General features: G+C 69.4%; 49 protein-coding genes and 1 pseudogene (1 of these 50 cut by a window edge). 25 read left to right on the top strand and 25 right to left on the bottom strand.

The features are described 5' to 3' along the window. Positions 1-545 carry the 3' portion of a 2-dehydropantoate 2-reductase gene (locus DSD19_RS12795; RefSeq protein ID WP_113669862.1) on the top strand. Its footprint begins 436 nt before the window's first position, so the window shows 545 of its 981 coding nt (coding positions 437-981); its start codon lies beyond the left edge, outside the window; its stop codon occupies positions 543-545. 32 nt (positions 546-577) lie between these two features. On the opposite strand, the gene DSD19_RS12790 is transcribed toward DSD19_RS12795, so the two are convergent. Further along, positions 578-2773: a PAS-domain containing protein gene (locus tag DSD19_RS12790; protein ID WP_113669914.1), complete on the bottom strand. Its 2196-nt coding sequence runs from the start codon at positions 2771-2773 to the stop codon at positions 578-580. A gap of 132 nt (positions 2774-2905) precedes the next feature. Continuing rightward, entirely contained in the window at positions 2906-3610 is a 705-nt protein-coding gene (locus DSD19_RS12785; protein WP_075786028.1) for a response regulator transcription factor, read from the bottom strand. Positions 3611-3805: 195 nt separating this feature from the next. Here DSD19_RS12785 and DSD19_RS12780 point away from each other — a divergent pair, with 195 nt between their 5' ends. The 4 genes from DSD19_RS12780 (at position 3806) to DSD19_RS12765 (ending at position 8124) form a co-directional block, all read left to right on the top strand. Beyond that, positions 3806-4360, top strand: coding sequence for a CoxG family protein (locus DSD19_RS12780; RefSeq protein ID WP_075786027.1), 555 nt, complete (start codon positions 3806-3808; stop codon positions 4358-4360). A 22-nt stretch (positions 4361-4382) separates the two neighbouring features. Further along, a complete protein-coding gene (locus tag DSD19_RS12775; protein ID WP_113669861.1) occupies positions 4383-4883 on the top strand; it encodes a (2Fe-2S)-binding protein in 501 nt (166 codons plus the stop codon). A gap of 69 nt (positions 4884-4952) precedes the next feature. Then, positions 4953-7319, top strand: coding sequence for a xanthine dehydrogenase family protein molybdopterin-binding subunit (locus DSD19_RS12770; protein ID WP_113669860.1), 2367 nt, complete (start codon positions 4953-4955; stop codon positions 7317-7319). Between the two features lie 10 nt (positions 7320-7329). Next, entirely contained in the window at positions 7330-8124 is a 795-nt protein-coding gene (locus tag DSD19_RS12765) for a xanthine dehydrogenase family protein subunit M (protein WP_113669859.1), read from the top strand. A 423-nt stretch (positions 8125-8547) separates the two neighbouring features. On the opposite strand, the gene DSD19_RS12760 is transcribed toward DSD19_RS12765, so the two are convergent. Together DSD19_RS12760 and DSD19_RS12755 are read right to left on the bottom strand one after the other, a co-directional pair. Further along, positions 8548-10365: a hypothetical protein gene (locus DSD19_RS12760; RefSeq protein WP_113669858.1), complete on the bottom strand. Its 1818-nt coding sequence runs from the start codon at positions 10363-10365 to the stop codon at positions 8548-8550. Positions 10366-10482: 117 nt separating this feature from the next. Beyond that, positions 10483-13107 (bottom strand): bifunctional diguanylate cyclase/phosphodiesterase, encoded by a 2625-nt coding sequence (locus DSD19_RS12755; RefSeq protein ID WP_165828123.1) that lies wholly within the window; start codon positions 13105-13107, stop codon positions 10483-10485. A gap of 292 nt (positions 13108-13399) precedes the next feature. Between DSD19_RS12755 and DSD19_RS12750 the strand changes: the two genes are divergently transcribed. After that, positions 13400-15211 carry a hypothetical protein gene (locus DSD19_RS12750; protein WP_113669856.1) on the top strand — a complete coding sequence of 604 codons (1812 nt, stop codon included), beginning with the start codon at positions 13400-13402 and terminating at the stop codon, positions 15209-15211. Positions 15212-15242: 31 nt separating this feature from the next. Then, complete coding sequence (locus tag DSD19_RS12745; protein WP_113669855.1) at positions 15243-16322, top strand: TAXI family TRAP transporter solute-binding subunit; 1080 nt, start codon at positions 15243-15245, stop codon at positions 16320-16322. Positions 16323-16358: 36 nt separating this feature from the next. On the opposite strand, the gene DSD19_RS21475 is transcribed toward DSD19_RS12745, so the two are convergent. From DSD19_RS21475 to DSD19_RS12715, 7 genes are all read right to left on the bottom strand, one after another. After that, the gene (locus DSD19_RS21475) at positions 16359-17195 is read right to left on the bottom strand and encodes an SEL1-like repeat protein (protein WP_133260429.1); all 837 of its coding nucleotides are present in this window, start codon (positions 17193-17195) and stop codon (positions 16359-16361) included. Beyond that, a complete protein-coding gene (locus DSD19_RS22630; RefSeq protein ID WP_113669854.1) occupies positions 17152-18693 on the bottom strand; it encodes an ExeA family protein in 1542 nt (513 codons plus the stop codon). The genes DSD19_RS21475 and DSD19_RS22630 overlap by 44 nt, the downstream gene beginning before the upstream one ends. A 196-nt stretch (positions 18694-18889) precedes the next feature. Continuing rightward, a complete protein-coding gene (locus DSD19_RS12735) occupies positions 18890-19615 on the bottom strand; it encodes an STAS/SEC14 domain-containing protein (protein ID WP_075786019.1) in 726 nt (241 codons plus the stop codon). A gap of 145 nt (positions 19616-19760) precedes the next feature. After that, entirely contained in the window at positions 19761-20636 is an 876-nt protein-coding gene (locus tag DSD19_RS12730; RefSeq protein ID WP_113669853.1) for an NAD(P)-dependent oxidoreductase, read from the bottom strand. Beyond that, positions 20633-21472 carry a glycosyltransferase gene (locus DSD19_RS12725; protein ID WP_113669852.1) on the bottom strand — a complete coding sequence of 280 codons (840 nt, stop codon included), beginning with the start codon at positions 21470-21472 and terminating at the stop codon, positions 20633-20635. Before DSD19_RS12725 ends, DSD19_RS12730 begins: the two co-directional genes overlap by 4 nt. Beyond that, positions 21469-22686 (bottom strand): NAD-dependent epimerase/dehydratase family protein, encoded by a 1218-nt coding sequence (locus DSD19_RS12720; protein ID WP_113669913.1) that lies wholly within the window; start codon positions 22684-22686, stop codon positions 21469-21471. Before DSD19_RS12720 ends, DSD19_RS12725 begins: the two co-directional genes overlap by 4 nt. A gap of 513 nt (positions 22687-23199) precedes the next feature. Further along, positions 23200-23766: a DUF882 domain-containing protein gene (locus tag DSD19_RS12715; RefSeq protein ID WP_075786016.1), complete on the bottom strand. Its 567-nt coding sequence runs from the start codon at positions 23764-23766 to the stop codon at positions 23200-23202. Positions 23767-24094: 328 nt separating this feature from the next. Here DSD19_RS12715 and DSD19_RS12710 point away from each other — a divergent pair, with 328 nt between their 5' ends. From DSD19_RS12710 to DSD19_RS12695, 4 genes are all read left to right on the top strand, one after another. After that, positions 24095-25696: a murein L,D-transpeptidase gene (locus tag DSD19_RS12710; RefSeq protein ID WP_113669851.1), complete on the top strand. Its 1602-nt coding sequence runs from the start codon at positions 24095-24097 to the stop codon at positions 25694-25696. 66 nt (positions 25697-25762) lie between these two features. Then, complete coding sequence (gene lpxD / locus DSD19_RS12705) at positions 25763-26854, top strand: UDP-3-O-(3-hydroxymyristoyl)glucosamine N-acyltransferase (RefSeq protein ID WP_113669850.1); 1092 nt, start codon at positions 25763-25765, stop codon at positions 26852-26854. A gap of 33 nt (positions 26855-26887) precedes the next feature. After that, positions 26888-27154: an acyl carrier protein gene (locus tag DSD19_RS12700; protein WP_075786013.1), complete on the top strand. Its 267-nt coding sequence runs from the start codon at positions 26888-26890 to the stop codon at positions 27152-27154. Then, a complete protein-coding gene (locus DSD19_RS12695) occupies positions 27151-28359 on the top strand; it encodes a beta-ketoacyl synthase (RefSeq protein ID WP_075786012.1) in 1209 nt (402 codons plus the stop codon). The genes DSD19_RS12700 and DSD19_RS12695 overlap by 4 nt, the downstream gene beginning before the upstream one ends. Before the next feature lie 88 nt (positions 28360-28447). On the opposite strand, the gene DSD19_RS12690 is transcribed toward DSD19_RS12695, so the two are convergent. Next, entirely contained in the window at positions 28448-29041 is a 594-nt protein-coding gene (locus DSD19_RS12690) for an invasion associated locus B family protein (RefSeq protein ID WP_243627943.1), read from the bottom strand. Between the two features lie 431 nt (positions 29042-29472). Here DSD19_RS12690 and DSD19_RS12685 point away from each other — a divergent pair, with 431 nt between their 5' ends. After that, positions 29473-30972, top strand: a complete 1500-nt coding sequence (locus DSD19_RS12685; RefSeq protein ID WP_113669849.1) for a helicase HerA-like domain-containing protein — start codon at positions 29473-29475, stop codon at positions 30970-30972. Positions 30973-31116: 144 nt separating this feature from the next. On the opposite strand, the gene DSD19_RS12680 is transcribed toward DSD19_RS12685, so the two are convergent. From DSD19_RS12680 to DSD19_RS22590, 4 genes are read right to left on the bottom strand one after another with little or no spacing between them, the layout of a single operon-like run. Further along, on the bottom strand, positions 31117-32424 hold the full coding sequence (locus tag DSD19_RS12680; protein ID WP_113669848.1) for an HlyC/CorC family transporter: 1308 nt from the start codon (positions 32422-32424) through the stop codon (positions 31117-31119). Between the two features lie 54 nt (positions 32425-32478). Continuing rightward, positions 32479-33414, bottom strand: a complete 936-nt coding sequence (locus DSD19_RS12675) for a tyrosine recombinase (RefSeq protein ID WP_113669847.1) — start codon at positions 33412-33414, stop codon at positions 32479-32481. Beyond that, positions 33411-34940, bottom strand: coding sequence for a hypothetical protein (locus DSD19_RS12670; RefSeq protein WP_113669846.1), 1530 nt, complete (start codon positions 34938-34940; stop codon positions 33411-33413). The genes DSD19_RS12675 and DSD19_RS12670 overlap by 4 nt, the downstream gene beginning before the upstream one ends. Next, positions 34930-35064, bottom strand: a complete 135-nt coding sequence (locus DSD19_RS22590) for a hypothetical protein (protein WP_256359773.1) — start codon at positions 35062-35064, stop codon at positions 34930-34932. The genes DSD19_RS12670 and DSD19_RS22590 overlap by 11 nt, the downstream gene beginning before the upstream one ends. 123 nt (positions 35065-35187) lie before the next feature. Between DSD19_RS22590 and DSD19_RS12665 the strand changes: the two genes are divergently transcribed. Both DSD19_RS12665 and aroB read left to right on the top strand, forming a co-directional pair. After that, positions 35188-35733 carry a shikimate kinase gene (locus tag DSD19_RS12665; protein WP_113669845.1) on the top strand — a complete coding sequence of 182 codons (546 nt, stop codon included), beginning with the start codon at positions 35188-35190 and terminating at the stop codon, positions 35731-35733. Beyond that, on the top strand, positions 35730-36845 hold the full coding sequence (aroB, locus tag DSD19_RS12660; protein ID WP_113669844.1) for a 3-dehydroquinate synthase: 1116 nt from the start codon (positions 35730-35732) through the stop codon (positions 36843-36845). The genes DSD19_RS12665 and aroB overlap by 4 nt, the downstream gene beginning before the upstream one ends. On the opposite strand, the gene DSD19_RS12655 is transcribed toward aroB, so the two are convergent. Then, positions 36846-37685 carry a MoxR family ATPase gene (locus tag DSD19_RS12655; RefSeq protein ID WP_075786004.1) on the bottom strand — a complete coding sequence of 280 codons (840 nt, stop codon included), beginning with the start codon at positions 37683-37685 and terminating at the stop codon, positions 36846-36848. Between the two features lie 189 nt (positions 37686-37874). On the opposite strand from DSD19_RS12655, the gene dksA reads away from it, so the two are divergent. Together dksA and DSD19_RS12645 are read left to right on the top strand one after the other, a co-directional pair. After that, positions 37875-38297 carry an RNA polymerase-binding protein DksA gene (gene dksA / locus DSD19_RS12650; protein ID WP_075786003.1) on the top strand — a complete coding sequence of 141 codons (423 nt, stop codon included), beginning with the start codon at positions 37875-37877 and terminating at the stop codon, positions 38295-38297. A gap of 49 nt (positions 38298-38346) precedes the next feature. Next, a complete protein-coding gene (locus DSD19_RS12645; RefSeq protein WP_113669843.1) occupies positions 38347-39540 on the top strand; it encodes an FAD-dependent monooxygenase in 1194 nt (397 codons plus the stop codon). Between the two features lie 151 nt (positions 39541-39691). Here the strand turns inward: DSD19_RS12645 and xth are convergent, their stop codons facing one another. Together xth and DSD19_RS12635 are read right to left on the bottom strand one after the other, a co-directional pair. Continuing rightward, positions 39692-40471, bottom strand: coding sequence for an exodeoxyribonuclease III (gene xth, locus DSD19_RS12640; RefSeq protein WP_075786001.1), 780 nt, complete (start codon positions 40469-40471; stop codon positions 39692-39694). A gap of 103 nt (positions 40472-40574) precedes the next feature. Further along, entirely contained in the window at positions 40575-41150 is a 576-nt protein-coding gene (locus DSD19_RS12635) for a YSC84-related protein (RefSeq protein WP_075786000.1), read from the bottom strand. A gap of 1166 nt (positions 41151-42316) precedes the next feature. Between DSD19_RS12635 and DSD19_RS22355 the strand changes: the two are divergent. The 4 genes and pseudogenes from DSD19_RS22355 to cobC all read left to right on the top strand — a co-directional run. After that, positions 42317-42535, top strand: a pseudogene (locus DSD19_RS22355) (IS481 family transposase); the annotation flags it as partial. A gap of 208 nt (positions 42536-42743) precedes the next feature. Further along, complete coding sequence (cobT, locus tag DSD19_RS12625) at positions 42744-43751, top strand: nicotinate-nucleotide--dimethylbenzimidazole phosphoribosyltransferase (RefSeq protein WP_075785999.1); 1008 nt, start codon at positions 42744-42746, stop codon at positions 43749-43751. Beyond that, positions 43748-44536 carry an adenosylcobinamide-GDP ribazoletransferase gene (gene cobS, locus DSD19_RS12620; protein WP_113669842.1) on the top strand — a complete coding sequence of 263 codons (789 nt, stop codon included), beginning with the start codon at positions 43748-43750 and terminating at the stop codon, positions 44534-44536. Before cobT ends, cobS begins: the two co-directional genes overlap by 4 nt. After that, a complete protein-coding gene (cobC, locus tag DSD19_RS12615; protein ID WP_075785997.1) occupies positions 44527-45039 on the top strand; it encodes an alpha-ribazole phosphatase in 513 nt (170 codons plus the stop codon). The genes cobS and cobC overlap by 10 nt, the downstream gene beginning before the upstream one ends. Before the next feature lie 152 nt (positions 45040-45191). Here cobC and DSD19_RS12610 read toward each other — a convergent pair whose 3' ends face one another. Beyond that, on the bottom strand, positions 45192-46307 hold the full coding sequence (locus DSD19_RS12610; protein ID WP_113669841.1) for a class I SAM-dependent RNA methyltransferase: 1116 nt from the start codon (positions 46305-46307) through the stop codon (positions 45192-45194). A gap of 134 nt (positions 46308-46441) precedes the next feature. Here DSD19_RS12610 and DSD19_RS12605 point away from each other — a divergent pair, with 134 nt between their 5' ends. Continuing rightward, positions 46442-47215 (top strand): hydroxypyruvate isomerase family protein, encoded by a 774-nt coding sequence (locus tag DSD19_RS12605; RefSeq protein WP_113669840.1) that lies wholly within the window; start codon positions 46442-46444, stop codon positions 47213-47215. On the opposite strand, the gene DSD19_RS12600 is transcribed toward DSD19_RS12605, so the two are convergent. Beyond that, on the bottom strand, positions 47212-47970 hold the full coding sequence (locus tag DSD19_RS12600; protein WP_113669839.1) for an SDR family oxidoreductase: 759 nt from the start codon (positions 47968-47970) through the stop codon (positions 47212-47214). The two genes, DSD19_RS12605 and DSD19_RS12600, sit on opposite strands and share 4 nt — an antisense overlap. A 278-nt stretch (positions 47971-48248) precedes the next feature. On the opposite strand from DSD19_RS12600, the gene DSD19_RS12595 reads away from it, so the two are divergent. Together DSD19_RS12595 and denD are read left to right on the top strand one after the other, a co-directional pair. Then, on the top strand, positions 48249-49187 hold the full coding sequence (locus DSD19_RS12595; RefSeq protein ID WP_113669838.1) for a sugar kinase: 939 nt from the start codon (positions 48249-48251) through the stop codon (positions 49185-49187). Beyond that, positions 49184-50161 (top strand): D-erythronate dehydrogenase, encoded by a 978-nt coding sequence (denD, locus tag DSD19_RS12590; RefSeq protein WP_113669837.1) that lies wholly within the window; start codon positions 49184-49186, stop codon positions 50159-50161. The genes DSD19_RS12595 and denD overlap by 4 nt, the downstream gene beginning before the upstream one ends. On the opposite strand, the gene DSD19_RS12585 is transcribed toward denD, so the two are convergent. From DSD19_RS12585 to DSD19_RS12570, 4 genes are all read right to left on the bottom strand, one after another. Beyond that, on the bottom strand, positions 50154-51101 hold the full coding sequence (locus DSD19_RS12585) for a 2-hydroxyacid dehydrogenase (protein WP_113669836.1): 948 nt from the start codon (positions 51099-51101) through the stop codon (positions 50154-50156). The genes denD and DSD19_RS12585 overlap by 8 nt on opposite strands. A 14-nt stretch (positions 51102-51115) precedes the next feature. Beyond that, positions 51116-52285, bottom strand: a complete 1170-nt coding sequence (locus tag DSD19_RS12580) for a pyridoxal phosphate-dependent aminotransferase (RefSeq protein WP_113669835.1) — start codon at positions 52283-52285, stop codon at positions 51116-51118. A gap of 128 nt (positions 52286-52413) precedes the next feature. Continuing rightward, a complete protein-coding gene (locus DSD19_RS12575; RefSeq protein WP_113669834.1) occupies positions 52414-52743 on the bottom strand; it encodes an AzlD domain-containing protein in 330 nt (109 codons plus the stop codon). After that, a complete protein-coding gene (locus DSD19_RS12570; protein ID WP_113669833.1) occupies positions 52740-53444 on the bottom strand; it encodes an AzlC family ABC transporter permease in 705 nt (234 codons plus the stop codon). The genes DSD19_RS12575 and DSD19_RS12570 overlap by 4 nt, the downstream gene beginning before the upstream one ends. Before the next feature lie 281 nt (positions 53445-53725). Here DSD19_RS12570 and DSD19_RS12565 point away from each other — a divergent pair, with 281 nt between their 5' ends. Both DSD19_RS12565 and DSD19_RS12560 read left to right on the top strand, forming a co-directional pair. Beyond that, positions 53726-55507 (top strand): IlvD/Edd family dehydratase, encoded by a 1782-nt coding sequence (locus tag DSD19_RS12565; protein ID WP_113669832.1) that lies wholly within the window; start codon positions 53726-53728, stop codon positions 55505-55507. Between the two features lie 7 nt (positions 55508-55514). Then, positions 55515-56252, top strand: a complete 738-nt coding sequence (locus DSD19_RS12560; RefSeq protein ID WP_113669831.1) for an SDR family oxidoreductase — start codon at positions 55515-55517, stop codon at positions 56250-56252. Positions 56253-56518 lie beyond the last annotated feature (266 nt).

Raw genomic sequence — 56518 nt, 5'->3', positions numbered from 1 at the left:
TCTATCCCGCGGCCGAGGTCGTCGAGCCCGGCGTCGTCAAGCATATCGAGGGCAACCGCTTTTCGCTGGGCGAGCCCGACGGGTCGAAGTCCGAGCGCGCGACGCGGCTGTCGCAGGCGCTGGCCGCGGCCGGGCTGAAGGCGCCTGTCAGGCCAAAACTGCGCGATGAGATCTGGGTCAAGCTTTGGGGGAACCTGTCGTTCAACCCGATTTCGGCGCTGACCCATGCCACGCTCGATGTGCTGTGCACCGATCCGGGCACGCGGGGCGTGGCGCGGGCGATGATGCTGGAGGCGCAGGCCATTGCCGAAAAGCTGGGCGTGAAGTTTCCGATCGATGTCGAGCGCCGGATCGAGGGGGGGGCTGCGGTCGGCGCGCACCGGACCTCGATGCTGCAGGATCTGGATCTGGGGCGGCCCATGGAAATCGACGCGCTGGTCGGATCGGTGCAGGAGCTGGGTCGGATCACCGACACGCCGACGCCCGCCATCGATACGGTGCTGGCGCTGGTCAGCCTGCGCGCGCGGGTCGCGGGGCTGTACTGAGCGCGGGCATTCGGATCTGCCGGGCTTGCGGTTCAGGTCTGACCGTTCCGGCGGCGCGAGACATCCGCGAAGAAGGCGCGGAGCGGTTCGGGCGAGAGCGGTTTCGGCAGGATCTGGACCCCGCGCGCCCGGCAGGCGGCGGCAAAGTCGGGGCTGCGGCTCGCGCTGACGATGCGGGCCGGGATCGGGCCGTAGCGCGCCTCGATCCGGTCGAGCGCCGCGAGCCCGGTCCCGGTTCCGAGCCGGTCGTCGATCAGGGCCGCGTCGGGCTTGAGGTCGATTTCGGCCAGCAGCGCCAGCGCCTCGTCGGCATCGGCGACGTCCAGCACGTCGACGCCCCAGCGCCGGACCAGCATCGGCAGGGCGCGGCGGATCTCGGGATCGTCCTCGATCAACAGCGCGACCAGCCCCGGCGTCGCCTCGGGCAGCGGCGGGGCCGGGGGACGGACGGGCGCAGGCTCGGCCAGCGGCACGGTGACGAAGAAACCGCTGCCGCGCCCGGGCTGCGACCAGAGCCCCAGCGGATGGCCGAGCCGCGCGCAGGCGCGTTCGACGATGGCAAGCCCCAGCCCCATGCCCTCGCTGGCCGAGGCGCGGGCATTGAGCCGGTGGAATTCGCGAAAGATCGCCTCCTGGTCCTCTTCGGCGATGCCGGGGCCGGTATCCCAGACCTCGAGCCTCAGCGAGGCTCCCTGGCGACGGGCGCCCACCAGGACCCGGCCGGTTTCTGTATAGCGGATCGCGTTCGAGACGAGGTTCTGCAGGATCCGGCGGATATAGCCCGGGTCGGTGCGCACGGTCAGATCGCGGGGCATCACCCTCAGATCCAGCCCCTTCAGCGCGGCATGGGGGGCAAAGCCGCTCTGCAGCCGGGCAAAGAGATCGCGGATGCCGACCGGTTCGGGCGAGATCGCCGCCTGACCGCTGTCGAGCGTCGAGATGTCAAGGAGCGCCTCAAGGATGCCTTCGACGCTTTCCAGCGCGGTTTCGGCGCGGCTCAGCACCTCGCGGTGGTCGGGTTGGGCCAGATCCTCGACGATGGACGAGACGTAAAGCCGGGCGGCCGACAGCGGTTGCAGCAGGTCGTGGCTGGCCGCCGCGACAAAGCGCGATTTCGAGGCATTGGCCCGTTCGGCCACCGACAGCGCGTCCTCGAGATCGAGCGTGCGTTCCAGAACCCGCTGTTCGAGATGGCTTTTGGCCTCGGCCAGCGCGCCCGCGGCGCGGCGCGCGGCGGTGACGTCGGAAAACGAGATGACGAAGCCCCGGTCGGGCATCTCTTCGGCCAGACCCTCCAGCACCAGGGCCTCGCCCCGCCTGAGCCCGAACCGAAGCGGCGGGCGGCGGTCGGTGCGGTGGACCCATGTCAGAAGCGCTTCGGGGGCGATGTCGACCTGCAGCGCCGGGTCGGCGGCAAGCTGGCCGAAAAGCCGGTCGAAATCGGCGCCCAGCCGGAACTGGGCCACCGGGATCGACAGCATCGCCCCGACCTTGCGGTTCCAGCCGACAAGGCGCTGGTCGGGATCGAAGATGCAGACGCCCTGGTTGATATGATCGAGCGTGGCCCGCACCATGCGCGCCTGATCGTCCAGCATCCGGCTGCGTTCGCGCCGTTCCGAGCGCATGATGTCGGTGATATCGGTCTGCAGGATCACCGTCTTGCCGTCCTGGGTGCGGTGATCGCTGACCTGGATCCAGCGATGCCCGAGCAGGCTGATATTGATGACCGTATGGAGGTTGTCGCGGTGCCGGGCGATCCGGCGGTCGGCCCAGTCCGCGGCGGTGTCGCCATCGGGCAGGGTCAGGAACCGCGACCGGCTGACCGCCTCGACATAGGCCTGAAAGCCGAGCCCGGGCCGAAGCTGTTCGCGAACGTCGGGCATCTGCATCACGAAACGGCTGTTGCACAGCACCAGATGGTCGGCCTCGTCGAAAAGCGCAAAGCCTTCCTGCAGCGTCTCGATGGCATTGGCCAGATCGGCGCGGGCGGCCTCGGTCGCGCGGTTCGCCGCGGCCAGACGCGCATTCGATTCGTTGAGCAGGTCCAGCGCGTGTTCAAGCTCGTCGGTGCGGGCGCGCACCTCGTCCTCGAGCAGGACAGCGCGGTCGGTCAGCGACGGGCCCGTGGGCTCGGACGCGCCTCGTCCGGTCAGGAGCGTCGCGATCCGGTGGACCCGGTCCTCCCGGTCCTCGGGCGGTTCCGGCGGGCGGATCAGGCGGTCGGACATGCGGAGATCCGCGCGGCGGTGGTGCATCGGACCTGTCCTCGGCCCGGTATCGCGGTGCGGTCCATGCATCTCCTCCCAAAGACGACGTCCCATCAAGCGCCCCGGCAGGTTCCGGGGCCGATTGGCCTGCAGCTAGCTCGGGTCGGTCATCACCCCGGAGAAGCTGGCTTCCTGGGCGATCAGGACCGCCTGGGTCCGGCTTTGGACCCCGAGCTTGCGCATGATGGCCGTAACATGGGCCTTTACCGTGGTTTCGGCAATGGAGAGGTCGAAGGCAATCTGCTTGTTCAGCTTGCCCGCGCAAATCAGTTGCAGGATGCGGCCCTGCTGCGGCGTCAGCAGCGCGAGCCGCCGGATCGCGTCGTCGCGGGCCGGTGCGCCGGTTTGATCGCTCAGAACCACGCCGTCCGGCACGTAGACCTCGCCCTCGGCGATCGTGGCGAAGGCGGCCCGGAACACGTCGCGGGGACTGTGCTTGGGCACGAAGCCGGCCGCGCCCGCCCGGATCGCGGTGCCGATCAGCCTGGGGTCGGCCATCGAGGACACGACCACGACCGGGGTCTCTCCGACCGCCGTCTTCAGCCGGATCAGCCCGTCGAGCCCGGTGACATCGGGAAGGTTCAGATCGAGCAGCACGATATCGGGCCGCGGCGCCTGGCCGAGCCGCGAAAGCGCATCCTCCAGGTGATCGCTGGTCTCGACCCGTGCGATGCCCACGGCCGATTTCAGCGTCATCGACAGCGCGTCGCAGAAAAGCGGATGGTCGTCGATCACCATCGCCGTATCGAAGCGGCGGGGGGCGGGTCCTGCGACCGGGCGGTTCTGGACGGCGGTCATGGCCCTTGGGTCTCCCGGCTGGTTGCGGTCTGGCGGAGCCTAGCATGCGGGCGGCGCCGCGCCCATCGGCACCAAGGTCGGACCGGCGGGTTGGGCAGGCGACCGCGCCGGCAGTATGACGGGGGATATAATCCCTTGGTCGAATAGCAACCGAGGCGCGGGCACCCTAGGCTGGGTGCGAAGAGGGGGCTCAAGATGAAACTCGCTGCAACGCATGATATTGCCGCGCCGCGCGCGACCGTGTGGGAGGCATTGCTGACCGACGAGGTGCTGAAGGCCTGCCTGCCGGGCTGTCAGGAGCTGTCGGGCAATCCCGAGGACGGGTTCGAGGCGACGGTTCTGCAGAAGATCGGCCCGGTCAAGGCGACCTTCAAGGGCCATGTGACCCTCAGCGACATGGAGGAACCTTCGGCACTGACCCTGTCGGGCGAGGGCAAGGGGGGCGCTGCGGGCTTTGCCAGGGGCGCGGCCCGGGTGACGCTGGAGGAGATCTCCGAGGGCACGCGGCTCGGCTACGAGGTCGAGGTCGAGGTCGGCGGAAAGCTCGCGCAGCTCGGCAGCCGGATGATCCACGGCGTGGCGCACAAGCTGAGCGATCAGTTCTTCACCCGCTTCAAGGAGGTCGTCGAAGGCCCCTCGGAAACGGACGAGGCGGGCGCCGAACCAGAGGGCGCGGACCCGGCAGAGGATGCGCCGAAAGGCAAGGGCTGGCTCGGGCGGCTGATGACCCGCAAGGCCGAGGCGGAATGACAGGGACCCAGGGAGGATAAAAATGACCAAGGTCAGCATGAAGGTGAACGGCAAGCCCGTGTCGGGCGAGGTCGAGGGGCGGACGCTGCTGGTGTCTTTCCTGCGCGACACTCTGGGTCTGACCGGTACCCATGTCGGCTGCGACACCAGCCAGTGCGGGGCCTGCGTCGTGCATGTCGACGGACAGGCGGTGAAATCCTGCACCATGTTCGCGGCCGAGGCCGAAGGCTGCGAGGTGACCACGATCGAGGGCATGGCCAATGCCGACGGATCGCTCTCGACGATCCAGCAGGCGTTTCAGGACCATCACGGGCTGCAATGCGGCTTCTGCACGCCGGGCATGGTGATGTCGGCGGCAGCGCTTCTGGCCGGGACGCCGAAACCGACCGAGGCCGAGATACGGCATTATCTCGAAGGCAATATCTGCCGCTGCACGGGCTACCACAACATCGTCAAGGCGATCCTCGCGGCATCGGGCCAGGATGTCAGCGACATCGGCGGCAACGCCATCGCCGCCGAGTAACGCGAACACGAATTTTCGCAGAAAATTCGGACCGATCTTTCGCAGAAAGATCGTATCAGGGAGGAAAAAATGCCGAAAGATCACGGCATCGGCGCCAGCTCGAAGCGGCGCGAGGACAAGCGGTTCCTCACCGGCAAGGGCCGCTATACCGACGACATCAACCTGCCCGGGCAGGCCCATGCCTGGTTCGTGCGCTCGCAGGTCGCCCATGGCCGCCTGACCGGGGTCGACACATCCGCCGCCGAGGCCATGCCCGGCGTGCTGCGCGTCTTCACCGGCGCCGATTTCGAGGGGGTGGGCGGTCTGCCCTGCGGCTGGCTGGTGACCGACCGCTTCGGCCAGCCGATGCAGGAACCCGGCCACCCGGTGCTGGCCCGCGGCAAGGTCCGCCATGTCGGCGACCCGGTTGCCGTCGTCGTCGCCGAAACCGCCGAACAGGCCCGCGATGCCGCCGAGGCGGTCGAGGTCGAGATCGACGAGCTTCCGGCCGTGCTCGACATGAAAGCCGCGCTCGACCCCGACGCGCCCCTCGTCCATGACGAGCTGAAGAACAACCTCTGCTACGACTGGGGCTTCGTCGAGGAAAACCGCGCGGCGGTCAACGCCGCCTTCGAGACCGCCGCCCATGTCACCACCCTCGATCTGGTGAACCAGCGGCTCGTGCCGAACGCCATGGAGCCGCGCGTGGCCCTGGGTGATTTCAACCCCGCGACCGAGGACTCGACGCTATACACCACCTCGCAGAACCCTCATGTGATCCGGCTGCTGATGGGCGCCTTCGTGCTGGGCATCCCCGAACACAAGTTGCGCGTCGTCGCCCCTGACGTGGGTGGCGGCTTCGGCTCGAAGATCTTCCACTATGCCGAGGAAGCCTTCTGCACCTTCGCCGCGAAACAGCTGAGGCGCCCGGTGAAATGGACCTGCACCCGGTCCGAGGCCTTCATCTCTGACGCCCATGGCCGCGACCATGTCACCCGGATCGAACTGGCGCTGGATGCCGAGGGCCGTTTCCAGGCGCTCCGGACCGAGACCCATGCCAATATGGGGGCCTATCTCTCGACCTTCGCCCCCTCGATCCCGACCTGGCTGCATGGCACGCTGATGGCGGGCAATTACAAGACCCCGCTGATCTACGTGAACGTCAAGGCGGTCTTCACCAATACCGTGCCGGTCGATGCCTATCGCGGTGCCGGGCGGCCCGAGGCCACCTTCCAGCTGGAACGGGTCATCGACAAGGCCGCGCGCGAGATGGGGATCGACCCGGTCGAGCTTCGGCGGCGGAACTTCATCACCGAATTTCCCTACGCGACCCCCGTCGCCGTCGAATACGACACCGGCGATTACAACGCGACCCTCGACAAGCTGCTGGAGATCGCCGACGTCGCGGGTTTCGAGGCGCGCCTTGCCGACAGCAAGTCCCGCGGCGTGCTCCGCGGGCTCGGGCTCAACTGCTATATCGAGGCCTGCGGGATCGCACCCAGCCAGCTCGTGGGCCAGCTCGGCGCGCGCGCCGGGCTTTATGAAAGCGCGACCGTCCGGGTCAACGCCACCGGCGGGCTGGTGGTGATGACCGGCTCGCACAGCCACGGGCAGGGGCACGAGACCACCTTCGCCCAGGTCGTGGCCGACATGATCGGCATCGGCGAGGACATGGTCGAGATCGTCCATGGCGACACCGCCAACACGCCGATGGGCATGGGCACCTACGGGTCGCGCAGTCTTGCCGTGGGCGGCTCGGCCATGGTCCGGGCGACCAACAAGATCATCGCCAAGGCCAAGAAGATCGCGGCCCACCTGATGGAGGCCGCGCCCGAAGATATCGAGCTGAAGGACGGCAGGTTCTCGGTCGCGGGCACCGACAAGTCGGTGGCCTGGGGCGATGTCACCCTCGCGGCCTATGTCCCCCACAACTACCCGCTGGAGGAACTCGAGCCGGGGCTCGAGGAAACCGCCTTCTACGACCCCAACAACTTCACCTATCCCGCGGGCGCCTATGCCTGCGAGGTCGAGGTCGATCCCGAGACCGGCAAGGTCACCGTCTGTTCCTTTGCCGCGGCCGACGATTTCGGCAATATCGTCAACCCGATGATCGTGTCGGGTCAGGTCCATGGCGGGATCGCGCAAGGTATTGGCCAGGCGCTGCTGGAGGCCGCGTCCTACGACGACTACGGCCAGCTTCTGTCGGGCTCCTACATGGACTACGCCATGCCGCGCGCCGACGATGTGCCGTTCTACCGCGTCGATCATTCCTGCGCGACGCCCTGCACCCATAACCCGCTGGGCGTGAAGGGGTGCGGCGAGGCGGGCGCCATCGGATCGCCGCCCGCGGTGGTCAATGCCGTGGTCGATGCGCTGCAGCGCGCGGGCCACACCGGCGTCACCCATATCGACATGCCGCTGACGCCCGCGCGCGTCTGGGCGGCGATGCAGGGCTGAGGAGAAGACCATGTATGCGTTCGAAATCGACCGTCCGACCACGCTCGACGCGGCCGTCACGGCGCTGGGGCAGGAAGAGGCGCAGGCGCTTGGCGGCGGGCAGACCCTGATCCCGGCGCTCAAGCAGCGGCTGGCCAGCCCCGCCCGGCTGGTCAGCCTGACCGGCATCGACGACCTGAAAGGCATCTGCGTGGCCGATGACGGCGCGCTTTGCATCGGCGCGGCGACGTCCCATGCGACGGTGGCGGCCGAGGCGGCGGCGACCTACCCGGCGCTGGCCGATCTGGCCGCTCATATCGGCGATCCGGCGGTGCGCAACCGCGGCACCATCGGCGGATCGCTGGCCAATAACGACCCCTCGGCCTGCTATCCGGCGGCGGTGCTGGCCTCACGCGCCATGATCCGGACCAACACCCGCGAGATCGCGGCCGACGACTATTTCGAGGGCATGTTTGCGACCGCCCTGGAAGAGGGCGAGATCATCACCGAGGTGCGCTTTCCGCTGCCCGAACAGGCGGCCTATGTGAAATTCGCCCAGCCGGCCTCGCGCTTCGCGCTGGTGGGCGTCTTCGTCGCGCGGTTCGCGGACGGGGTGCGGGTGGCCGTGACCGGCGCCTCGGAAGACGGGGTCTTCCGCTGGACCGAGGCCGAGGCCGCGCTGTCGGACGATTTCCGGCCCGAAGCGGTGGCGGGGCTGAGCGTCGACCCCGAGGGCATGATCGGCGATCTGCACGGCTCGCCCGACTACCGCGCGCATCTGATCCGGGTCCTGACCGGGCGGGCGGTCGCGGCTGCGGCGGCCTGAGGCGCGGCTTCCGGGTCCGGGCCGTTTCGACGCAGGGGGCGGGCTGAGACCGGTCGCCTCAATCGACGGCTTCGGCCCTCCGGGAACGGGGAGCCCCTGGTTATGGCCCGGATGCCGAGTCGCCCGAAAAAGCGCGTTTCCCGGGCCTGATCACCGTGGTGCCGTCGTGACGGCTCTTTCGGTGCTTTCGAGAAGATCGGGCCGGTGATCCCTCGTGCTGCGCCTCGGCTTTCGCCGATATCCGGCCAGATCTCCGGAACGGCCCGCTCCATGCAACATGTCTGGTCCGGCGCCGGGGCGTCGCGGGGAAGGGGCTTCGAACAGGTCAGCGGAAAAAGGCGGCCCCCGGTCCCGAAATCGGGGCCGGGGGCCGGTCTGTCCGGGGCCGCGCAAGGGGGGAGGACGCGGAGGCCCGGACGAAAATCAGGCGCTGATCTGACGCTCGGGGGCGGGGGTGCCCTCGACCAGCTGGCTGACCATGGCGGCGATGCTTTCCTGGGTGGCGTTGAGACGTTCGAGCACTTCCTCGAGGCCGTCCTTCCGTTCGCCGCCGCCCTGGCCCGCCATCAGTTGTTCCGAAAGCGCGGTGACGAGGCTTGACAGCGCATCGATCTCGATGGCGCGGGCGGCGATGTCATCGGCGCTGACGCTGCCCTCGGGCTGGGTTTCGGCGAGGCGTTCGATCCGTTCGATCAGCGCGGCGATCTCGCCCGAATGCGACGATTGCACCTCGGTCAACCGATCTGCAATGGCCTCGATCCGCTGATCCACCGCGTCGAGCGCGTCGCCAAGGCTGGCGCCATCGGCAGGGGGCGCGGCGGACGCGGCCGCCTGCCCGGCAAGCCCCTCGAGAGCGGCCTCGATCCGGGACACGGCGGCCTCGACCCGCTGGAGCCCTTCGGCAAGACGGCCCTGTTCGGCTTCGACCCGGGCCAGCCCGGCCTCGATCTGCGAAATCCGCGTGCCGAGGCTTTCGCCCGGATCGGACTCGGCCGAACCGGCCTCGCCGTCGCGCTGACCGCACAGCATGAACTCGATCAGGTCGAGCCGGTCCATGATCTGGTCAAGCCCGGTGTCGCCGCCGGTCGGACCTTCGGTCCCGGTCCCGGGATCGAGCTCCGCAGTCTCGGCGCTGTCGGTGTCCAGACCGGCACCGATATCGTCGGGCGCGCTATCCGTCAGGGCGTCGACCGCTGCGGATTCCTGCGCGAGCTCCGGGACGTCGTCTTCGGCCGTCTCGCCAGGAACGTCGAACGCTGCGTCGGACGGGTCCTCGGCCATGTCTTCGAGGCCCATGTCTTCGAGGCCCACGCCTTCGAGTCCCGTGTCCACAGAACCGGTGTCTTCGGGACCCATCTCGTCGGAGACGAGGTCCTCGGAGGCCTCGGCAGGCATGCCTTCGTCCTCCAAAAGCATGTCTTCGCCCACCGTGTCGAGCGAGTCGTCTTCAGCGGCGTCGAGATGGAACTCGTCGGCACCGAATTTCATCGACTCGGCCACGGTTTCCACGGCACCGAGAGCGACACCCTCGTCCATCTCTGCGGCCGTCTCGTCGTCGGCGGGCCTCCCGGACCCGGTCAGGTCCATCGGGGCCTCGTCAGAGAGGCCTTCGTCCACATCCCCGGCCATCGCATCGGCGCCGAGCGGTTCGGCGTCACCCGGCTCGGCCGGCATGTCGAGCCCGGTCTCTTCCGCACCGGCCTCATCGAGCGCGGGAAAGTCGGTGTCCGGCAGGTCCGGATCGGACTCCGGAACATCGGCCCCGGCAAGGTCGGTGGCCGGGCTGTTCCCAAGGGCGTCTTCCACGTTCCCGGCGCCGAGGTCAAAGCTGTGTTCGGCAAGGTCCTCGACGGTTTCATCGGTCGCTTCGGGCGGCATCTCTTCGGACGCCGAGTCCTCTGCCATGGCGTCCGCATCGGCCGTGTCCGTTCCATCCGTCTCGGCGAGCTCGACCTCGGCCGCCGGGTCGGACGGCAATTCGGCGGGGGCGAGATCGGTCAGGCGGAAGGGATCGAGCCGCAGGAAATTTGGGATCTCGCGCCGGAAGGTCAGCCCGACACCCTGACCGGGCATCATGACGGCCTCGACCCCCATCGCGCGCAGCACCCGCATCGCCGAGGCGGGCACGGCCTCGGGCGCGCCGCGGGACATGGTCAGAAGGTGGGTCGGCTGAGGCTCGACGGCGGCAGTCGCCTCCGCGGCCGCGGTGTCCGGGCCGGGAATCGCCGACGCCGGGGACATCTCGTTTGCAAAGCCAGTCACGGGATTCTCCCTGCTCATCAAGTCACTCCCGGTCCTACGCCGAATGGGTTACGAAAACCTTGAAGCCCGAGGGAAACCTGGCCGTATGCGTCCCGCTCAGGCGACGGAGGAGGCGCCGGGGTCCCGGCCGCGTCCCATCTCTCCCTCGCTCAGCCGGGCGCAAAGGTCCTTTGGCGCGAGCGGGCGGGCGAAATGAAAGCCCTGCAGGGTGTGGCAGCCGAGGGCCGCCAGAATCTCGGCATGGGCGGCGGTCTCGACCCCTTCGGCGGTTACCCCGATCCCGAATGTGTGGCCGATATCGACGATGCTGCGCACCAGTTGGCGGGCGCGCTCGGTCCGGGTGACGGGGACGATCAGCCGCTGGTCGATCTTCATCACGTCGGGCGCGAGCTGCATCAGCCCCACCACCGATGCGTGGCCCGATCCGAAATCGTCGATCTCGATCCCGAAGCCGTGGTCGCGCAGAAGATCGACGTGAAACCCGAATTCGTCGGTCTGTTCCTCGACCAGCACGCTTTCGAGGATCTCGATGGCGATCCGGGTCGGGCCGATGTCGATGGCCGCCGCGATGCCCGGCAGGTCGGTTTCGCGCAGCTGCGCGACGCCCGCGTTGAACGAGACCTTGGGAATGTCGAAGCCCGCGCGGTTCATGGCGGCGACCTCCTGCAAGCCCTTGCGATAGATGATGCGGTCGATTTCGGGCATCATCGACATCTGCGCGGCCAGGCCCAGAAAGGCGGCGGGCGGCAGGATGCCGCGCACCGGATGGTGCCATCTTGCAAGCGTCTCGACCCCGACAAGCGCGCCGGAGACGGCGTCGAACTGGGGCTGGAAATAGGGCAGGAATTCTTCGTTCAGGACGGCCCGCTCGATCTCGACGGCAAGCCTTCGCTTTTCCTGGACGTCGCGATGCAGATCGGGCGTGTAAAGCGTGATCGCGCTGCGCCCGTCATCCTTCGAGGCGTAAAGCGCGGCGTCGGCGCTGACCAGAAGCGCGCCGATGTCGACCAGCCCGTCGCCCGTGCCGCAAATGCCGAAACTGGCACCGATGCGGCAGGTCTTGTTCTGGTACGGGATATCGCGGCCGATTTCGTTGCGCAGACGGTCCGCCAGGCGCATCGCGTCGTCGGTATCGCGGCCCGGTCCCAGCACGATCACGAATTCGTCGCCGCCGATCCGGGCCGGGACATCGCCCGGATCCGTGCCCTCGCGCAGGATCTCGGCGACCCGGATCAGGACATGATCGCCGGCCGCGTGGCCATGGGTGTCGTTGACGTTCTTGAAATGATCGAGGTCGATGCGGACCACGCTGCGCGGGTCGCCCTCGGGGTCGATCCCGGCGAACAGGCGCTCGAGGGCACGGCGGTTCGGCAGGCCGGTAAGGCTGTCATGCAGCGCCTGGTGTTCAAGCTCGTGCCGGGCGCGCTCAAGCTCGCCCTCATAGGTCTTGCGCCGGGTGATGTCGGTCGAGATCGCGGCAAAGCGGATGACCCGGCCATCGGCGTCGAAAATCGGCGTGATGCTGAGATGGGCCCAGAACGGCGTGCCGTCGCGGCGGTAGTTCAGGATCTCGGCGCGGACAGGTTCCTTGCGCGCGATGGCCTCGCGCAGGCGCCGGCCGGCCGCCGGGTCGGTGCCGGGGCCCTGCAGCAGGGTATCGGCATCGCGGCCCAGCACCTCCCGGGCGGTGTAGCCGGTCAGCGCCAGGAAGGCGGGATTGGTCCAGACGATGCGCCGCTGGGCGTCGGAGACCACGATCGAGTCGCTCGACATGCGGGCGATCTGCGCGAGTTCGGTCAGTTCGTCCCGGCTGGCGGCCAGATCGCGGCGGCTTTGTTCCAGCGCGCGGTGCGGGGCGACGATGAAGCGGCGGCCGGCAAATCCCATCGCCACGAACGGCACCAGAAGAGCCAGCCCGGTGAACAGCACGACCTCGCGCCCCATCTCGCGGGCGAGCCGCCCGGTCAGCCGGGTATTGCGCTCGATCACGACGAAGAAGTCGGTGCCCGCGACCGGGGCGGCGATCAGGTCGTCGCGATGGCCGGTCCAGTCGGCATACATCGCGACCTGAAAGGCGGTGGCCAGCCGGGTCTTGGCGGAGACCGCGTCGCCGGTCAGCACGCGGCTGAGATCGAGGTGCTTTTCGATCACCAGCATGCCGCGCGGCTGGCCGCCCGCGAAGACCGGGATCGACATCAGGAAGGCCGAGTCAGCGCTGTTGCCGCCGTGGCCGGGGCGATACGAGATCAGGGGTTCGCCGCCGATGCGGCCGACGGAAAGCTGGCTGAGCCCTTGCCGCGTTTCGGCCAGGCCGAAGACCGGACGCACCATCACCCCCGGGGTTCGAAGCCGGACCGTCCCGTTGCGGTCGAAAAGCAGAACCTGAGCGGTGACCCCGTCGCTCAGCCGCTCGAGCGCGCGGCGCATCCGGGTGGTCCGGGCCGCCGCGTCAGAGCTGAGATAGGCGCCCGTTTGCGGCGCGTGGGCCAGCGACAGGGCATCGGCCAGCACCAGGCTCAGCGTGTCCTGCACCGATCCTGCCCGGGTCTGGGCCTGGGTTTCGAGCGCGGCCAGGTGCAGCTTGTGGAGCGCCGGGACGGCAACAAGCCACAGCGCCGCCGCGATCGCGGCCAGCGCGGTGAGGTAACCCGCAGCGGTCAGCAGCACGAACCGGCGGCCGACATTGACCCCGGCCAGCACGGCAGAGAGCGAGCCGGTCACGGTACCGACGCGTCGGCGGGGCGCGGATCGGGCGCGGGGGCGCGGAAAGAGCAGGGGCACAGCATTTGCGGTTCGTCTTTTGTTCCCCGGGCGATCCTGCGGCAGCGGGTTTTGCACAAGCTTAACGTCCCCCCGGAAATCCATGAAAATTCGACTGATCCCGTTCCAGTTCCGGGGCAAGCGCCGCGGTTGCCGCGGAACGGACCGGCGCGCCCCCTTGCCTTGAGGGAAAGGGCAGGTCACACTTGCGTCATCCGGTCCGGGGGGACCGCTTTGACGAGGCGAGGGACGGATGCGCTTTGCTTGGCTGGCCGCGACGGCGGCTTTGCTGTCGGTGTCGGCCACGGGGGGGATCTGCCAGCAGGCGGCGCCGACCGGCCTTGATCTGACCGCTGAGGATGTTCAGGATCTGTCGCAGCAGGCAGCCTCTTACCGGCGCATCATCGCAGCGCTTTCCGAAGAAAGCGCCCAGGCCGAGGCGGTGCTGACGCGGACCCAGGACCGGCTTCGGACGGCGCTGAACGAGTTGGCGGAGGCCGAGGCGCGGCTTGAGGACCTGACCGGCCGTCAGGCAGAGGCTGAGGACCGCCTCGCGGCGACCGGGGCCGCGAAAGCCGAACTGTCCGATCTGACCGCAGAGATCGAGGCCGCGCGGGCGGTGCTGGCAGAGCTTGCGACCGAGCGCGACCGTCTGAACGCCGGGACAGAAGAGCTGAGGACGGCGCAGGCCGATGCGGCGGCAGGTCTGCAAGAGCTTCAGACCAGGGTGGCAACGGCAACCGAGGCCGCCGAGGCGGCGGACCGCAGGGCGGCCGCGACCCGGGCCGAACTGGACCGTCTGAGCACCGAGGCCGAGACGGCGCGGCGCGAGGCGGCCGAGCTTGCCGAGGCGGCCAGGGCCGCCCGGGCCGAGGCAGAGGCAGAGGCGGCGTCCAGGGCCGAGGCCGAAGCGGCGCTGGCCGAGGACAATCGAAGCGCCAGCGCCCGCCGCGACGAGGCGCAGGCGGCGGCCGAGCGCGCCGAGGCCGAACAGGCGGCCGCCGAGGCGCTGCTGGCGGCCACCCGCCAGAAGATCGAGGACATGGCGCCCCGGCTGGCCGAGGCCGAGGCCGCGATCCGGGAGGCCGACGACGCCCGGGCCGGGACCGGGGCCGCCACGGCCGCGCTGAAAGACATCGAGGACCGGACCGAGGCGGCTCGGTCCGCACTCGCCGCGGCCGAAGGCCGGATCGCCGAGACCGAGGCCGCACTTGAGGCGCGACGGGCGGATCTGGCCGCCGCCGAAGCCGCCGCCCGCGAGGCCGGAGCGGCGGCGGACGCCGCAAGAGCCACGCGCCGACAGGCCGAGACCGGGGCCCAGGAGGCGACGGGCCGCCTGACCGGGATCGAGACCGCGCTTGCGGAGGCGATGGCGGCCGAGGCCGAGGCGCGCGACCGGGCCGAGGCGGCGCGCGCGGCGGCCGCGACCGCCGAAGCCGAGGCTGTCGCCCTGGCAGACCGGGTCCGCGCCGCGGGGGCAGAGAAAGACGTGCTCCAGGCCGAGATCGCCAAAGCGCGCGCGACGCTCGACCGGTTGCGGCAGGACACCGAGGCCGCCACGCGGATGCGCGATCAGGCCCGGGCCGGGGCCGATACCGCGATGGCCGATGGCCGTGCCCGGGCGGCCACCCTCGTCGAAGAGGCGCGCGCGATGGCCGAGGAACGCGAGCAGGCCGCCGAAGCCCGGGTCGCCGGACTTGAGGCCCGCGCGACCCGGCTTGCTGCCGACATCGAGGCCGCGCGCCGCCTGCTTCCGGACGCGTCCCAAACAGGGACCGGCACCTCCGGTCCCGAGACCCCGGCCGCGGCGGCCGTCATGGCTCCGTCGCCGCCCGCCCCTGGGGCGCGGCCCGCCTATCGCGCGGGGCCTGCGCCCTCGGGCGATGCCGTCGCCCGCGCGGTGGCCGCGGCCCCCGGCCTGCAAGAGGCCAGTCCGGCCGAACGCGCCGAGCTGGAACGCCTGCTTGGCGAGGGAATGTGCGCGCCCGACGCGCTTCGCACCGTGTTCGGCGGGATCAACCGCCAGACGCTCGTTTCGCTGATCCGCGGTCTCGGCCGGTGTTAACGCCTGCCCCTGCGCAGAGGAGTGTTTCAGAATGTCCCTTTTCCATCGGTCCCGGCGCGCCATTTTCGCCCTGCGCGACGGGGGTCTGGCAGGGCTTGCGCTGGCGGGCCTTGTTGCCGCCGGGCCCGCCTTTGCCCAGCAGTTCGAGAAAAACATCCTGACCGGCGGACCGACCGGCACCTATATCCAGTTCGGCCGCGACATCGCCCGCATCGCCGGGGAGTGCGGCCTCACGCTCAACGTGCGCGAAAGCGCGGGGTCGCTGGAAAACTTCGTCGGCGTGCGGCAGCGCAGCTTTACCCAATTCGGCATCGTCCAGAGCGACGTGCTGGAATATCTGCGCACCTATGCCTCGAACGATCCCGAGATCGCCCAGACCATCGCCGGGGTGCGGATCGCCTTTCCGCTTTACAATGAAGAGGTTCACCTGCTGGCCCGGTCCGATATCGGCAACCTCGCCGATCTGGCGGGCAAGCGGGTCGCGGTGGGGGTCGAGGACAGCGGCACCTATGTGACGGCGACGCTGGTGCTCGACCTGACCGAGGTCGCGGCCGAGCGCGTGACCATCGGCCCCGACGAGTCGCTGCGCCAGCTGCTGGCGGGCGAGATCGACGCCTTCTTCTATGTGGCGGGCGCGCCCACCAGGCTGTTCCAGGATCCCGGGATTTCCGCCGAGCGGTTCCATCTGCTGGCGCTGACCGAATCGGTGCTGCAGGCGGTCTATACGCCCGCCACGATCGCCGCCGACACCTATCCCTTCCAGAGCGACCCGGTCGAGGCGGTGGCGGTCAAGGCGGTGCTGATGACCTATGAATACCAGATCGGCAAGAACGGCTATCACCGCGCCAGCTGCGACGCGGTGCGCAGCATCTCGCATCTGGTGCTGGCGAAGTTCGCCGAGCTGAAAGAGACCGGCCATCCGAAATGGACGCAGGTCGACCTGACCGACATTCCGCCCGGCTGGGAGGTCGGGGCCTGCGTGAACATGGGTCTCGATCCGGAGTTCTCGCTGCCCTGCACGCGCAACGCGGCCCCTGCGGCCGAACCGGCGATGAGTGCCGCGAACGCGACCTACCGCCGCCGGATCTGCGACGCCATCGGGGGCTGCTGAGGCCCTGCCTTCGCGGCCCCTGCATCCGGGAAAGGGCTATTCCGGGGTCAGCGGCTGCCACTCGGTCGGGGCGCCGGTGCCCGCCCGCACCCGCCACCAGGCCAGCGCGGGCCGGGAGGGCAGGGCGATCCGGGCGGCGGTCAGCGGCGTTGCGAAGACCGCCGAGGGCGGCCCCGGCTCGGGCGCCAGTTCGACCACGAAGGGTCCGCTTCCCTGCCAGACAAGTTCGGCCACGCCGTCGGACAGGGCCGAGGCCAGCGGCCAGGCCTGGGCGCGCTCGGGTTCGGCCGGGCGCTCGGGCAGGTCCGACAGCCTCGCCCGTGCGGCGTCGACCTCGACCGAGGCCGTCATGTACCATTGCCGCGCGGTGTCGATGTCGCGGCCCACGCCGTCGCCGACCTCGTAGATCTGGCCCAGATAATAGGCCGCCCGGGCCTGACCGTTCACCGCGGCGCGGGAATAGGCGATGGCGATGTCGAGCAGGTCGGTGCTGGCCAGAGCCTGCCGATAGAGGCGCTGTGCGGCGCGCGGATCGGACGGGGCCGCATGCAGCGTGACGGGCGGCACGGCTGCGGCGGCCAGCGCCGCGGCCGGGGGCTTCGGGGCCGGACGCGTGGCGGCGGTGGCCGACAGGCCGATCAGCGGCTCGGCCCCGGTTTCGTCGATCCGCCGGGTCAGCGCGGCAAGCCGCAGCTCGGCCTCGGCGATCCGGTCGCGCAGCCCGGCCAGACCGGCTTCGGCGCGCGCGGCCTCGGACCGGGCGGTATCGCGGCGGATTTCGGCCGTGCCGGCCTCGGCACTGGCGGCGCGAAGCCGCGTTTCGATGGCGTCAAGCTCGGTCCGGGTCGCGGCAAGGCGGCTCTCGGCGGCCACGAGCCGGGCTTGGGTATCGTCGAGCCGCCGCGCGGCTGCGCGGGCCTCGGCATCGGCGGCTCCGGCGGCGGCGCGGGCCTCGGCCAGCCGGTCGGACAAAGGCGCAAGGGCGGCGTCGGGTCCGATGCCCGCACCCTGACCCGACGCGGCCAGTCGCGGCTCGATGGTGCCGGGCTCTGCGGCGGGATCGCGCCCCGGGCCGGTGAGAAGCGCCAGCGCGCCAAGGCTTGCAGCAAGGCCGATCCCGGCCCCGGCAAGGGCGGCGATGGCACGCCCCCCCCCGGCTGCGCCTGCTGGCAGGTACGGCCGGGGCCGCGGCGGGCGGCGCGGCGAGGGGGGCGGGGGACGGCTTCGCCGAGATCCGGTCCGTCATCGGCGCGGCCGGTGTCGCCGGTGCCGTCGGTGCCGCCGGGGACGGTGCGGGGTCGGACGGGAGATGAAACTGGATCGTGTCGGGCAGGCTTGGCGGGCGTGCCGCGGTCGTCCCGGCCATGGGATCGGCTTCGGGCACGGGGCCGGACCGATCCGCGGGAGCCGCGTCAGGGGACGCCCCGGGCGGCATCGGCGCGGGGTCGGCCGGGCGGGCGGCATGGGGCGCGGGACGGTGCGCGGGACGGTGCGCGGGACGGGGCATCGCCTGCGGCCCGCCCGCATCGGGCGTCTCGAAGACGCAGCTGTCGGCGCCGGACGGGTCGGTCCAGTCTGCCAGAACGCTGCGCACCAGCGCCGCGTCGGGCCGGGGCTGGCGCGCGGCGTAGGCCGCGTTCAGGCAGCGGTCGCACAGCACGTTGACCAGGCGCGGGACGCCCTGGGCCTGACCATGGATCAGCGCCATGGCATCGGCATCCAGCAGCGTCCCGGCGGAACCGCCCGCCGCCGCGATCCGGGTGCGGATATAATCGGCGGTCTCGGCCGCGGTCATCGGTTTCAGCCGGACCACGCTGTCCTCGGCGAGGCTCAGGAACGAGGGGCGGGCCTGGGACAGGTGCGGTTCGAGCTCGGGCAGCCCGGCCAGCACCACCTGAAAGGCCGCGCCGTCGCCCCGGTCGGGATGCGCCACCCGGTCGAGCATCTCGAGCCCGCAATCCGAAAGGCCCTGCGCCTCGTCGATGGCCAGCAGCGGCAGCCTGCCCGCGGCGCGGATATCGGCCAGCACGGTTTCGACCCGGGCCAGCAGCGTATCGAGATCGGCCGCGCCCGCCTCGGCGCCGAAGGCCGAGAGGATCCAGCGCAAAAGCGCAGGACCGTCGCCGGTGGGGTTGGTCTGGAAGGCCGGGCGGAAGATGTCGGCCAGCGTCTCGTCGCGCAGAAGCGCGCGCAAGAAGGTGGTCTTGCCGGTGCCGGTATCGCCCAGCACCAGCGCCAGAGGCGCGCCGTCGATCAGCGCCAGCCGGAGGCGTTCGAAATCATGCCAGTGCGGGTCGGTCCAATGCACGGACCCCTCGCATGGCGCGACGCCGAACGGTCGGTGCGCCAGCCCGAAGAATGCATCGCACATGGGTGATGCCGTGTCCCTCTTACCACCTTTCCGATAATGCGTGAACGCGCCCGTCAGGTCGAGTCCCGTGCGCAGGCGGTGCGGCGATTGGCCAAAGAGGGGGGCGGCGCCGGGACCGGCAAGGGCGCCGAAGCGCCCTCCGGCACCGCTCCGGCACAGCGCCGGCACCGGGCCGGGGGGCGCGGGGATGGGCCGGTCAGGCCAGCAGCCAGGCCCGGGCGGCGGGATAGTCGTCCTCGTCGAAATACTTGGTCTTGGCGTCCAGCACCATCGGCAGGACGGTTTCCGCAAGCTTCATCCAGGACTTGTCGCCGACCACCGCGATCCGGTAGGGCTGGCGGCGGTGATGGCGGATCAGGCCCAGATGCTCGCCCACCGCCGCCGGACCCTGCCAGCCCTCGAAGCGGCGCAGGTCCACCATCAGGCGATAACGGTCATGGGCCGCGCCATAGGCGTCGAGATCGGGGGTGCGGGCCTTGTAGGAGGCACTGTCGAGCCGGCCGATCAGCTGCACCTCGAGCGCGTCCTCGCCGATTTCCTCGACATGCAGCGCCCCGAGGGATTCGCGCAGCCAGAGCCGCGCCTCGTCGCGCTTGTCGAGATCGAAGGTGCGGACCGGGCAGGGCAGGGTAAAGCCGAACATCCGCACCCCGGCCTCGATCTTGTCATTGTCGGTGACGACGGCGATCTTCTCGAAGCCGCGCCAGTGCTTCAGGCCCAGCCGGGCATCGGCCAGCAGCGCGCCGGGGGAATAGCCGTCGAAATCGGGGCCGATCTGGTAGAGAAGCCGCACCGGCACCCCCCAGTCGCGTGCCCTTGTGACGGCGGGGATCAGGACGGTTTCGTAATCCTGTTCGGTGACGCGCCCGGTCGCCCGGATTTCGAGAAGGCCTTCGGCGGTTTCTTCGGTAATGTCGATCATGGTTCGGAAATCCTCACTGATGACGGTTTGAGGAATATGTAGGGACGCGGCGCCGGGGATCCATCCCCGGGCGGCGGAGAGGGATGGCAGACCCTTGTCATGGGTATTTTTGCCAAGAAGAAGAGGCGGGCCGGGGCTGTGGGGATCAGTTGGCCGGGCAGGGGCGGCAAAGCGCAGGGATGGTTGCCGTAAGCCGGGCCAGCCCGCCGGGCGTCCAGCCGAAGGCCGCAAGGCGGTCGCAGCGCATGGCGCTGACGGCCGCGTCCGAGCGGGGTGGCAGCGGATGGGGAATGCCCTCGGCCTCGGCGACCAGCGCCAGGAGGTCATGGCGGTCCAGCAGGATATCCGAGACGTTGAAGACCCCGCGCGCGCCCGCGTCGCGCAGCAGCCGGGCGGCGGCGGCCAGATCCGCGCCATGGACCTCGGTGCCGCGGCCGGGCGCGATGGGGCGGCCCTGGCGGAAATCGTCGAAGAGCGTCTGCCATTTATGGGGGCGGCCGGGGCCTGCGGGTCCGTAGACGCCGGTGGCGCGCAGGGCGAGCGGGGCGAAGCTGTCGGTGGCAAGCGACAGGAGCGCGGTTTCGGCCCGGGCCTTCACCTCGCCGTACAGCGTGTCGGGATAGGGCGTCAGCGTTTCGGTCAGCGCGGTGCCGGGCGGGTAATGGCCGTAGACCGCGCGGCTTGAGAGAAAGACGAGGTGACGGAGCCCGGCCGCGCGCGCCGTCTCGAAAAGCGCGATAGAGCCGTCGAGATTGGCGGCCGCGAAGCCCGCCGGATCGCTGCCCTCGCCGCCCCGATAGCGGCCGGGCAGATGGGCGAAGGCGCAATGAACGAGCGCGCCGAGGTTGGAGAGGTCGGGACGGTCGCCCAGCGCATAGGGGCGAAAGCCTGTCGGGGCCGAGAAAAACCCCGGCGGCGGCGGGGTGCGGCCGAGGATCGTGACAGGCTCGCCCCGGGCCAGCGCCTCTTCGACGAAGAAGCGCCCGACAAGGCCGGTCGCGCCGGTGACGGCAAGGCTCATGGCGCGGCCGGTCCGGGCAGGGTGGCGGGATCGGGGATGGCGGCGCCTTCGGCATAGGCGCGCCAGAGGTCGATCAGCGGCTTGAGGCGATCGGCCTTGGCATGGTCCTGCCAGGGCTTTTCATACTGGAAATGCAGCACGCGGATCTCGGGCCAGGACCAGAGGTCCGGCAGGGTGAACCACACATATTGCAGCATGTTGCAGAAGACCGGCAGCCCGTGCCAGTCGGGGAAAAACTCCTGCAGGAAGGTCTGGTCGGTCCGGCGCCAGAAGGCGCCCGGCGCATCGAGCCGGTCCATCATCGCCGCGAAGGTCGCCTGCGAGGGGCGCGCGGTAAAGACGCCCGAATTCATCCGGTGGAAATCGGCGAGGCTTTCATAGACGTTCGGGGCCGCGCAGAATTCGGGATAGTCGAAGAGCCGGTCGATATTCTGCAGGACCAGCGTGTCGGCATCGAGAAAGACCGCACGGTCGTAGTCGAGCTGCCAAAGGCGCAGCTTGCAGAAATTGTCCAAAGGCGTGTGAAAGGCCGGTTTCTCGCCCTTGGTGAAGGGCGCCTCGCGGTGCAGCCTGTCGCGGGCATGGGCCGTGTTGAAGGCGGCCGAGGTGGGCAGCAGGTCGGTTTCGACCAGCCGCGCACCCAGATCGGCGAGCGGCGCGAGGCTGGCCGCGTCCACGCCGCCGGTATGCAGGACGCAGATATCGGCGCCGGTCCCCGACAGCGCCAGGGACCGGACCAGCGCCCTGGCCCCCAGCGCGAAATCGGCGTTGGTGACCAGGGTGACATAGGCATCGTGGCCGCCCGCCGGACGGGCGGGCCTGAGACCGTCGCTCACGAGACCGATTTCAGCCGCTTGCCTTCCGGATCGCGCTCGACCCGGCTGGCCAGATCGCGGGTCCAGGCCGAGACGCAGGGCACGCGCTTGCGGTCGACCCGGTGGGCGAATTTCTTCGCGATCTCGACCACCTCTTCCAGCAGGCCCTCCTGCAGGGTGATCGGGTCGAGCCCGAGGCCGAGGAAGTTGTCGTTTTTCACGATCAGCTCGTTCTCGGGGGCTTCCTTGCGGGGGTTCGGCAGATAGGCGATCCTGGCGCCGGTCATCTTGGCCACCAGCTCGGCCAGATCGCGGACCCGGTGGGTTTCGGTCATCTGGTTGAAGATCTTGACCCGCTCGCCCTTGGCGGGGGCATCCTTCAGCGCCAGTTCGATGCAGCGCACGGTGTCCTGGATATGGATGAAGGCGCGGGTCTGCCCGCCCGTGCCATGCACGGTCAGCGGATAGTCGATGGCGGCCTGGGCCAGGAAGCGGTTCAGGACGGTGCCGTAATCGCCGTCATAGTCGAACCGGTTCACCAGCTGCGGGTGGCGCTTGGTCTGGTCGGTATTGGTGCCCCAGACGATGCCCTGATGCAGGTCGGTGACCCGCACCCCGTCGTTCTGGGCGTAGAACTGGAACAGGATCTGATCGAGCGACTTGGTCATGTGATAGACCGAGCCGGGCCGGGTCGGATACAGGATCTCCATCCCCTTGGACCCGCCGGGCGTGTCGATCGAGACGTCCAGATAGCCCTCGGGGATCGGCGCGCCGACCGTCGAATAGCCATAGACCCCCATCGTGCCCAGATGCACCAGATGCGCGTCGAGCCCGGTCTCGACCATCGCCACCAGCAGGTTATGGGTGGCGTTGATGTTGTTGTCGACGGTGTAGATCTTGTGGCGGTCCGAGATCATCGAATAGGGCGCGGCACGCTGTTCGGCGAAATGGATCACCGCATCGGGGCGGTTCTCGGCCAGCCAGTCGCGCAGGCGGTAATATTCCTTGGCGAGGTCGATCAGGTGGAAATGGATCTGCTCGCCCGAGGTTTCCTTCCAGATCCGGCAGCGTTCCTGGATCGAGTCCATCGGCGTCAGCGACTGCACGCCCAGCTCGGTGTCGATCCAGCGCCGGCTGAGGTTGTCGATGATGTGAATCTCGTGACCGAGGTTGGACAGGTGCAGCGAGGTCGGCCAGCCGCAGAACCCGTCGCCGCCAAGAACCGCAATCTTCATCGACATCTCCTTTCGGGGTCAGAATACCGGCGGCGCCAGGCCGCCAACGCGCCGTCCGTTAGCGGACCGGCAAGGGGAAAGTCATTTGAAACTTTTGTGTCAGCGCCCACCCCTGCTCCATAGACATCACATATGGAACGGCTTTTCCACCCGGCGGCGGGCTGCGACCCTCTGCCTCGCCCCCGGACCGGAGGCCAACCGGGGCGGTCGGAGACCGGGCCGCGGTCCGCCCGGGGACCGGATCGGGGGCGGCGGGACGACTCGGGAACCGGACGCGGCGGTCTGCGTTGAAACAGAACCGGCCGGGCCGGGACAGCGTTGGGAAGGACAGGGACGGGCGCGATGGCCGGGGCGGCAAGCATACCCCTTGGGACGAAAGCGGCAGCCTTCTGGTGCATCGCCCGGATTGCGGAACGCCCGAACCGCATCCGGCGGCTGCACTGGCCGCATCCTCGTCCCGGGCGTCCGGATCGGGCGCCCGTCGTAGTCCGGCAGGTCATGCCCTGCGAGGCCTCAGCGGCCCCAGCTGCGCACCGGACCGCAATCCATGTGCACGAAGTCCGAGCGCGAATAGCGCCCGACGCCGCCCGCATGGCAGGCGCTGGCGGCACGCGCGATCTGGTCGACCGACCGGCTTTTCAGCCGGATATCGGCGGCCTGACCCTTCATGTGCAGGGAATTCTTGGCCACGCCCGACGAGCGCGAGCGCAGCATCGCATTGGTCTCGGGGGTGCGGTAGCCCGACAACAGCATGTAGGGTTCGCGCACGTCCATCAGGCTGTGCGCGGCCGCGAGGATGTCGAGATTGCGCAAATCCATCGAGATCGCCGAATCCGTGCGCCAGTCGCGCATGAAATGGTTGATCTCCTTCACGACCTCGCCGATGTACTCGCCATCGATCCAGTAGACCGTGTCGATATTTTCGCCGGTCCGGCCGGAATACATCCGGACGCGCCGGACATCGCCGGCGCCGCGCATCAGGCCGAAGGCGTTCGAATAGGTGGGTGCAGCCGCCACGGTCGTCGCCGCGAACGCCGCCAGCACGCCACGGCGCGTCAAGCAGTATGTGGGTGTCGTCATGTTATCTCCGCCTGCCCCAGTCGATCCAATACCGCGTTTTCGCGGCGTTTTTTTTGATCGAGCCCGTCTCCGGCGCCCTGTCACCCTATCTCACAACTCAAAGACCGGGCCAAGTTTGGATTCGGCTCGGCCGTCCGGCGCATCCAAAAGTGGCAAGATCTTGCTCACTTAACGAGCGTTCTCGGCCATTTCGCTCCGATAGGGCGGAACCGCCACGGTTAACCCGGCGTTGACGCAACGCTGTCTAATAGCAGTGGACAGCGAGCGGCAATTGACCGATTGTTGGTTCCGTTCGCGCGACTGGAACTATCTGAACGGGAATGACTTAATGCCTTTGTCCCACCTCCGCGGGGCCGCCTTTGCCGGTCTCGTCGCCGCCTGCTTCGGGTTTGCGGCCCCGGCCCATGCCGAGACGGAACTGACAGCTTTCAAACAGGCGGTGGCCGCGGCTGCGGTACAAAACGATGCCATTGCGGCGTTTTATCGGGACCGGGACTATGCCCCGTTCTGGACCTCGGCCGATGCCGCGGCCCGGCGAAGCGCGCTTGTGACCGTTCTGGGCGAGGCCTCCGAACAGGGCCTGCCCGCCGCGCGCTACGATGCCGATCGCCTGGTCGAGACCTTCCGCGAGGCCCGGACCCAGCGCGCCATCGGCCGCGCCGAGGTCGCGGCGATGCGGATGTATCTGGACTATGCCCATGATGCCAGCCGGGGCGTGCTGACGCCCGGCGCCGTGCTGTCCGAGATCAAGCGCAAGGTCGACCGGCCCGCGCCCGCGACGCTGATCGAGGGCCTGGCTGCAGCGCCCTCGCCGCTGGCCTATCTGCGGGCGCTCTCGCCGCAAAGCCCGGAATATGCCCGTCTGATGCGCGAGAAGATCCGCCTTGAACGGCTGATCGCCGCGGGCGGCTGGGGCCCCGAGGTCGGCGGCGGCAAGATCGAACCCGGCCAGTCCGGCCCGCGCGTCATCGCGCTCAGAAACCGGCTGATCGCGATGGGCTACCTGCCGCGCACCGCGACCCAGACCTATGACGCGACGCTGCAGAAGGCGGTTCAGGCCTTCCAGTTCGACCACGGTCTGACCGCCGACGGCGTCGCCGGGCCCAGCACGGTGCAGGAACTCGACGTGCCGCCGGAACGCCGGCTGCGCTCGGTCCTCGTCGCGATGGAGCGCGAGCGCTGGCTTGGCAATGCCCGCGGCGACAAGCATGTGCTGGTCAACATCACCGATTATCATGCCCGGATCGTCGACAAGGGCGAGGTCGTGTTCGAGACCCGGTCGGTCGTCGGCCAGAACGCCCACGACCATCGCACGCCCGAATTCTCGGACGTGATGGACCATATGGTGGTCAATCCGACCTGGAACGTGCCGCGCTCGATCGCGGTGCGCGAATACCTGCCGCAGTTCCAGAACAACCCCAATGCCGCGGGCCATCTGATGCTGGTCGACGGGGCCGGGCGCGTGGTCACCCGCGCGGCGGTCGATTTCACCCAGTACACCGCCTCGAACTTCCCCTTCGACCTCAAGCAGCCGCCCTCGAACGGCAATGCGCTGGGGCGGGTGAAGTTCATGTTCCCGAACCCCTACAACATCTATCTGCACGACACGCCGTCGAAGTCGCTGTTCAACCGCGAGACCCGGGCCTTCAGCCATGGCTGCATCCGGCTCAGCGACCCCTACGACTTCGCCTATGCGTTGCTCGCGACCCAGACCGACGATCCCAAGGGGTTCTTCGCGGCCAAGCTGAACAGCGGCCGGGAAACCCGTGTCGATCTGGAACATCCGCTGCCGGTGCATCTGATCTACCGCACCGCGATGGGCGAGCCCAAGGGGCGGATGCAGTATCGCCGCGATGTCTACGGGCGCGATGCCGCTATTTTCGACGCGCTGCAGGCCGCCGGGGTGGCGCTTCCGGAGGTTCAGGGCTAGATCTCGGCCCAGAACCGGCAGGGGCGGCCGCGCGGCACGCTCCGGCCAACCGGGCAGGAGATTGGCATGAGCTTCACGATCCAGGAGATCGCAACCGCCCTCGGCGCCCCCGCCGAGGGCGATCTCGACGTCAGGGTGACCGGCGCGGCCGAACCGGCGACGGCCGGTCCGCAGGACCTGGCGCTGGCGATGGACCCGAAATATGCGGGCGGTCTGGCCGAGGGCGCGGCGCAGGCGGCGCTGCTCTGGGCGGGCGCCGACTGGCAGGCGATGGGGCTGAAGGCCGCGATCTTCGCGCCGCGCGCGCGCCTTGCGATGGCGGGGCTGACCCGGATGATGGACCCGGGCCCCGAGATCGCGACGGGCATCCATCCGACGGCGGTCGTCGATCCCACCGCGATGATCGGGGCAGGGGCCGCGATCGGCCCTTATGCGGTGATCGGCGCGCGGGCGCGGATCGGGGCCAATGCCCGGATCGCGGCGCATGCGGTCGTGGCCGAGGACGCCCGGATCGGCGATGACGCGCTGCTGATGTACGGCGTGCGGATCTGCGCCAGGGTCAAGATCGGCGACCGCTTCATCGCCCAGCCCGGCGCCACGGTCGGCGGCGACGGCTTTTCCTTCGTCACGCCCGAGAAATCGGCGGTCGAGGCGGTCCGCGAGACGCTGGGCGATACCGGGTCCTCGCGCCAGCAGCATTATACCCGGATCCATTCGCTGGGTGCGGTCACCATCGGCAACGATGTCGAGCTGGGCGCCAATTCGACCATCGACCGCGGCACGATCCGCGACACGCAGGTCGGTTCGGGCACCAAGATCGACAATCTCGTGCAGGTCGGCCACAACGTGCAGATCGGCGAAGACTGTCTGCTCTGCGGGCTGGTGGGCGTCGCCGGATCGGCCCGGATCGGCAACCGCGTGGTGCTGGCCGGACAGGTCGGCGTCAATGACAACATCTTCGTCGGCGACGACGTGATCGCGGGCGGCGCGACCAAGATCTTCTCGAACGCGCCGGCCGGCCGGGTGCTGCTGGGCTACCCCGCGATGCGGATGGAAACCCATATCGAGGCCTACAAGGGGCTGCGGCGGCTGCCGCGTCTTTTCGCGCAGGTCGCCGCGCTGCAAAAAGCGGTTTCAAAGCTGGCCGAGAGAGACTAAACCGACGCTGATTCAGGGGCAGAAAGGCTTTTCATGTCTGAGAACGTCAAGGACAAGGTCATCGAGATCATCGCCGAACAGGCGGTGCTGGAGCCTTCGGACGTGAAGATGGAGTCGACGCTGGAAGATCTGGGGATCGACAGCCTCGGCCTGGTCGAATCGATCTTCGCGATCGAGGAAGCCTTCGATATCCAGGTGCCGTTCAACGCCAACGAACCCACCGAAAGCGAATTCGACATTTCCTCGGTGGCGGCCATCGTGACGGCCGTCGAAAGCCTGGTCGCCGAAAAGCACGCATGAAGCGCGTCGTAATCACCGGCCAGGGCACGATCAACGCGCTTGGCCATTCGGTGCCCGAGACGCTGGCGGCCTTCCGCGAGGGCCGCTGCGGCATCGGCGAACTCGACATTCAGGACCTCGACCGGCTGTCGATCCGGATCGGCGGTCAGGTCCGGGGCTATGACCCCGAGGCGCATTTCAATCGCCAGCAGATCGCGCTTTACGACCGGTTCACCCAGTTCACCCTGCTGGCCGCGCGGCAGGCGGTGGGGCAGGCGGGGCTGACCTTTTCCGACGAGCTGTCGGAAGAGGCGGGGGTCGTGCTGGGCACCTCGGGCGGCGGCATGAACACGCTCGACGAGAATTACCGGTCGGTCTACGAAGAGGGCAAGAACCGCGTCCATCCCTTCGTCGTGCCGAAGCTGATGAACAACGCGGCCGCCAGCCACGTCTCGATGGCCTACAATCTGAAGGGCCCGAGCTTTACCGTGGCCACCGCCTGCGCCTCGTCGAACCACGCGATGGGGCAGGCCTTTCAGATGATCCGGTCGGGCATGTCCCGGGTGATGGTCACCGGCGGGTCGGAATCCATGCTGTGCTTTGGCGGCATCAAGGCCTGGGAAGGCCTCAGGGTCATGTCGAAAGACGCCTGCCGCCCGTTCAGCGCCAACCGCAACGGCATGGTGCAGGGCGAGGGCGCGGCGGTCTTCGTCTTCGAGGAATACGAGCATGCGACGGCCCGCGGCGCCGAGATCCTGGCCGAGGTGATCGGCTTTGCCATGACCTCGGACGCCTCCGACATCGTGATGCCCTCGCGCCAGGGCGCGGCCCGGGCGATTGCCGGGGCGTTGCGCGACGCGCGGCTCGCGCCCGCCGATGTGGGCTATATCAACGCCCATGGCACCGGCACCGCGGCCAATGACAAGACGGAATGCGCGGCGGTGGCCGATGTCTTCGGCGCCCATGCCGACCGGCTGATGATGTCCTCGACCAAGTCGATGCATGGCCACCTGATCGGCGGCACCGGCGCGGTCGAGTTGCTGGCCTGCATCATGGCGCTGCGCGAGGGGGTCATTGCGCCGACCGTGGGCTATGAAGAGCCCGACCCGGAATGCGCGCTCGATGTCGTGCCGAACGAGGCGCGCGAGGTCCAGGTCGATGTGGTGCTGTCGAACGCCTTCGCCTTTGGCGGGCTCAACGCCGTGCTGGCCTTGCGCAGGGTCTGACACGCCGCCGCTGCACCGACGAAAAACGCCGCCCCAAGGGGCGGCGTTTGTGTTTGCTCACTTTGTGTTTTCTCACCTGGCCCGTGGGTCAGTTCTGGCCCGACATCGTCGACAGCGCGTCGTCGAAGGCCGCGGTGAAGCCCGCCAGCGACATGGTGATATTGGCCTTCTGGTCGGGCGCGACCAGCGGAACGATCACGACCTTGGCTTCCTTGCCGCCCTTGAACGCGGCAAGGTCTTCGGCCGACAGGGCAAAGCGGGCGACGCAGGCCTGCGGCGTGCAGAAGGAAAACCGGTAGCGTTTGGCCTGGCTCGTATCGATCTGCACCAGCAGATCCTCGGACAGCAGGGTTTCCAGCGGCGTCGCGACCTCGACCGCCGCGACGCGCGGCGCGGCTGCGGGCGGCATCGGCGCGACCGAGACCTGGGCCACCGCATTGTTGTCAGCGTCGCGCAGCAATTGCTGCATGTTGCAGGATTCCCGCTCGTCGGCCCTGACGCAGACGACGCGCCAGTCCTTGTAGGTTTCCTTGACGAAGGCTTGCGGCGCCTTGGGCGCCTCGGCCTGGCCCATCGGCAATTGCTCGGCCGGCGTGCTGTCGACCTGGGCCGGGGTTCCGCTGGATTCGGGCTGGACCGGGGCGTCCTGCGCCAGGGCCGGTGCCGCCAGCGCGGTCAGCATGGCCAGTCCCAGGGGTCCGAAAAACTCTCGCATCGTCGTGCCTGCCTTTCTTGGATGCTCGTCGATGCCGGTCTACACCAGCGCCGCACGGCTGTCAGGGGGCAATCTGGGGCACTGGCAACGCTTCGCCACCAATGGAAAAAGGGCCGCGTCGCGACCCTTTTCCCTTGTTCTTGCTCCCTGTCGGACGGGCCGACCTTTTTGATGAAAGGAAGCTACGGAGTTTGCCGGAACGCGTCAACATGCAAAGAAAGGCCGCGATTCAACCTCAGGGAGATCAAAAAAAGGCCGCATCGCGAAGATGCGGCCAGTCCATCAGGGAGGAAGACCCGCCCGAGCGAAAAGCCCGGAAAGCGGGATAGAAAGCAGCCTGACAGTCAAAAGTTAAATAAGTATTGTCAAATCGGCCTAAAATTTGCGGAGAATTACAAATGCCGGGCGATATCTTTCTGGGCGGCGCCGGGGCGGACCATGCCGATCCGCAAGTGTTGCGGCTCGACAAGGCCAACCGGCACGGGCTGATCGCCGGGGCGACCGGGACCGGAAAGACCGTCACCCTGCAGATCCTGGCCGAAGGGTTTTCCGCCGCCGGGGTGCCGGTGCTTCTGGCCGACGTCAAGGGCGATCTCTCGGGCCTCGGTGCGGCCGGAAGCCCGGCCCTCCGCCCGCATGACGACTTCGCCGTCCGGGCCGCCCGGATCGGCCTCGGCGATTACCGCTACAGGGCCTTCCCGGTGACCTTCTGGGATGTCTTCGGCCGCGAGGGCCATCCGCTGCGCACCACCGTGGCCGAGCTCGGTCCCCTGCTGCTGTCCCGGCTGCTCGAGCTGAACGAGGTTCAGGAGGGCGTGCTGACCCTGGCCTTCCGCGTCGCCGATGACGAGGCGCTGCCGGTCGTCGATCTCGAGGATCTGCGCGCGCTGCTGGCCTGGGTCGGCGCCCGGGCCGAGACGCTGTCGCTGCGCTACGGTCATGTCTCGGCGGCCTCGGTGGGCGCGATCCAGCGGCGGCTTCTGGTGCTCGAAAGCCAGGGCGGCGCGCATCTCTTCGGCGAACCGGCCTTGCAGCTTTCCGATCTGCTGCTCACGGCCCCCGACGGGCGCGGCCGCATCGGCATCCTCGCCGCCAAGGCGCTGATGACCGCGCCCCGGCTTTACGCCACGCTGCTTCTCTGGCTTCTGTCCGAGCTCTTCGAGACGCTGCCCGAAATCGGTGACCCCGAAAAACCCCGGCTGGTCGTGTTTTTCGACGAGGCGCATCTTCTCTTCGACGACGCCCCGAAGGCGCTGGTCGACCGGATCGAACAGGTGGCGCGGCTGATCCGCTCGAAAGGCGTGGGCGTCTATTTCGTCACCCAGTCGCCGGACGATCTGCCCGAGGATGTGCTGGGCCAGCTCGGCAACCGGGTACAGCACGCGCTGCGTGCCTTCACCGAACGCGACCGCCGCGCGCTGGCCCGCGCCGCCGAAACCTATCGCGACAATCCCGGGCTCGACATCGCCACCGCGATCCGCGAGGTCGGGACCGGCGAGGCGGTCACCTCGATGCTTGATGCCAAGGGGGCGCCCGGTCCCGCCCAGCGCACCCTGATCCGTCCGCCCGCCTCGCGGCTCGGCCCCCTCGACCCCGATGCCCGCGCGGCCCTGATCGCGGCCTCGCCGCTTGCGGGCCGCTACGACACCCCGCTCGACCGCGACTCGGCCGCCGAGATGCTGGCCGCACGGATCGCGGAAATCGCCGCGCCGACCGAGGCTCCCTCCGCCCGCCGCTTTTCCGGCCCGCATTCTCCGGCCCGGTCTGTCCCGCGCGACGGTTCCCGCGCCGAAAGCCTCGGCGCGGCCCTCGGTCAGGCCCTGATCGGCGAGCTGTCCGGCCCGACAGGACGCCGCCTGGTGCGCGGTCTTCTCGGCGGGCTCTTTCGCAAGCGGTGACGCGCGCCCGGTCTCTTCTTCTTGGCCGAAATACTCCCGCCGGAGGCGCCGCGCCCCTAGGCGCGGCCCGGCCCAAGGCCGGACCAGCGGCGCCGCAGGCGCCGTGCTGGCCGGGGGCGGGAGCCGCCCGCCCGCCCGGCCATCTCAGAGCGGCCGGATCTTCAGACGGGTGATCCGGTTCGCCTGCCGCTGCAGCACCTCGAACCGGAAGCCATGGAACGAAAAGACCTGCCCCGGGGTCGGGATCGACTGGGCCTCGTGAATGACGAGCCCGGCGATGGTGTTGGCCTCCTCGTCGGGCAGGCTCCAGTCCATCGCCCGGTTCAGGTCGCGGATCGTCATCGCCCCGTCGACCAGGATCGCCCCGTCCTCGGTCCGGCGCAGCGGGCGCTCGCTGTCGATGTCGAACTCGTCGGTGATCTCGCCGACGATCTCCTCAAGGATATCCTCCAGCGTGATCAACCCGCGCAGCGCGCCATATTCGTCGACCACCATCGCGAAATGGGTGTGGCGGCGCAGGAATTCCCGCATCTGGTCGTCAAGCGTCGTGGTGTCGGGCACGAAATACGGCTTGCGCGCCACATCCAGAACCCGAAGCTCCGAGATCTTCTCGGGCGATCCGTCCGGCCCGCGCACCAGCCGCTCGACCGCGCGCAGCAAGTCCTTGGCATGGATCACACCCACGATGTTCTCGGGGTCGTCCTTGTAGATCGGCAGCCGCGTGTGCGAGCTTTCCAGACAGGTCATCAGGATCGTCTCGGGCGGCAGGTCGGCGTCGATCACCTCGATCTGCGAGCGGTGCAGCATGATTTCCTCGACCGTGCGTTCGCTCAGATCGAGCGCGCCGAGGATGCGGTCGCGATCCTCCTTCTCGACCACGCCCTCGGAATGGCCCAGTTGCAGCGCGCCCGCGATCTCGTCCCGGACCGCCATGATCTGGCTGTCGGGATCGGCCCTGACCCCGAACAGCGCGAGGATCTGGCGCACCAGCGCACGGACGGCACTGACCACCGGCGACAGGATCAGGATGATCGGCCGGATCAGCGGCGACACCCGCGATGCGGCCAGTTCGGGATTGGTGATGGCATAGGTCTTTGGCAGAACCTCGGCGAAAACCAGCACCACCAGCGTCATCACCAGGGTCGCCAGCGCCACGCCGGAATCGCCGAAAAGCCGGGTGAACAGCGTGGTTGCCAGCGAGGTCGCGAGGATGTTGACGAAGTTGTTGCCCAGCAGCACCGAGCCGATCAGGCGCTCATTGTCCTCGGTGATGGTCAGCGCGGTTTCGGCGCCGCGTTCGCCCTTGTCGGCGCGGGCGCGAAGCTTGCCGCGCGAGGCGGCGGTCAGGGCGGTCTCCGATCCGGAAAAGAAGGCCGACAGCAGCAGCAGACCGACGATGGCGGCGCTGGAAATGAAAAGGGCCGCGTCTGCGACCGTGGCGGGGCTGTCCATGGGTCTCTCTGTTCGGGACTGTCCGTCTGGTTATGGGGGCAGGGCGGCCCGCGATCAAGACGGTCCGGAGTCGCGCGCCAGCGGGTGATGCTCCAGAACCAGATCGCGCAGCCGGTCCTCCAGCACATGGGTGTAGATTTCGGTCGTCGAAACATCGGCATGGCCCAGAAGCGTCTGGATCGCCCGCAGATCGGCGCCGCCCGCCAGCAGATGCGTGGCAAAGGCGTGGCGAAGCGTGTGCGGCGTGACCTTGGCCGGATCGACGCCGCCCGCCACGGAAAGCTCCTTGATCAGCACGTAAAAGCGGTGCCGCGTCAGATGGCCCGCCTGACCGCGCCCGGGAAAGAGATACCGGCTGGCGGGCAGGCCCTTGGCCCGGGCCGCCTCCTCGGCGGCGTCGCGCTCGGCGATCCAGGCGGCCAGCGCGGCGCGTGCCCCCGGGGTCAGCGGCACCATCCGTTCCTTGCCGCCCTTGCCCCGAACCAGCAGCATCCGCGGATCGCCCCGCGCCGCCGCCACCGGCAGCGTCACCAGCTCGCTCACCCGCATGCCGGTGGCGTAAAGCACCTCCATCAGGCAGGCATTGCGTGTCGCATCGTGCGGGCTGCGGCCTGCGGCCTCGATCAGTCGCTCGACTTCGTCCGGGCTCAGGGTCCTCGGCAACCGCCGCGCCCGGCCGGGTCCGCGGATCTGCAAAGCCGGATTGTCGGTGCGCCAGCCCTCTTCATAGGCAAAGCGGTAAAGCTGCTTGATCGCCGACAGCCGCCGCGCCCGTGTTGTCGGCGCCAGCCCCTCGGCCTCGCAGGCGACCAGATAGGCGGTGATCTCGGTTTCAGTGGCGGTCTCGAAGGCGCCGCCGCGCCGGACCAGAAAGCCCGCGAAGTCCTTCAGATCGCGGCCATAGGCCAGCTGGGTATTGGCGGTGGCGTCCTGTTCGGCCGCCTTGGCCTCGAGAAAGGCCGAAATCCAGCGCGCGGCATCGGGGGTCATCCGCGCCGCTCCAGAAGCATCAGCTGCAGCGCCGATTGCCGCGCCACATCCTCAAGCCCCAGCTGCCGCAAGAGCCCAAGCCCCCGTGTCACATCCAGAATGTCGCCCTGCGCACCATCGGTCACGAGGTCGATGGCCGCAAGGATCGCCTCGCCCAGCCGCTTTTCCTCGATCAGCCGCGACGGACCCGGCCCCAGCGCGGGCTGGTCGAACCCGTCCTGCAGCGCCGCGGCGAGCGAGCCAAGCGGCGGCAGACCTTGCAGATCGCCCCGCGCGATGCCGACCAGAAACGCCTCTTCGTTGGTCTGCGGCTCGCGGGTCCGGGCAATCTCTTCGTACTCGTCGCTCAGAAGCCCGATCCGGAACGCCAGCGCCCCGGCCGGACTTCCAAGCTTCATCCGGGCAAGGCGCGGCCCGTAAAGCTGGGCGAAGGGGACCTCCAGTTCGGCCGAGACCATCGCCGTCCAGGCCGCATCGAGGGTATCCGTCACCGCCTCGGGCCCGCCGGACAGGATCGCGAGATCGAAGGCCTGAAGCGCCGCGACCCGGTCCCAGAGCCCGCCGGAGGCGGCGGGCTTGCGTTCGGTCCAGACCCCCAGCAACTCGTTCGGGGCCAGCGCCCCGGTCCGGGCCAGCCGCTCGGCCGCCTCTATCCGGGCCTTCCAGCCGGCGGTCGAACGCATGTCGGCGCGGGCGAAGGCGACGGGCAGGGTGGTCGTGGACAACGGCTCGCCGATCGCCTCGCGCATCCGGAAGATCAGCGGCGAGGGCCGGGTCGGCAGCGGCAGCGCGTCGCCCTCTTCGGCCAGCGCCGGGTCGAGGAAGCGGGCCAGAAGCGCGTCCTCCTCGGGCTTGACGAAGCCAAGCGCCAGCCCGGTTTCCAGCGTCAGCGCCGCCGCGTTCCAGTCGCCGCCGCGCGCAAGGCAGAAGATCCGCACCGGAAAGGTCGGCGCGATGCCGGGATTGGCGCGCATCGCCGAACAGGCGCGGTCCTCCTGCCCGGTCAGAAGCGAGATGTCGAACCAGCGCCGGAAAAGCGACGGGGCGGTCGGCCCGGCGCGTTCGACCAGCGCCTGCGCCTGATCGAGCGCGCCCAGATCCAGCAGCTTGTCGAGCCGCGCCAGCAAAAGCTGCCCGTCGGCCCCGCCACCCGTTGGCGGGTCGAGCTCGGCCAGCAGCAGCGTGACCAGCAGCTCCTGCACCGCGGGCAGGGTATCGACGCGCTCGGCCCTTATCGCGCGCGCGATGGTCTGGGTCTCGCCCGGCCCCCAGAGATCGCGGGGCAATCCGGTGACCTGCGCGGGCAAAAGCCCGACCGCGTCGATCAAGGTCGTGCCCAGCGGCACAACGGTGATGGGCTCGGCGCCGGGCACGGGGCTGATCGTCGCCGGGGGCTTTCTGGGGCCGGGGGCCGCCACCGAATCCGACAGCCAGTCGATGGCCGACAACGGACGCTCGGCCCAGGCGGGCGCGCCCGCCGCCAGTACAGCGGCCAGCAGCAGGGGGACCCGCGCCCTAGTCGACATCGAGCGTGAGGCTTTGCGTCACCGTCTGCTGTTGGGGGTCCATGTCGCCCAGATAGGCGAAGCCCACCAGCCCGACGAATGAGATGAAAATGATGAAAACCAGTGCCTTGAGTAGTCGCACCATGCCGGTCTGCCTTTTTCGGTCTGCTCGCGCGTTTTCCGCCTTTGCCCGATTATAACTGGCATTCCTCCGGAGTTCACGCCATTCAGGGGCAGAAATCTGCGACGGTGGCGGGAGGTTGCCCAGGTGGGCGCGAAGTTGAAGAAAACGGTGGTTCTGGTCGGGTTGATGGGGGCGGGAAAGACGGCGGTCGGAACGGTCCTGGCGCGGCGGCTCGGGGTGCCGTTCCTCGATTCGGACGCCGAGATCGTGAAAGCCGCCGCGATGACGATTCCCGAGATCTTCGCCCGCGACGGCGAGGCCTTCTTCCGCGCCCGCGAGGCCGAGGTGATCGCCCGCCTGCTGCGCGCCGCGCCGGGCGTGCTGTCGACCGGCGGCGGGGCGTTTCTGGGCGAGGCCAACCGCGCCGCGATTTCGGGGCTCGGCGTGTCGGTCTGGCTCGATGCCGATCTGGATCTGCTGTGGCAGCGGGTGCGGCACAAGGACACCCGGCCGCTGCTGCGCACGCCCGACCCCTATGGCACGCTGGCCGAGCTTTACCATGCGCGGCGACCGTTCTACGCGATGGCCGATCTGGCCGTCCGCGCCGATCCGCGCTATTCGATCGAGGACATGGCCGGGCGCGTGATCGAGGCGCTGAAAACCCGGCCCGACGTGATGGAGGCGGCGTGAGCGCGACGGTCGAGACGGTGCATGTGGCCCTGCCGGGGCGCGAGTACGACATCCGCATCGGCGAGGGGCTGCTGGCCCGGGCCGGGGCCGAGATCGGGCCCTTGTTGCGGCGTCCGCGCGTGGCGATCCTGACCGACGAGACGGTGGCCGCGCTGCATCTTGCGGCCTTCCGCGCGGGTCTTGGCGATATCGAGGCGCCGGCGCTGGCCCTGCCTGCGGGCGAGGCCACCAAATGCTGGGCGCAGTTCGGCCGCGCCGTCGAATGGCTGATCGAGCAAAAGGTCGAGCGGCGCGATATCGTGGTGGCACTCGGCGGCGGGGTGATCGGCGATCTGGCGGGCTTTGCCGCCGCCGTGCTGCGCCGGGGCGTGCGCTTCGTGCAGGTGCCGACGACGCTGCTGGCGCAGGTCGACAGTTCGGTCGGGGGCAAGACCGGCATCAACTCGCCGCAGGGCAAGAACCTGATCGGCGCCTTCCACCAGCCCTCGCTGGTGCTGGCCGATACAGGCGTTCTGGGCACGCTTGCGCCGCGCGATTTCCTCGCGGGCTATGGCGAGGTGGTGAAATACGGGCTTCTGGGCGATGCCGCCTTCTTCGAGTGGCTCGAGGGGCAGGGACCGGCACTGGCGGCGGGCGATGTCGCGGCGCGGATCGCGGCGGTGAAACGGTCCTGCGAGGCCAAGGCGCGGATCGTCGAGCGGGACGAGACCGAGCAGGGCGACCGCGCGCTTCTGAACCTGGGCCACACCTTCGGCCATGCGCTGGAGGCCGCGACCGGCTATTCCGACAGGCTGTTGCATGGCGAGGGCGTGGCCATCGGCTGTGCGCTGGCCTTCGAGCTGTCGGCGCGGATGGGGCTTTGTGCGCAGGAAGACCCCAGCCGGGTGCGCGCGCATCTGGACGCGATGGGAATGAAGAAGGATCTGGCCGACGTCCCGGGCGATCTGCCCGACGCGGACGGGCTGATCGCGCTGATGGGGCAGGACAAGAAGGTGCAGGACGGCACGCTGCGTTTCATCCTCGCGCGCGGGATCGGCGAGGCCTTCGTGACCGCGGAGGCCGATCCGGCGCTGGTCAGGTCGATCCTTGCCGAGGCGCTGGCGGGGCGCTGATCAGCCGCCGCGCCGCGCCATGAAGGCCAGCCGCTCGAACAGCTGCACGTCCTGTTCGTTCTTCAGCAGCGCGCCATGCAGCTTGGGCAGGGCCGAGCGGCCGTCCTTGCGCAGATCCTCGGGCCGCATGTCCTCGGCCAGAAGCAGCTTGAGCCAGTCGAGCACTTCCGAGGTCGAGGGCCGCTTCTTCAGCCCGTCGGTCTCGCGGATCTCGTAAAAGCGGGTCAGTGCGGCCTGCAGCAGGTCCTGCTTGATGCCCGGATGATGGACCTCGACGATCTTCTTCATCGTGTCGAGATCGGGGAAACGGATATAGTGGAAGAAACACCGCCGCAAAAACGCGTCGGGCAATTCCTTTTCGTTGTTTGACGTAATTATGACAACCGGCCGTTCTTTTGCTTTCACCGTTTCGCCGGTCTCGTAGACGTGAAACTCCATGCGGTCGAGTTCCTGAAGCAGGTCGTTCGGAAATTCGATATCCGCCTTGTCGATTTCGTCGATCAGCAGCACCACCTTTGCGGGGGCGGCGAAGGCCTGCCAGAGCTTGCCGCGGCGGATGTAGTTGGCGACGTCATGGACCCGTTCGTCGCCCAGCTGGCTGTCGCGCAGCCGACTCACCGCGTCGTATTCGTACAGCCCCTGCTGGGCCCGGGTCGTGGACTTGATATGCCATTCCATGAGCGGCATGCCCAGAGATTGGGCAACCTGGCGCGCAAGCTCGGTCTTGCCGGTTCCCGGTTCGCCCTTGACCAGCAGCGGCCGTTCCAGCGTCACGGCGGCATTCACGGCCACGGTCAGGTCGTCTGCGGCGACATAGGCGTCGGTGGACCCGAATTTCATCGCAATTCCGCCTCTCAATCCATTGAAATCGGGGGCGACCATAGCGCCCCTTCACAAAGCTTCAAGCGCCATGTAAGGGACCACAAACCTCGTGACACGATACGGCGATTGGGCTACACGCGAGCCCAGGTGCGCCGGGGGAGAATGATTATGAAACAGGTTTCGCCCGGCCCAGAAGAGGGAGCAGGGATGAAAGCCGAAGTTTTCTTGCCCGACGATTATCGTCCCGCCGAGGACGAGCCGTTCATGAACGAGCGCCAGCTCGAATATTTTCGCCGCAAGCTCATTGCCTGGAAGAACGATCTTCTGAACGAAAGCCGCGAGACGCTCGAAGGGCTTCAGGATTCGAGCCGCAACATTCCCGACATCGCGGATCGTGCCAGCGAAGAGACCGACCGGGCGCTGGAGCTGCGGACCCGGGATCGGCAGCGCAAGCTGGTGGCCAAGATCGACGCGGCGCTCCGGCGGATCGACAATGGCGAATATGGCTATTGCGAGGAGACCGGCGAGCCGATTTCGCTGAAACGGCTCGATGCGCGTCCGATCGCGACCCTGAGCCTCGAGGCTCAGGAACGGCACGAGCGGCGCGAACGGGTGCATCGCGACGACTGACGGGGAGTAGGTGTGGCCCGGTGCAGGGCCGGCGTGTAAGAGGTACCGGATGCTCCTGGGCAGCCGAAAGATCACCGTGCTCGGGGCCGGCATCGCCGGCCTCGCCGTTGCAACCGCGCTGGCGCGGCACGGGGCCGAGGTCGTGGTGCTGGAACGCGCCGACGCGATCCGCGAGGTCGGCGCGGGTCTGCAGGTCAGTCCCAACGGGGTGGCGGTGCTGCGGGCGCTGGGTCTTGGCAATGCGCTGGCCGCGAGGTCGGGCCGGGGCAGCGCCGTCGTCCTGCGCGACTATCGCCGCGGCGCGCGGGTGTTGCGGCTGGATCTGTCGCGCGGCGCCCGGGACTACTTCTTCGTCCATCGGGCCGATCTGATCGACATTCTGGCCGACGCCGCGCGCGCGGCCGGGGTCCAGATCCGGCTGTTGCACGAGGTGACCGGGCTTTCGCTGGAGGGGGACCGGGCCGAGTTGATCACGGCGCAGGGCGCGCGGGCCAGCAGCGATCTGCTGATCGGGGCCGACGGGTTGCATTCGGTGGTGCGCGCGGCGCTGAACGGGCAGGTCACCCCCCGCTTTGCCGGCCAGGTCGCCTGGCGCGCGCTGGTGCCTGCGCGCGGCAAGGTGCCGCCGGTGGCCAATGTGCATATGGGGCCGGGCAAGCATCTGGTGCATTACCCGCTGCGCGGCGGCGACATGATCAACATCGTGGCGGTGGAAGAGCGCGAGGCCTGGGTCGAGGAAGGCTGGAACCGGACCGGCGACCCGGACGCGATGCGGCGGGTCTTTGCGGATTTCGGCGGCGAGGTGCCGCGCCTTCTGGAGCAGGTGCACAGCGTCAATCTCTGGGGCCTGTTCCGGCATCCGGTGGCCGAAAGCTGGTATCGCGGCCCGGCCGCGATCCTGGGCGACGCGGCGCATCCGACCCTGCCGTTTCTGGCGCAGGGCGCCAACATGGCGCTGGAGGATGCCTGGGTACTGGCTGCCGCCCTGGCCCGGCATCCGACCGCCGAGGTGGCCTTTGCCGCCTATCAGGCCGAGCGGCGCCCGCGCACCGCGCGGATTGTCGAGATGGCCAGCAAGAACGCGCGGAACTATCATCTGAGCTTTCCGCCGCTGCGGCTGGCGGCGCAGACGGCCTTGCGGCTGGGCGGCATTCTGGCGCCGGGCGCGGCGCTCAGGCGGTTCGACTGGCTTTACGGCTACGATGCCGCGGCGCGCTATCCGCTGCCGGCGGCCGCGGTGTGAAGCTGCGGTGACGAAGCCGCGGTGACTTGGCGTTGACCGGGGCGCTCCCGCCCCCGGGACGGCGCGGCAAAGCCGCTTGCCCGGGCTTGGGCCCGGCCGCGGGCCAGGGCCCGCGGCGGTCGGTCTTCGGGTGGCGCGGGAGCCGCGCGGCTCAGGCGTCGAGGTCGATCCAGACCGGCACGTGATCCGAGGGTTTCTCGCCGGCGCGCTGCCCGGTTTCGATCCGGCAGTCGGTCATCAGGTCGGCGGCCTGCGGCGTCAGCAGCATGTGGTCGATGCGGATGCCGTCGTTTCTGTCCCAGGCGCCGCCCTGGTAATCCCAGAAGGAATAATGGCCCGGCCCCTGCACCCGGGCGCGGAACGCCTCGGTGAATCCGAGGTTCAGCACCCGGCGGAACGCCGCGCGGGTCCGGGGCAGGGCCAGCGCGTCCTTCGCCCAGGCCTCGGGCCGGGCGGCGTCCTCGTCCTGCGGGATCACGTTATAGTCGCCCGCCATCACGGCCGGTTCCTCGGCGGCCAGCAGTTCGCGGGCGCGGGTTTCCAGCCGGGCCATCCAGGCCAGTTTGTAGTCGTATTTCGGCCCCGGTGCCGGATTTCCGTTGGGCAGGTAAAGCCCGCAGATCCGCACCGCGCGGCGGCCCATCACGGTCGCCTCGATCCAGCGGGCCTGGGCGTCCTCGTCATCGCCCGGAAGCCCGCGCCGGACGTCCTCGAGCGGGGATTTCGACAGGATCGCGACGCCGTTGAACCCCTTCTGGCCATGTGTTTCCAGATTGTAGCCCCGATCCTCGAAGGGCTCGCGCGGGAAGGCCTCGTCGACCGACTTGATCTCCTGCAGCACGGCGACATCCGGAGAGGACGCATCGAGCCAGTCGAGCACGGCCGGAAGCCGCGCCTTGACGCCATTGATGTTGAAACTCGCGATCTGCATCGGCGGCTCCGTTTGCGCTGCCCTGCGACTATCCCCGGAGGGGCCGGGACTGTCCATGCGAAAGCGGCCCCGGACCGGGCCGGCCTTTCCACGGCGTCCCGGGTCAGGGGATGATGCGCGTGTATTTGGTGCCTTCGAGCGTCGCGCCGAAGATCAGCCCGGCCTGACCGAAGACGATGGCGATGATCGGATCGAGCGCGGTGATGGTATCGGCCGAGACCATGCCGCCATCGTTCGTCACCGCGTATTCCAGATCGGCCCCGGCCGACCAGCCCGAGCCCGAACGGAACTGCCGAAGCGCCTCGGGGGTCATGAAGAACAGCGCATGGGCATATTGCTGGGCGCCGATCTGAAGCCCGAAGCTGGCTTGCGTGGCCGAATAGTAATCGACGGTCACGTCGTTGATGCGCAGCGCGCCGCGCCCGTAGGCGCCGCCGACCCAGAGCCCGGCCTTGGTGATCAGCGGCATCCAGAGAATGCCCTGCGCCTTTTGCGACAGCTCGCGGGTCGCCGGGTAATGGGCGAAAAGATAGTTGCGGGTGCTGTCGACCCGCGCGTCGAGCTCGCTTGCGCCGCTGCTGCCCACGCCATTGCCGCAGGCCGCCAGCGTCGTCGCTGCTCCGGCCGCGCCGATAAAGCCGCGCCGCGAGATCAGGTGGGAGGTCTTGTCCTTGAACATTGCTCTCATGCCCCATGCTGTTGTGGCCTTGGCGGCCTTTGGCGCAAACTATAGACAGCCGCGCCGGGACTGTCACCAAGCTTGACCGCAGCGGGAGGCAATTCCTTGCTGCAATGGCGCACGCAGGCCAGAGCCGCGGGCTGCGGGTCGGCGCCCAGACCCGGTCTGCCTTCAGGGGCCTCCCGTCTGCCAAGCGGGCCTGCCCGGGACCCAGACCGGGGGCGATCTTGGCCAGGCCACCACCGACGGCCGCGCGATGGGCGCCGATCGGGGGGCATCCGCCCGGACGCGATGGGGGGCGGCGCGGCGCTGACAGCCGGTCGTTTGGGGACGCAGCGATGTCGATGGCGCGGACGGCCGCGCCGTGACGGGATCTGCCTCCCGGGTGCGGCCGACAGGGGGCCGCGCAGGCGCGGTGCGCAGAGGGGCGATGGCGGGGGCCGGGGGCGCCTTTACGAGGGGGACAGCGCGACCTCCGACAGCGAGACGTGCCCATTGACAGCACCATTGGCATGGTCTGCGCGGTCGAACGGGCGGAACTGGGCTCAGGCTCACGGGATCGGGCGGGCGGGTGGCGGCCTCACGGCCGGGATCCCTGTCGCGGTCGATGCGCCGGCGCGTGCGGTTCAGCCGATCCCCGCTGCTGCACCGCCCCGGCGTTCGACGGGGGCGAGGGCGTTTGCCCTGCCGTCTTCGCTCATGCCGTCGCCGCTGCGGCCTGCGACGCGGGCGCCCGGCGCGGGAAGCGCGAAGACGACCTTGGGGCCGAGGCCCGGATCGAGGCAAACCCGTCCCGCGCGATCCCGACCTCTCCACCGAACGCAACGGCGTCGGCCTTTCTTTCGGCGGATCGAGCGCCTTCGCCGGATCGTCTTGCGATGCGAAAGCGCTCTCCAGCGGCGTGGGGGCGCTTTCCTCTTCTCCGTCCTCGATCGGTTCGGATCAACGCAGGCCCGGCCTGGTTGCTTGATCCGACGGTTTGATGATGCGACCGTTTCACTGGCATGGAAGAACGCCTTCCGGGACGCGTTCGCCATGGCTGTGCCACGACCACGCACGCTGCCAAAGCGGAAATACGGCGATTCCAAGCTTCGACCGTGGAGCTGAGCGGGGAGCTTGGGCGCGAGGAGGACCGGAGAACGATCCGGTGAATCGTCTTTCCGACGAACCCGAAGACGCTTGCGAGGTGGCGGAAGCGGCAGTCGGTCGAGGATCGCAAGACGGGACCGACAAAGCCGCGCTCAGCCGTTCTGAGCGCGGAAGACGAAGCGGTTGTCGTCGCCTTCCGGCGACACACGCTGCTGCCGTTGGGCGCCTGTCTCTATGCCGTGCAGCCGACGATCCCGCATCTCATGCGGTCTTCGTTGCGCAGGGGCCTCCAGAGATGACCCGACTCGGCCGCGCGCGCCGCCTCGGCGCCCGCGTTCAGCGCCGGCAGATTGGTCTGGTCGGTCTGGAAAACGCGGCCCGGGCGCTCTTCTTCTCCTCCGCTGCTGCTGCGGCGCCTTGGCTCGTCGCATCTGCCGTTGCCGATTGCAGCGCCCGCCGCCCCGGCCTAAGACACGCCGCGACAGCAACGAGAGGCTCCACCGGATGACCACCGACACCGATTTCGCCGCCGCGCTCCAGCACAAGATCGACTTCAAGACCAAGCCCCTGGGCTCGCTCGGCCGGATCGAGGATCTGGCGACGGTCATCGCCACCGTGCAGGGCACGCTGAGTCCGCGGATGGACAGCTGCGAGTTGACGATCTTCGCGGCCGATCATGGCATTGCCACCGAGGGCGTGTCGAAATTTCCGCAGGAAGTGACGCGGCAGATGGTGCTGAACTATCTGGCGGGCGGGGCCGGGGCCAATGCCTTCGCGCGCGCCGTCGGCGCCCGGATGAAGGTCGTCGATGCCGGGATCGCGGGCGAGCCTTTCGGCCTTGCGGACCTGATCGAGCGCCGGATCGGCGCGGGCACCAAGAGCTTCCTGCACGAGCCCGCGATGAGCGCCCAAGAGTGCGCGCGCGCGCTGGAAGAGGGCCGCAAGCTTGGTGCCGAAAGCCCCGCCGATGCGGTGGCCTATGGCGAGATGGGGATCGCCAATACCGCCTCGGCGGCCGCGCTCGGCCACAAGCTGACCGGGGTCGGGCTCGACATCCTGGTGGGCCGGGGCACGGGGCTTGACGATGACGGGCTGACGCACAAGCGGCAGGTTCTGGAACGCGCCGCAGCGCGGACCGGCGATCTTGGCCCGCAGGAGGCGCTGGCCCAGTATGGCGGCTTCGAGGTTGCGATGATGGCCGGCGCGATGATCGGCGCGGCCGAGGCGAAGAAGGTCATCATCGTCGACGGGTTCATCGCGACCGCGGCCGCGCTTGCCGCCGCCCGCATCGCGCCCGGAACCCGGGCGGCGATGGTCTTCTCGCACCGCTCCGAGGAACAGGGCCATGGCGCGCTGCTCGACGCTCTCGGGGCCGAACCGCTGCTGCGGCTGGGGCTGCGGCTGGGCGAGGGCACCGGCGCGCTTCTGGCCTGGCCGCTTCTGAAGGCCGCGGGCGAGATGCTGAACACCATGGCCAGCTTCGACGATGCCGGCGTGACGGGGCCGCAATGACTCCTGCCGCCCGGGCAAGGGAAGAGGTGCGGCTGGTCGTCCTGGCGCTGCAATTCGTCAGCCGCCTGCCGCTGCCCGCCGATCCGGGCTACACGCCCGACCGGATGCGCCGGGCCACGCGCTATTTCCCGCTGTGCGGGGCGCTGATCGGCGCGGCTCTGGGGCTGGTCTACGCGGCCGCGGCGGCGGTCTTTCCCCCGGCGGTTGCGGCGGTCCTGACACTTGCTGCGGGCGTGCGGCTGACCGGGGCGCTGCATGAGGACGGGCTGGCCGACATGGCCGACGGGCTTGGCGGCGGGCTGACGCGCGAGCGGGCGCTGGAAATCATGCGCGACAGCCGGATCGGCAGCTATGGCGCGGTGACCCTGATGCTGGCGCTGGGGCTGAAGGCGGCGGCGCTGGCCGGGCTTGGCGCGGCGGCGGGCGGCTGGGCGGCGGCGGGTGCGCTGGTCGCGGCGCATGGGCTCAGCCGACTGGCCTCGGTGATCGTGATGGTGCGGCTGCCCTATGCGCGGACCGAGGGCAAGGCCGCCTTTGCCGCGGCCGGTCCTGGCCGGGACGGGATGGCCATCGCCTGGGGGACCGGCGCGCTGATCGCACTCGGCCTCTGGATCGGTGCAGGGGGAGGCGCGGCCCTGACGGCGCTGGCGCTGGCTGTGGCGGCCACGCTCTGGACGGGGCGGATGCTGACCCGTCGGCTTGGCGGGCATACCGGAGACGGGCTGGGCGCGGTGCAGCAGGTCTCTGAGATCGCGATCCTGCTGGGGCTTCTGGCATGGGTGTGATCCTTCTGCGCCATACCCGCCCGGACGTGGCCGAGGGCACCTGCTACGGCCGCACCGACTATCCGCCCGCGGAAAGCTTCTCCGAAGAGGCGGCAGAGGTGCTGGCGGCGCTTCCTCCGGTCCACCGGGTCCTGTCCAGCCCGCTTTTGCGCTGCACCCGTCTGGCCGATCATATCGGCGCGGCGCGCGGCCTGCCGGTCGAGACCGATCCCCGCCTGATCGAGATCGATTTCGGCGCCTGGGAGGGCACGCCCTGGGCGGAGGTGCCGCGCGACGGGCTCGATCACTGGGCCGCGCATTTCTACGAGTCGCGCCCCCATGGCGGCGAGAGCGTCGGCATGTTCTATGCCCGCGTCGTGCCCTTTCTCGAAGAGATGCATGGGGCCGGGACGGTTCTGGCGGTGACCCATGCCGGACTGATGCGGGCCGCCCTTCACCATGCCGGGCGCGAAGGCGCCTGGCAGATGAAGTTTCCCTATGGGAGCTTCATCGAGCTGCCCTGATCCTGTTCCACCGGAGCGCGTTCCGCGCACGCTTTTACTGGGCGACCCCTTTGGGGCCGCGATCCTTTGGGTATTTCTGCCAAGAAGAAGATGGCGTCCGATTTCTTCTTGGCGAAAATACCCATGACGGACCATCGGTCATGGGAAAGAGGTCAGGGCAGGGGCGCCGTCCGGAAGAGCCGCACTTTCAGTCCGCCATGGGCGACCGGCGCGCCGGGGGGCAGGAAAGGCAGGCCCGTCGCCCGCGCAAGCCCCTCGTCGCTGGTGACGAGCCCGACCCGCCAGCCAGCGAACCGCTCGCGCAGCGTTGCCCCGAGGGCGCCGTAGAGCGCGAACAGAAGCTTTCGCTCGCCGATCCGCGCGCCATAGGGCGGGTTGACCATCACGAGGCCGGGCGGGCCGTCGGGCCGGACCAGATCGCTGACCGCGTGGCGGCGGAAGTCGGTCCGGTCCGCGACACCGGCGCGGGCGGCATTGGCGGTGGCCATCCGGATCGCCCCGTCATCGCGGTCCGAGCCGAAGAAGCGGACCTGTGCCGCAGGCGCGGGCCTGGGGGCCTTCATTGCGGTCCAGGCCGCCGGATCGAAGCTGGCGAAGTCCTCGAAGGCGAAGCTGCGGTCGCGGCCGGGCGCGAGCCCGCCCGCGATTTCAGCCGCCTCGATCGGGAAGGTGCCCGAGCCGCACATCGGGTCGACCACCGGTTCGGTGCCGTCGAAACCGCAGGCGCGCAGGAAGAGGGCCGCCATCGTTTCGCGCAGCGGGGCCTTGCCGACCGCCTGTTTATGGCCGCGCCGGTGCAGCGGTTCGCCCGAGCTGTCGAGGCTGAGCGTCACCAGATTGTCGTCGATCCGCACCTTGAGCGCGATCGCGTCCTCGCCGCCAATGGGCGCGCCGAGCGTCTCGGCGAGGGCGCGCTCGATCCGCTGGGCGGCGGCGCCCGCATGGTAGATCTTCGAGGCCCGGCACTGCACCTCGACCCGCACCGGCCGGTCGGGCCGGAGCACCGCGGCCCAGTCGAATTTTCGTGCCCGCTTGTCGAGCTGGGCCAGATGGAAGGCCCGAAAGGCGCCGATCCGGACCAGCACCCGCGAGGCGCCGCGCAGCACCAGATTGGCGCGCCAGACCTCGGGCCAGCCGCCCTGGACGGTGACGCCGCCCGCGACCGTCACGGGACCGGCAAAGCCCGCCGCGCGGGCCTCTTCGGCCAGAAGCGGCTCGAGCCCCGGCAGGGCGGCGAGGAAGATCTCGAAGGGGGCGGGGTCGGTCATCCGGGCTCCGGCTGAGGGAAGAGGCATTCGCGATACACCGGAAGCGGCGGGCAGGGAAGGGCGCGCTTGACAGGTCCGGGGCGGCGCCGCTAGCGATGAGGGCGAAACGCGGTTCAGCCGATCCGGAGGGGAACGTGAGGTTCTCTGCCAATCTGGGGTTTCTCTGGCGCGAGCTCGCGTTGCCCGATGCGATCCGCGCGGCGGCGGCGTCAGGCTTCTCTGCCGTCGAATGCCACTGGCCCTATGACACGCCGCGCGCCGCGATCCGCGCGGCCCTCGACGAGACCGGCCTGCCGATGCTGTCGCTGAACACCCGTCCCGGCGACCGGGATGCGGGCGAGTTCGGGCTGTGTGCCCTGCCCGGGCGCGAGCTCGAGGCGCGGGCCGCGATCGACCAGTCGATCGCCTGGGCCGCGGCGCTCGGGGTGCCGCAGATCCATGCCATGGCCGGATGCGCGCGCGGGCCCGAGGCCGAGGCCGCGCTGGCCGCAGCGCTGGCCTATGCCTGTCTCGAGGCCGCGCCCTATGGCATCGGCATCCTGATCGAGCCGATCAACCCCCATGACGTGCCGGGCTATGCGCTGGCCAGCACCGCCGAGGCCGTGGCGATGATCGACCGGGTGGCCGCGCCGAACCTGCGGCTGATGTTCGATTGCTACCATGTGCAGCGCGCCGAGGGCGATGTCTCGGCCCGGCTGCAGGCGCTGATGCCGCTGATCGGTCATGTGCAGGTGGCCTCGGTGCCCGACCGCGGCCCGCCCGATCATGGCGAGCTGGATTACGCCCATGTCTTCGCGTTGCTCGACCGGCTGGGCCATGCCGCGCCCGTGGGGGCGGAATACCGCCCCCCTGGTCCGACCGGCGACAGTCTCGGCTGGATGGCGCGCTTCGGGGCCAAGGTCGCCTAGAGGCAGGCGGTCATGCCGCCATCGACATAGATCACCTGTCCGTTGACGAAAGCCGAGGCGTCGGAGGCCAGGAAGATGCAGGCTCCGGCCAGATCCTCGATCCGGCCCCAGCGCCCGGCCGGGGTGCGCCGTTCGATCCAGGCGCAGAACTCGGGGTCGGCCACGAGGGCCGCATTCAGGGGCGTATCGAAATAGCCCGGCGCGATGGCGTTGCAGCACAGCCCGTGCCGCGCCCAGTCGGTGGCCATGCCCTTGGTCAGGTTGACGATGGCCCCTTTCGAGGCGGTGTAGGGCGCGATTCCGGGCCGGGCCAGCGCGGCCTGAACGCTGGCGATGTTGACGATCCGTCCGCGTCCCCGCGCGATCATGTGGGGCGCGAGGGCGCGGGCGACATAGAAGGCCGCGTTGACATTGGTGCGCATCAGCCGGTCGAAGGCCTCGACCGGAAACCCCTCCAGCGCCGCGCGGTGCTGGATGCCTGCATTGTTGATCAGGATGTCGATGGGCCGCCGGGCCTCGTAGCCGTCGATGGCGCGCGCCGCGGCCTCGGCATCGGTCACGTCGAAGGGCAGGATGTCGACCCCGGCCCCTTCGGCGCGGAGCGTCGCGGCGGCCTCCTCCAGCCGCTCGGCCCCGCGCGCGTTCAGCACCACCCGGACCCCCGCCGCCGCCAGCGCCCGGGCAAGCCCCAGCCCGATCCCCATAGAGGCGCCGGTCACCAGCGCCGTGCGTCCGCTCAGGTCGAAAAGATCCATGTTCCCTCCCGGTCTCGCGGGGCCAGGACAGCCCCGGCATTTGGTATACCATGTCGCGGCGCCGGGGAAAGACCGGCGACGGGGCGGTTGCCGCCTGGGGCGCGCCGTCTCGCGACGCCTGCGGGGCGCCGATCCGGCGGTCGCGCGGCAGCCCGGGCGGGCCCGGCAGGGAAATCGGCCGGAAAGGGCGGACAGGTCCCTAGCCGAGGCGGCGGAAAACCGGATAGAACCGGGGGCGCGCCGCGCCTGTCGCGCGGGTTCAGGCCGCAGGGAGACAGATGCCGGATCGTTCCTTTCTCGCCATCGGCGAATGCATGGTAGAGCTTGCCCCGGCCACGGACGGGCTTTTTCGCATGGGTTTTGCCGGGGACACCTTCAATTGTGCCTGGTACGCCCGGCGGCTGCTGCCCGCGGACTGGTCGGTCGGCTATGCGACCGCCGTCGGCAGCGATGCGGTGTCGGACGACATGCTGGCCTTCATGGCGGCCGAGGGCGTCGAGACCGGGGCGATCCGCCGGATCGAGGGGCGGACCGTGGGGCTTTACATGATCGCGCTGAAGGACGGCGAGCGCAGCTTTTCCTACTGGCGCGGGCAGGCGGCGGCGAAGGCGATGGCCGACGATCCGGACTGGCTCGACAAGGTCTTTGCCGGGCGCGATCTCTTGCATGTCTCGGGCATCACGCTGGCGATCCTTGCGCCCGAGGCGCGCGAGCGTCTGTGTGCGGCGCTGGCGCGGGCCCGGGCGGCGGGGGCGGGGGTGAGCTTCGATACCAATGTGCGGCCCCGGCTCTGGGCGGACGCGGCCGAGATGCGGGCCGGGCTGATGCTGGGCGCCTCGGTCGCCGACACCGTGCTGCCGTCCTTCGACGAGGAACAGGCGGCCTTCGGCGACGCCTCGCCCGAGGCCACCGTGGCGCGCTACCGCGCGGCCGGGGCGACGACGGTGGTGGTCAAGAACGGCGCCGCGCCGATCCGGCTTTGGGCCGAGGGCACGGAGGCCGAGATCGCGCCCGAGCCCGTCGCGCGGGTGGTCGACAGCACGGCGGCGGGCGACAGCTTCGCGGCCGGGTTTCTGGCCGCGCGCGCGACCGGGGCCGCGCCGCCCGAGGCCGTCCGTCGGGCAGCAGCGCTGGCAGGCGCGGTGATCCAGCGCCGCGGCGCGCTTGCGCCCGACATCTTCGCACCAGAGGGCGCGGCCCTGCAGGCGGCGCCATGAAGGTCCTGATCCTCGGCGCGGGCGGGTTTATCGGCGGGCGCCTGGCCCGGGCGCTGGCCCGGCGCGGCACGCTGCGCGGGAGGCCGATCACGGGGCTCGCTCTGGCCGATCTGGCCCCGCCGCCCGTGCCCGAGGCACCGTTTCCGGTCGAAAGCCTCAACATCGACATCGCGGACCCGGCTTCGGTCGCGGCCGGGATCGCGCCGGGGACCGATGTGATCTTCCATCTGGCGGCGGTCGTCTCGGCCCATGCCGAGGAAGACCTCGATGCCGGGATGGCGGTCAACATGGCCGGTAGCCTGACTGTGTTCGAGCGTTGCCGGGCGTTGGGCACCTGCCCGGTGCTGGTCTTCGCCTCGTCGATTGCCGTTTTTGGCGGCGCGGTGCCCGATCCGGTGACCGACGCCACCTTCCTCAACCCGCAGACCTCCTACGGCACCCAGAAGGCGGTGGCCGAACTCTTCCTGAACGACTATTCCCGGCGCGGGTTGGTCGACGGGCGGGGGCTGCGGCTGCCCTCGATCTCGGTGCGGCCGGGACGGCCCAACCGCGCCGCCTCGGCCTTCATGTCGGGGATCTTCCGCGAACCGCTGTCGGGGCAAGAGGCGATCTGCCCGGTTGGCCCCGATTTCGCGCATTACTACCTCGGCCCGCGCCGCTGCGTCGCCAACCTGATCCGCGCGGCCGAGATCGAGGCCGCCGCGCTGGGCCAGAACCGCTGCATGACCATGCCGGGGCGGCGCTGGACCATCGGCCAGATGATCGCGGCCATGACCGAGGTCGCGGGGCCCGCGCCCGCGCGTCTGATCCGCTGGGAGCCCCAGCCCGAGATCCAGCGCATCGTCTCGGGCTGGCGCGACGACATCCGGGCCGACCGGGCGCTGGCGCTGGGCCTGACCGCCGATGACAGCTTTGCCGACAACATCCGCCAGTTCCTGGAGGACGACCTGCCCGGCGGCCCGGTCCTCAGTTGACCGGGGTCGGCAGCGGCTGGCCGTCGAGGAAGGCGCGGATATTGGCCAGTTGCAGCTCGGCCATGGCGCGCCGGGTCTCGGTGGTGGCGGAACCCACATGCGGTTGCAGCACGACGTTCTCCAGCCCCTGGAACCGCGGGTCGATGGCCGGTTCGTCCAGATAGACGTCAAGCCCCGCGCCCGCGATCCGGTGCTCTTCCAGGGCTGCGATCAGCGCGCCCTCGTCGACCGTCGTCCCGCGCGAGATGTTGATCAGCACGCCCTTCGGCCCCAGCGCGGCAATCGCCTCGGCCGAGACGTAGTTGCGGGTCTCGGGCCCGCCGACCAGCGCCACGACCAGAAAATCGACCGCGCGGGCAAGGCTGACCGGATCGGCGTGGTACTGCCAGCCGGCGGTCTCTTTTTCCTGCCGCGAATGATAGTGGATCTCCATCTTGAAGGCGGCCAGCCGGTCGGCGATCTCGCGCCCGATCCGGCCGAGCCCGACAATGCCCGCCCGCGCCCCCGACACCTTCCGCGCCAGCGGCATGGCGCCGTATTTGGTCCAGCGGCCGCTGCGCACCCAGCCGTCGCCGCGCACGAGGCTGCGCGCCTGGGCCAGGATCAGCCCGACCGCCAGATCGGCTACATCGTCGTTCAGCACATCGGGCGTGTTGGTCACGCGGATGCCGCGCTGGGTGGCGGCGGCCACGTCGATGGCATCGTAGCCGACGCCGAAATTGGCGATCAGCCCCAGCCCCGGCAGGCGGTCCATCTCGGCCGCGCCGAAGGGCTCGTGGCCCTTGTAGGCGACGGCGCGCAGCCGCGCGGACCCTGCGGGGGCGAGCCCGGCGATGGCGCCGGGCCCGTCGACCGACACCGACGAGACGGCGGTCGACAGCCGCGCGCGTTCGTCCTCGGTGAAGGCGGCGCCGCAGATCAGCAGGGGGGTATCGGTCATGGATCGGCCTTTCGTCAGAGCACCGCGCGGATCCGCGCGATGGCCTCGGTGAGGGTTTCGGTCGAGCTGGCATAGGACAGGCGCAAATAGCCTTCGCCCCGGGCGCCGAAAGCGGTGCCCGCGATGGTGGCGACGCCCGCCTTTTCAAGGAAGAGGTCCTGCGCCTCGGCCGCGCGCATTCCGGTGCCCTCGATATTGGGGAAGGCATAGAAGGCGCCGCCGGGATCGGGGCAGCGAAAGCCCGGCAGGGCGTTCAGCTCGCGCACGATATGGGCGCGGCGGCGGTCGAACTCGGCGACCATCGCGGCAACCGCGTCCTTGGGACCCGTCAGCGCGGCCAGGGCCGCGTGCTGGGCGGCGGCGTTCACGCAGGAATGGTCGTTGATGCACAGCCGCGTCACATGATCGAGCGCGGCATCGGGCCAGACCGCATAGCCGATCCGCCAGCCGGTCATCGCATAGGTCTTGGACCAGCCATCGAGCACGATCAGCCGGTCGCGGATGTCGGGATATTGCAGCAGGCTGACATGTTCGCGCCCGCCATAAAGCATCGACGAATAGATCTCGTCGGACAGCACCGCGACCCGAGGAAAGGCCGCGAGCCCCTTGACGAGGCGCGATATTTCGGCGCGCGGGGTGACGCCCCCGGTGGGGTTGGCGGGGCTGTTCAGCACGATCAGGCTGGTGCGGTCGGTGATCCGTTCCAGCACCCGGTCGGCCTCGAAGGCAAAGCCCGTCCGTTCCTCCAGCGGGATCGGCACCGGGGTCGCGCCGGAATAGCGGATCGCGCTTTCATAGATCGGAAAGCCCGGATCGGGGTAGAGGATCTCGCGCACCGGCTGACCGAACATCAGCATCGCAAAGAACATGCTGGGCTTGCCGCCGGGCACGATCACCACATTCTCGGGATCGACCTCGACCCCGTGACGGCGGTGCAGGTCGGTGGCAACGGCATGGCGCAGCGCGGGCAGCCCGTTGGCCGGGGTATAGCCGTGATGGCCGTCGCGCAGCGCCTTGATACCGGCCTCGACGATATGATCGGGCGTGCGGAAATCGGGCTGGCCGATGCCGAGATTGATGATGTCGCGCCCCTGGGCGGCCAGCGACTGGGCCCGGGCCAGCACCGTGAAGGCCGATTCCGTGCCAAGCCGCGACAGGCTGTCGGCGAACTGCAGATGCGTCATGGGGCCTCCTCCCCGGGGCCGGGCCTTCCGGCCGCTTCCGTTCTGGTATACCAAGCGAAACGCCGAGGAAAAGGCCTCCCTTCGGATCGGGGGCCGCGCGTGTCTTTCGGGCGACGGCGCGGACCTGGTCACAGCAGGCGGGCGGCGGCTTCGATCAGGTAAAGCGTGCCCATCCCCGCGACGATCGCCGCCACGACCGAGACCCTAAGTCCCGCTATGAGGGCTGCCAGCGCCGCGATCAGCCGGGCGGGGTCGGGGCTGCCGCCGGTCGCCTCGGGCCAGAGGACGAGCGGCGCGACCAGCGCCGGAAACACCGTGACGCCCACGTATTTCAGGTGCAAAAGCGCCCAGGGCGGCAGCGTGCGGCGGCCGAAGATCCCCAGAAAGGAAAACCGGATCAGGAAGGTGCCGACGGCAAGGGCGGCGGTCAGGGTCCAGAAGGCGGCGTCGGAAATCATGCCCGGCGCCTTTTCAGCAGAAGGCGTTCGGTCTGTGCGCCGGTGATCATCGCGACAAGCGCCGCGACCGGCAGCCCGAGGCTCCAGGGCAGCCAGGCCAGCGCCAGCGCCGCCAGAGCCGACACCAGCGCCGCGACCGCATGGGGCAGCGACCGGATCAGCGGCGCGGTCAGGGCGATGAAACAGACCGGCACCGCGAAATCGAGCGAGAATTCGGCCGGGATCGCCTGTCCGACCAGGGCTCCGGTCAGCGTGCCGCCATACCAGAACGGGCAGATCAGGACCATGCAGCCGAAGTAATAGGCGACGCGCGCCGCAGGCGTCATGGCGGGCTCGGCCTCGTAGGTCCGGACCGCGACGGCGAAGGCCTGATCGACCATGAGATAGGCCATCAGCGCACGCACCCCCAGCCGTGCATGGCCGAGATAGGGCACCAGGGCCGCCGAATACATCGCCATCCGCAGATTGACCGCCAGGGCCGCCAGAAGTGCCACGAAAACCGGCGCGTGATCTTCCAGAAGCGCCAGCGCGGTGAATTGCGAGGCCCCCGCGATCACCAGCACCGACATCGCCATGGCCTGCAAGAGGTCCAGCCCGGCATCGCGCGCCACCACTCCGAAAAGCAGCGAGAAGGGCACCACGATCAGGATGAACGGCGCGCAGTCGAGGGCGCCCTTGCGAAAGGCCTGTGCCTCGGTCATGGGCGCGCTCCGGGGACCGGCCGGACGCAGGATTTCGGGGCCGGCCCCGGCGGTGGGGCCGGCGCTTTGGCGCGGCGCTCGGTCACGACAAGGTCCTCCCTGAACCTTCGGGCATTCGGTGCGGATTGCCCTTGCATTTGGTATACCAGATCGGAATGCTGTGCCAAGGGCCGCCCGGGGTCCGGCCGCGCGGGACGCTGCGGCATGGCCCCGAGGCGGCTGAGGCCAGACGCCTTGGGGGTCGCAGACGGGCGGCCGACCGGCGGCAAGCGGAGGAAGGCATGAGCGATACGCGCGCGAACAAGCGGTTCCGGTCTCAGGAATGGTTCGACAATCCCAACAACCCCGGCATGACCGCGCTGTATGTCGAGCGCTACCAGAACCAGACCTTCACCCGGGGCGAGCTGCAATCGGGCCGCCCGGTGATCGGCATCGCCAATAGCGGGTCCGATCTGGTGCCCTGCAACAAGATCCACGTCTTCCTGATGGACCGGATCAAGGCGGGCATCCGCGAGGCGGGTGGCGTGCCGATGGATTTTCCGGTCCATCCGCTGCAGGAAACCGGCAAGCGGCCGACGGCGGCGCTCGACCGGAACCTCGCCTATCTGGGGCTGGTCGAGATCCTGCATGGCTATCCGCTGGACGGGGTGGTGCTGACCACCGGCTGCGACAAGACCACGCCCGCGCTGCTGATGGGGGCGGCGACGGTCGACATTCCGGCGATTGCGCTCAATGGCGGGCCGATGCTCGACGGCTGGTGGAAGGGCAAGCGCGCGGGCTCGGGCACCATCGTCTGGGAAAGCCGGCGCCTGCTGGCCGAGGGCAGGATCGACTATGACGAGTTCATGGACCGGGTCTGTTCCTCGGCGCCCTCGCTGGGGCATTGCAACACCATGGGCACGGCCTCGACGATGAACGCGATGGCCGAGGCGCTGGGCATGAGCCTGACCGGCAATGCCGCTATCCCCGCGCCGTTCCGCGAACGGATGGCGATGGCCTACGAGACCGGCAAGCGGATCGTGCAGATGGTGCTGGACGACCTGAAGCCCTCCGACATCCTGACCCGTGCCGCTTTCGAGAATGCCATCGTCGTCAACAGCGCCATCGGCGGTTCGACCAACGCGCCGCCGCATCTGCAGGCGATCGCGCGGCATGCGGGGGTCGAACTGGACGTGACCGACTGGGAAAAGATCGGCCATGACGTGCCGCTTCTGGTCAACATGCAGCCCGCGGGCGCATATCTGGGCGAAAGCTTCTTCCGCGCGGGCGGGGTGCCCGCGGTGATGGCAGAACTGGCCCGGGCCGGGCGGCTGCATGTGGGCGCGATGACCGCGACCGGCCGCACCCTGGCCGAGAACCTCGACGGGGTCCGGTCCACCGACCCCGACGTGATCGCACCCTATGACGCGCCGCTGCGGACGCAGGCCGGGTTCAAGGTGCTGTCGGGCAATCTGTTCGCCTCGGCGCTGATGAAGACCTCGGTGATTTCCGATGAATTCCGCGCGCGCTTCCTGTCCGAGCCGGGCCAGGAGGGCGTGCATGAGGCCCGCGCCGTGGTCTTCGAGGGGCCCGAGGATTACCATGCCCGGATCAACGATCCCGAGCTCGAGATCGACGAAAGCGCGATGCTCTTTATCCGCAATGTCGGCTGCGTCGGGTATCCGGGCTCGGCCGAGGTGGTGAACATGCAGCCGCCGGATGCGCTGGTGAGACAGGGCGTCAGGCATCTGCCGACGGTCGGCGACGGACGGCAGTCGGGCACCTCGGAAAGCCCCTCGATCCTGAACGCCTCGCCCGAGGCGGTGGTGGGGGGCGGACTGGCTTTCCTGAAGACGGGCGACCGGGTGCGGCTGGACCTGAACGCCTCGCGGCTCGACGCGCTGGTCGATGACGCGGAATGGGAGCTGAGGCGCGAGGCCTGGGAGCCGCCCGAGATCGTGAGCCAGACCCCCTGGGAAGAGATCTATCGCGCCAATGTCGGCCAGTTGGCCGATGGCGGCTGTCTGGAACTGGCCACGGCCTATCGGCGGATCGCGCGCGTTCTGCCGCGCGACAATCACTGAGGCGGGCATGACACGCAGCATCATCATCACCGGGGCCGGGCGCGGCATCGGGCGGGCGACGGCGCTGGCCTTTCTGGAGGCGGGCTGGCGGGTCGGGTTGGCCGGGCGCGGGGGGGCGGCGCTGGAGGCCGTGGCCGAGGGGCGGCCGGGCGCGCTGGTGCTGGCCTGCGACGTGACCGACGCGGCCTCGGTCGAGGCCGCTTTCGACCGCGCTATGGCGGCCTGGGGGCGGATCGACGTGCTGTTCAACAATGCGGGCGTTTCGGTGCCGGGGGCGCCCGTCGATGAGATCGCAGTCGAGGATTGGCGGCGCTGCATCGAGGTGAACCTGACCGGCAGTTTTCTTTGCGCCCGGGCGGCCTTCGCCCGGATGCGCCGGCAGGACCCGCCGGGCGGGCGGATCATCAATAACGGGTCGGTCTCGGCCCATGTGCCGCGCTGGGGCTCGGTGCCCTATACGGCCTCGAAACACGCGATCACCGGGCTGACGCGGGCGCTGGCGCTGGACGGGCGGGCCCATGGCATCGCCTGCGGGCAGATCGATATCGGCAATGCCCGGACCGACATGGCCGAGACGATGACCCGGGGCGTGCCGCAGGCCGATGGCCGGATCGCGGTCGAGCCGGTGATGGATGTGGCCCATGTGGCCGGGACGGTGCTGTTCATGGCCGGGCTGCCGCCCGAGGCCAATGTGCCCTTCGTGACGGTGATGGCGACGACGATGCCCTATATCGGCCGGGGCTGAGGGCCGCCAGATTTCGTCCCGCTGGCGCGGGCCGACCCGCCGGGGGCGCTGCCCCCGGACCCCCGGGGTATTTCGGCCAAGAAGACGCCAAGAAGAAAGGGCGGCGGGCTGTTGCTCGATTGGTCCGGGGCGCACGGGCGGCCCGGTCTGTTACGAGTCGGACAGGCGCTTTCAGGAGCGCGCTGCGGACCGGATTGCCGGTCCGGTCGAGCAACGGCGGCGGTTCGGCGCGTGGCGCCGGGGGACGGGCGTCAGCAGGGCCAGCA

Source organism: Rhodovulum sp. BSW8, from assembly GCF_003314725.1.
GTDB lineage: Bacteria > Pseudomonadota > Alphaproteobacteria > Rhodobacterales > Rhodobacteraceae > Rhodovulum > Rhodovulum visakhapatnamense.
This window is presented reverse-complemented; position numbering and strand designations above follow the sequence as displayed.

Excerpts from the sequence above, each read along its gene's own strand:
- DSD19_RS12790 (WP_113669914.1), bottom strand. The coding sequence starts at position 2,773 with ATGTCCGACCGCCTGATCCGCCCGCCGGAACCGCCCGAGGACCGGGAG.
- DSD19_RS12785 (WP_075786028.1), bottom strand. The coding sequence starts at position 3,610 with ATGACCGCCGTCCAGAACCGCCCGGTCGCAGGACCCGCCCCCCGCCGC.
- DSD19_RS12780 (WP_075786027.1), top strand. The coding sequence starts at position 3,806 with ATGAAACTCGCTGCAACGCATGATATTGCCGCGCCGCGCGCGACCGTG.
- DSD19_RS12775 (WP_113669861.1), top strand. The coding sequence starts at position 4,383 with ATGACCAAGGTCAGCATGAAGGTGAACGGCAAGCCCGTGTCGGGCGAG.
- DSD19_RS12770 (WP_113669860.1), top strand. The coding sequence starts at position 4,953 with ATGCCGAAAGATCACGGCATCGGCGCCAGCTCGAAGCGGCGCGAGGAC.
- DSD19_RS12765 (WP_113669859.1), top strand. The coding sequence starts at position 7,330 with ATGTATGCGTTCGAAATCGACCGTCCGACCACGCTCGACGCGGCCGTC.
- DSD19_RS12760 (WP_113669858.1), bottom strand. The coding sequence starts at position 10,365 with ATGTCCCCGGCGTCGGCGATTCCCGGCCCGGACACCGCGGCCGCGGAG.
- DSD19_RS12750 (WP_113669856.1), top strand. The coding sequence starts at position 13,400 with ATGCGCTTTGCTTGGCTGGCCGCGACGGCGGCTTTGCTGTCGGTGTCG.
- DSD19_RS12745 (WP_113669855.1), top strand. The coding sequence starts at position 15,243 with ATGTCCCTTTTCCATCGGTCCCGGCGCGCCATTTTCGCCCTGCGCGAC.
- DSD19_RS22630 (WP_113669854.1), bottom strand. The coding sequence starts at position 18,693 with ATGTGCGATGCATTCTTCGGGCTGGCGCACCGACCGTTCGGCGTCGCG.
- DSD19_RS12735 (WP_075786019.1), bottom strand. The coding sequence starts at position 19,615 with ATGATCGACATTACCGAAGAAACCGCCGAAGGCCTTCTCGAAATCCGG.
- DSD19_RS12730 (WP_113669853.1), bottom strand. The coding sequence starts at position 20,636 with ATGAGCCTTGCCGTCACCGGCGCGACCGGCCTTGTCGGGCGCTTCTTC.
- DSD19_RS12720 (WP_113669913.1), bottom strand. The coding sequence starts at position 22,686 with ATGAAGATTGCGGTTCTTGGCGGCGACGGGTTCTGCGGCTGGCCGACC.
- DSD19_RS12715 (WP_075786016.1), bottom strand. The coding sequence starts at position 23,766 with ATGACGACACCCACATACTGCTTGACGCGCCGTGGCGTGCTGGCGGCG.
- DSD19_RS12710 (WP_113669851.1), top strand. The coding sequence starts at position 24,095 with ATGCCTTTGTCCCACCTCCGCGGGGCCGCCTTTGCCGGTCTCGTCGCC.
- lpxD (WP_113669850.1), top strand. The coding sequence starts at position 25,763 with ATGAGCTTCACGATCCAGGAGATCGCAACCGCCCTCGGCGCCCCCGCC.
- DSD19_RS12700 (WP_075786013.1), top strand. The coding sequence starts at position 26,888 with ATGTCTGAGAACGTCAAGGACAAGGTCATCGAGATCATCGCCGAACAG.
- DSD19_RS12695 (WP_075786012.1), top strand. The coding sequence starts at position 27,151 with ATGAAGCGCGTCGTAATCACCGGCCAGGGCACGATCAACGCGCTTGGC.
- DSD19_RS12690 (WP_243627943.1), bottom strand. The coding sequence starts at position 29,041 with ATGCTGACCGCGCTGGCGGCACCGGCCCTGGCGCAGGACGCCCCGGTC.
- DSD19_RS12685 (WP_113669849.1), top strand. The coding sequence starts at position 29,473 with ATGCCGGGCGATATCTTTCTGGGCGGCGCCGGGGCGGACCATGCCGAT.
- DSD19_RS12680 (WP_113669848.1), bottom strand. The coding sequence starts at position 32,424 with ATGGACAGCCCCGCCACGGTCGCAGACGCGGCCCTTTTCATTTCCAGC.
- DSD19_RS12675 (WP_113669847.1), bottom strand. The coding sequence starts at position 33,414 with ATGACCCCCGATGCCGCGCGCTGGATTTCGGCCTTTCTCGAGGCCAAG.
- DSD19_RS12670 (WP_113669846.1), bottom strand. The coding sequence starts at position 34,940 with ATGTCGACTAGGGCGCGGGTCCCCCTGCTGCTGGCCGCTGTACTGGCG.
- DSD19_RS22590 (WP_256359773.1), bottom strand. The coding sequence starts at position 35,064 with ATGGTGCGACTACTCAAGGCACTGGTTTTCATCATTTTCATCTCATTC.
- DSD19_RS12655 (WP_075786004.1), bottom strand. The coding sequence starts at position 37,685 with ATGAAATTCGGGTCCACCGACGCCTATGTCGCCGCAGACGACCTGACC.
- dksA (WP_075786003.1), top strand. The coding sequence starts at position 37,875 with ATGAAAGCCGAAGTTTTCTTGCCCGACGATTATCGTCCCGCCGAGGAC.
- DSD19_RS12645 (WP_113669843.1), top strand. The coding sequence starts at position 38,347 with ATGCTCCTGGGCAGCCGAAAGATCACCGTGCTCGGGGCCGGCATCGCC.
- xth (WP_075786001.1), bottom strand. The coding sequence starts at position 40,471 with ATGCAGATCGCGAGTTTCAACATCAATGGCGTCAAGGCGCGGCTTCCG.
- DSD19_RS12635 (WP_075786000.1), bottom strand. The coding sequence starts at position 41,150 with ATGTTCAAGGACAAGACCTCCCACCTGATCTCGCGGCGCGGCTTTATC.
- cobT (WP_075785999.1), top strand. The coding sequence starts at position 42,744 with ATGACCACCGACACCGATTTCGCCGCCGCGCTCCAGCACAAGATCGAC.
- cobS (WP_113669842.1), top strand. The coding sequence starts at position 43,748 with ATGACTCCTGCCGCCCGGGCAAGGGAAGAGGTGCGGCTGGTCGTCCTG.
- cobC (WP_075785997.1), top strand. The coding sequence starts at position 44,527 with ATGGGTGTGATCCTTCTGCGCCATACCCGCCCGGACGTGGCCGAGGGC.
- DSD19_RS12610 (WP_113669841.1), bottom strand. The coding sequence starts at position 46,307 with ATGACCGACCCCGCCCCCTTCGAGATCTTCCTCGCCGCCCTGCCGGGG.
- DSD19_RS12600 (WP_113669839.1), bottom strand. The coding sequence starts at position 47,970 with ATGGATCTTTTCGACCTGAGCGGACGCACGGCGCTGGTGACCGGCGCC.
- DSD19_RS12595 (WP_113669838.1), top strand. The coding sequence starts at position 48,249 with ATGCCGGATCGTTCCTTTCTCGCCATCGGCGAATGCATGGTAGAGCTT.
- denD (WP_113669837.1), top strand. The coding sequence starts at position 49,184 with ATGAAGGTCCTGATCCTCGGCGCGGGCGGGTTTATCGGCGGGCGCCTG.
- DSD19_RS12585 (WP_113669836.1), bottom strand. The coding sequence starts at position 51,101 with ATGACCGATACCCCCCTGCTGATCTGCGGCGCCGCCTTCACCGAGGAC.
- DSD19_RS12580 (WP_113669835.1), bottom strand. The coding sequence starts at position 52,285 with ATGACGCATCTGCAGTTCGCCGACAGCCTGTCGCGGCTTGGCACGGAA.
- DSD19_RS12575 (WP_113669834.1), bottom strand. The coding sequence starts at position 52,743 with ATGATTTCCGACGCCGCCTTCTGGACCCTGACCGCCGCCCTTGCCGTC.
- DSD19_RS12570 (WP_113669833.1), bottom strand. The coding sequence starts at position 53,444 with ATGACCGAGGCACAGGCCTTTCGCAAGGGCGCCCTCGACTGCGCGCCG.
- DSD19_RS12565 (WP_113669832.1), top strand. The coding sequence starts at position 53,726 with ATGAGCGATACGCGCGCGAACAAGCGGTTCCGGTCTCAGGAATGGTTC.
- DSD19_RS12560 (WP_113669831.1), top strand. The coding sequence starts at position 55,515 with ATGACACGCAGCATCATCATCACCGGGGCCGGGCGCGGCATCGGGCGG.